54 protein-coding genes (1 of these 54 only partly in view) are annotated in these 56452 nt (G+C 56.3%); 24 read left to right on the forward strand and 30 right to left on the reverse strand.

The genetic code is table 11. The annotated features are described in order from the left end of the window. From ABWP81_RS02985 to purE, 4 genes are all read right to left on the reverse strand, one after another. A partial coding sequence (locus ABWP81_RS02985; protein ID WP_502905504.1) for an SGNH/GDSL hydrolase family protein occupies window positions 1-355 on the reverse strand: 355 nt, incomplete at its 3' end. Window positions 356-384: 29 nt separating this feature from the next. Then, entirely contained in the window at window positions 385-1431 is a 1047-nt protein-coding gene (locus ABWP81_RS02990; RefSeq protein WP_353139237.1) for an L-threonylcarbamoyladenylate synthase, read from the reverse strand. 31 nt (window positions 1432-1462) lie between these two features. Then, a complete protein-coding gene (locus ABWP81_RS02995) occupies window positions 1463-2689 on the reverse strand; it encodes a 5-(carboxyamino)imidazole ribonucleotide synthase (RefSeq protein ID WP_353139240.1) in 1227 nt (408 codons plus the stop codon). Beyond that, window positions 2686-3177 carry a 5-(carboxyamino)imidazole ribonucleotide mutase gene (gene purE / locus ABWP81_RS03000; protein WP_353139243.1) on the reverse strand — a complete coding sequence of 164 codons (492 nt, stop codon included), beginning with the start codon at window positions 3175-3177 and terminating at the stop codon, window positions 2686-2688. Before purE ends, ABWP81_RS02995 begins: the two co-directional genes overlap by 4 nt. A gap of 46 nt (window positions 3178-3223) precedes the next feature. Here purE and trxA point away from each other — a divergent pair, with 46 nt between their 5' ends. Next, on the forward strand, window positions 3224-4180 hold the full coding sequence (gene trxA, locus ABWP81_RS03005) for a thioredoxin (RefSeq protein ID WP_353139246.1): 957 nt from the start codon (window positions 3224-3226) through the stop codon (window positions 4178-4180). A 7-nt stretch (window positions 4181-4187) separates the two neighbouring features. Here the strand turns inward: trxA and ABWP81_RS03010 are convergent, their stop codons facing one another. From ABWP81_RS03010 to pyk, 3 genes are all read right to left on the reverse strand, one after another. Beyond that, entirely contained in the window at window positions 4188-5093 is a 906-nt protein-coding gene (locus ABWP81_RS03010; RefSeq protein ID WP_353133853.1) for a phosphoribosylaminoimidazolesuccinocarboxamide synthase, read from the reverse strand. Between the two features lie 3 nt (window positions 5094-5096). Further along, a complete protein-coding gene (gene fba / locus ABWP81_RS03015) occupies window positions 5097-6161 on the reverse strand; it encodes a class II fructose-bisphosphate aldolase (RefSeq protein ID WP_353139249.1) in 1065 nt (354 codons plus the stop codon). Between the two features lie 69 nt (window positions 6162-6230). Next, window positions 6231-7664, reverse strand: coding sequence for a pyruvate kinase (gene pyk, locus ABWP81_RS03020; RefSeq protein WP_353133847.1), 1434 nt, complete (start codon window positions 7662-7664; stop codon window positions 6231-6233). Between the two features lie 232 nt (window positions 7665-7896). Between pyk and ABWP81_RS03025 the strand changes: the two genes are divergently transcribed. Then, window positions 7897-8982 (forward strand): fatty acid desaturase, encoded by a 1086-nt coding sequence (locus ABWP81_RS03025; RefSeq protein ID WP_353139252.1) that lies wholly within the window; start codon window positions 7897-7899, stop codon window positions 8980-8982. 84 nt (window positions 8983-9066) lie between these two features. Next, window positions 9067-9438: a surface-adhesin E family protein gene (locus ABWP81_RS03030; protein WP_353139255.1), complete on the forward strand. Its 372-nt coding sequence runs from the start codon at window positions 9067-9069 to the stop codon at window positions 9436-9438. 11 nt (window positions 9439-9449) lie between these two features. Here the strand turns inward: ABWP81_RS03030 and ABWP81_RS03035 are convergent, their stop codons facing one another. Together ABWP81_RS03035 and ABWP81_RS03040 are read right to left on the reverse strand one after the other, a co-directional pair. Further along, window positions 9450-10643, reverse strand: a complete 1194-nt coding sequence (locus ABWP81_RS03035) for a phosphoglycerate kinase (RefSeq protein ID WP_353139258.1) — start codon at window positions 10641-10643, stop codon at window positions 9450-9452. 59 nt (window positions 10644-10702) lie between these two features. Continuing rightward, window positions 10703-11452, reverse strand: coding sequence for an SDR family oxidoreductase (locus ABWP81_RS03040; protein ID WP_353133835.1), 750 nt, complete (start codon window positions 11450-11452; stop codon window positions 10703-10705). 170 nt (window positions 11453-11622) lie between these two features. Between ABWP81_RS03040 and ABWP81_RS03045 the strand changes: the two genes are divergently transcribed. The 7 genes from ABWP81_RS03045 to ABWP81_RS03075 all read left to right on the forward strand — a co-directional run bounded on the left by ABWP81_RS03045 (window position 11623) and on the right by ABWP81_RS03075 (window position 18795). Then, window positions 11623-12783, forward strand: coding sequence for an ABC transporter substrate-binding protein (locus tag ABWP81_RS03045; protein ID WP_353139261.1), 1161 nt, complete (start codon window positions 11623-11625; stop codon window positions 12781-12783). A gap of 84 nt (window positions 12784-12867) precedes the next feature. Then, the gene (locus ABWP81_RS03050; RefSeq protein WP_353139264.1) at window positions 12868-13737 is read left to right on the forward strand and encodes a branched-chain amino acid ABC transporter permease; all 870 of its coding nucleotides are present in this window, start codon (window positions 12868-12870) and stop codon (window positions 13735-13737) included. A 2-nt stretch (window positions 13738-13739) separates the two neighbouring features. Continuing rightward, the gene (locus ABWP81_RS03055; protein WP_353133826.1) at window positions 13740-14816 is read left to right on the forward strand and encodes a branched-chain amino acid ABC transporter permease; all 1077 of its coding nucleotides are present in this window, start codon (window positions 13740-13742) and stop codon (window positions 14814-14816) included. Window positions 14817-14823: 7 nt separating this feature from the next. Next, complete coding sequence (locus tag ABWP81_RS03060) at window positions 14824-15609, forward strand: ABC transporter ATP-binding protein (RefSeq protein WP_353139267.1); 786 nt, start codon at window positions 14824-14826, stop codon at window positions 15607-15609. A 1-nt stretch (window position 15610) separates the two neighbouring features. Then, window positions 15611-16429, forward strand: coding sequence for an ABC transporter ATP-binding protein (locus ABWP81_RS03065; protein ID WP_353139368.1), 819 nt, complete (start codon window positions 15611-15613; stop codon window positions 16427-16429). Window positions 16430-16499: 70 nt separating this feature from the next. After that, window positions 16500-18377: an AMP-dependent synthetase/ligase gene (locus ABWP81_RS03070; RefSeq protein ID WP_353139270.1), complete on the forward strand. Its 1878-nt coding sequence runs from the start codon at window positions 16500-16502 to the stop codon at window positions 18375-18377. Window positions 18378-18411: 34 nt separating this feature from the next. Beyond that, window positions 18412-18795 carry a cupin domain-containing protein gene (locus ABWP81_RS03075; protein WP_353139273.1) on the forward strand — a complete coding sequence of 128 codons (384 nt, stop codon included), beginning with the start codon at window positions 18412-18414 and terminating at the stop codon, window positions 18793-18795. A gap of 19 nt (window positions 18796-18814) precedes the next feature. On the opposite strand, the gene ABWP81_RS03080 is transcribed toward ABWP81_RS03075, so the two are convergent. From ABWP81_RS03080 to def, 4 genes are read right to left on the reverse strand one after another with little or no spacing between them, the layout of a single operon-like run. Next, window positions 18815-19165: an AzlD domain-containing protein gene (locus ABWP81_RS03080; protein WP_353139276.1), complete on the reverse strand. Its 351-nt coding sequence runs from the start codon at window positions 19163-19165 to the stop codon at window positions 18815-18817. Then, window positions 19162-19893 (reverse strand): AzlC family ABC transporter permease, encoded by a 732-nt coding sequence (locus ABWP81_RS03085; RefSeq protein WP_353139279.1) that lies wholly within the window; start codon window positions 19891-19893, stop codon window positions 19162-19164. Before ABWP81_RS03085 ends, ABWP81_RS03080 begins: the two co-directional genes overlap by 4 nt. A gap of 16 nt (window positions 19894-19909) precedes the next feature. Then, window positions 19910-20905: a methionyl-tRNA formyltransferase gene (gene fmt / locus ABWP81_RS03090; protein WP_353139282.1), complete on the reverse strand. Its 996-nt coding sequence runs from the start codon at window positions 20903-20905 to the stop codon at window positions 19910-19912. Then, window positions 20906-21412 (reverse strand): peptide deformylase, encoded by a 507-nt coding sequence (def, locus tag ABWP81_RS03095; protein WP_353139285.1) that lies wholly within the window; start codon window positions 21410-21412, stop codon window positions 20906-20908. Between the two features lie 98 nt (window positions 21413-21510). On the opposite strand from def, the gene dprA reads away from it, so the two are divergent. Next, window positions 21511-22665: a DNA-processing protein DprA gene (gene dprA / locus ABWP81_RS03100; protein ID WP_353139288.1), complete on the forward strand. Its 1155-nt coding sequence runs from the start codon at window positions 21511-21513 to the stop codon at window positions 22663-22665. Window positions 22666-22726: 61 nt separating this feature from the next. Continuing rightward, complete coding sequence (locus ABWP81_RS03105; protein WP_353139371.1) at window positions 22727-23209, forward strand: Smg family protein; 483 nt, start codon at window positions 22727-22729, stop codon at window positions 23207-23209. A 22-nt stretch (window positions 23210-23231) separates the two neighbouring features. On the opposite strand, the gene ABWP81_RS03110 is transcribed toward ABWP81_RS03105, so the two are convergent. From ABWP81_RS03110 to mltA, 10 genes are all read right to left on the reverse strand, one after another. Further along, complete coding sequence (locus ABWP81_RS03110) at window positions 23232-24149, reverse strand: branched-chain amino acid ABC transporter permease (RefSeq protein ID WP_353133799.1); 918 nt, start codon at window positions 24147-24149, stop codon at window positions 23232-23234. Further along, the gene (locus tag ABWP81_RS03115) at window positions 24149-25036 is read right to left on the reverse strand and encodes a branched-chain amino acid ABC transporter permease (RefSeq protein WP_353139291.1); all 888 of its coding nucleotides are present in this window, start codon (window positions 25034-25036) and stop codon (window positions 24149-24151) included. The genes ABWP81_RS03110 and ABWP81_RS03115 overlap by 1 nt, the downstream gene beginning before the upstream one ends. Before the next feature lie 62 nt (window positions 25037-25098). Next, entirely contained in the window at window positions 25099-26328 is a 1230-nt protein-coding gene (locus tag ABWP81_RS03120) for an ABC transporter substrate-binding protein (RefSeq protein WP_353139294.1), read from the reverse strand. Between the two features lie 24 nt (window positions 26329-26352). After that, window positions 26353-27057 (reverse strand): ABC transporter ATP-binding protein, encoded by a 705-nt coding sequence (locus ABWP81_RS03125; RefSeq protein ID WP_353133790.1) that lies wholly within the window; start codon window positions 27055-27057, stop codon window positions 26353-26355. Then, window positions 27054-27818, reverse strand: coding sequence for an ABC transporter ATP-binding protein (locus ABWP81_RS03130; protein WP_353139297.1), 765 nt, complete (start codon window positions 27816-27818; stop codon window positions 27054-27056). Before ABWP81_RS03130 ends, ABWP81_RS03125 begins: the two co-directional genes overlap by 4 nt. Before the next feature lie 193 nt (window positions 27819-28011). After that, a complete protein-coding gene (secF, locus tag ABWP81_RS03135) occupies window positions 28012-28965 on the reverse strand; it encodes a protein translocase subunit SecF (protein ID WP_353139300.1) in 954 nt (317 codons plus the stop codon). A 12-nt stretch (window positions 28966-28977) separates the two neighbouring features. Then, window positions 28978-30831: a protein translocase subunit SecD gene (secD, locus tag ABWP81_RS03140; RefSeq protein WP_353133781.1), complete on the reverse strand. Its 1854-nt coding sequence runs from the start codon at window positions 30829-30831 to the stop codon at window positions 28978-28980. 15 nt (window positions 30832-30846) lie between these two features. Further along, window positions 30847-31176, reverse strand: coding sequence for a preprotein translocase subunit YajC (gene yajC / locus ABWP81_RS03145; protein WP_353133778.1), 330 nt, complete (start codon window positions 31174-31176; stop codon window positions 30847-30849). A gap of 87 nt (window positions 31177-31263) precedes the next feature. Then, on the reverse strand, window positions 31264-34833 hold the full coding sequence (locus tag ABWP81_RS03150; protein ID WP_353139303.1) for an indolepyruvate ferredoxin oxidoreductase family protein: 3570 nt from the start codon (window positions 34831-34833) through the stop codon (window positions 31264-31266). An 88-nt stretch (window positions 34834-34921) separates the two neighbouring features. Then, complete coding sequence (mltA, locus tag ABWP81_RS03155) at window positions 34922-36187, reverse strand: murein transglycosylase A (protein ID WP_353139306.1); 1266 nt, start codon at window positions 36185-36187, stop codon at window positions 34922-34924. Between mltA and ABWP81_RS03160 the strand changes: the two genes are divergently transcribed. Beyond that, entirely contained in the window at window positions 36120-36260 is a 141-nt protein-coding gene (locus ABWP81_RS03160; RefSeq protein ID WP_353139309.1) for a hypothetical protein, read from the forward strand. The two genes, mltA and ABWP81_RS03160, sit on opposite strands and share 68 nt — an antisense overlap. 1 nt (window position 36261) lies before the next feature. Here ABWP81_RS03160 and ABWP81_RS03165 read toward each other — a convergent pair whose 3' ends face one another. Genes ABWP81_RS03165 through ABWP81_RS03175 form a run of 3 tightly spaced genes read right to left on the reverse strand, consistent with a single transcriptional unit; the run spans window position 36262 to window position 42962 of the window. Next, window positions 36262-36897 carry a response regulator transcription factor gene (locus ABWP81_RS03165; protein ID WP_353139312.1) on the reverse strand — a complete coding sequence of 212 codons (636 nt, stop codon included), beginning with the start codon at window positions 36895-36897 and terminating at the stop codon, window positions 36262-36264. A 15-nt stretch (window positions 36898-36912) separates the two neighbouring features. Continuing rightward, entirely contained in the window at window positions 36913-38901 is a 1989-nt protein-coding gene (locus ABWP81_RS03170) for a two-component system sensor histidine kinase NtrB (protein ID WP_353139315.1), read from the reverse strand. After that, on the reverse strand, window positions 38901-42962 hold the full coding sequence (locus ABWP81_RS03175; RefSeq protein WP_353139318.1) for a YhdP family protein: 4062 nt from the start codon (window positions 42960-42962) through the stop codon (window positions 38901-38903). The genes ABWP81_RS03170 and ABWP81_RS03175 overlap by 1 nt, the downstream gene beginning before the upstream one ends. Between ABWP81_RS03175 and glnE the strand changes: the two genes are divergently transcribed. Then, window positions 42954-45695: a bifunctional [glutamate--ammonia ligase]-adenylyl-L-tyrosine phosphorylase/[glutamate--ammonia-ligase] adenylyltransferase gene (glnE, locus tag ABWP81_RS03180; protein WP_502905505.1), complete on the forward strand. Its 2742-nt coding sequence runs from the start codon at window positions 42954-42956 to the stop codon at window positions 45693-45695. The genes ABWP81_RS03175 and glnE overlap by 9 nt on opposite strands. On the opposite strand, the gene rfaE2 is transcribed toward glnE, so the two are convergent. Together rfaE2 and ABWP81_RS03190 are read right to left on the reverse strand one after the other, a co-directional pair. Beyond that, complete coding sequence (rfaE2, locus tag ABWP81_RS03185; protein ID WP_353139324.1) at window positions 45692-46195, reverse strand: D-glycero-beta-D-manno-heptose 1-phosphate adenylyltransferase; 504 nt, start codon at window positions 46193-46195, stop codon at window positions 45692-45694. The two genes, glnE and rfaE2, sit on opposite strands and share 4 nt — an antisense overlap. Window positions 46196-46231: 36 nt before the next feature. After that, window positions 46232-47209: a MerR family transcriptional regulator gene (locus ABWP81_RS03190; RefSeq protein WP_353139326.1), complete on the reverse strand. Its 978-nt coding sequence runs from the start codon at window positions 47207-47209 to the stop codon at window positions 46232-46234. A 102-nt stretch (window positions 47210-47311) separates the two neighbouring features. Between ABWP81_RS03190 and ABWP81_RS03195 the strand changes: the two genes are divergently transcribed. The 7 genes from ABWP81_RS03195 to ABWP81_RS03225 all read left to right on the forward strand — a co-directional run bounded on the left by ABWP81_RS03195 (window position 47312) and on the right by ABWP81_RS03225 (window position 53072). Beyond that, window positions 47312-47893 (forward strand): glutathione peroxidase, encoded by a 582-nt coding sequence (locus tag ABWP81_RS03195; protein WP_353139329.1) that lies wholly within the window; start codon window positions 47312-47314, stop codon window positions 47891-47893. After that, window positions 47890-49182 carry an NAD(P)/FAD-dependent oxidoreductase gene (locus ABWP81_RS03200; protein ID WP_353139332.1) on the forward strand — a complete coding sequence of 431 codons (1293 nt, stop codon included), beginning with the start codon at window positions 47890-47892 and terminating at the stop codon, window positions 49180-49182. The genes ABWP81_RS03195 and ABWP81_RS03200 overlap by 4 nt, the downstream gene beginning before the upstream one ends. 5 nt (window positions 49183-49187) lie before the next feature. Continuing rightward, window positions 49188-49943 carry a DUF1365 domain-containing protein gene (locus ABWP81_RS03205; protein ID WP_353139335.1) on the forward strand — a complete coding sequence of 252 codons (756 nt, stop codon included), beginning with the start codon at window positions 49188-49190 and terminating at the stop codon, window positions 49941-49943. Between the two features lie 15 nt (window positions 49944-49958). Then, entirely contained in the window at window positions 49959-51191 is a 1233-nt protein-coding gene (locus tag ABWP81_RS03210; protein ID WP_353139338.1) for a class I SAM-dependent methyltransferase, read from the forward strand. Further along, window positions 51188-51772 (forward strand): chalcone isomerase family protein, encoded by a 585-nt coding sequence (locus tag ABWP81_RS03215; protein WP_353135664.1) that lies wholly within the window; start codon window positions 51188-51190, stop codon window positions 51770-51772. The genes ABWP81_RS03210 and ABWP81_RS03215 overlap by 4 nt, the downstream gene beginning before the upstream one ends. Before the next feature lie 68 nt (window positions 51773-51840). After that, complete coding sequence (locus tag ABWP81_RS03220; RefSeq protein WP_353139341.1) at window positions 51841-52623, forward strand: SDR family NAD(P)-dependent oxidoreductase; 783 nt, start codon at window positions 51841-51843, stop codon at window positions 52621-52623. Continuing rightward, window positions 52623-53072, forward strand: coding sequence for a nuclear transport factor 2 family protein (locus tag ABWP81_RS03225; protein ID WP_353139344.1), 450 nt, complete (start codon window positions 52623-52625; stop codon window positions 53070-53072). The genes ABWP81_RS03220 and ABWP81_RS03225 overlap by 1 nt, the downstream gene beginning before the upstream one ends. 61 nt (window positions 53073-53133) lie before the next feature. Here the strand turns inward: ABWP81_RS03225 and ABWP81_RS03230 are convergent, their stop codons facing one another. Continuing rightward, entirely contained in the window at window positions 53134-53748 is a 615-nt protein-coding gene (locus ABWP81_RS03230; protein ID WP_353139347.1) for a glutathione S-transferase N-terminal domain-containing protein, read from the reverse strand. 83 nt (window positions 53749-53831) lie between these two features. Between ABWP81_RS03230 and purB the strand changes: the two genes are divergently transcribed. Together purB and ABWP81_RS03240 are read left to right on the forward strand one after the other, a co-directional pair. Further along, window positions 53832-55235: an adenylosuccinate lyase gene (gene purB, locus ABWP81_RS03235; protein ID WP_353139350.1), complete on the forward strand. Its 1404-nt coding sequence runs from the start codon at window positions 53832-53834 to the stop codon at window positions 55233-55235. 4 nt (window positions 55236-55239) lie between these two features. After that, window positions 55240-55800 carry a YaeQ family protein gene (locus ABWP81_RS03240; protein ID WP_353139353.1) on the forward strand — a complete coding sequence of 187 codons (561 nt, stop codon included), beginning with the start codon at window positions 55240-55242 and terminating at the stop codon, window positions 55798-55800. A 17-nt stretch (window positions 55801-55817) separates the two neighbouring features. Here the strand turns inward: ABWP81_RS03240 and ABWP81_RS03245 are convergent, their stop codons facing one another. Further along, complete coding sequence (locus tag ABWP81_RS03245) at window positions 55818-56225, reverse strand: DUF3717 domain-containing protein (RefSeq protein ID WP_353135646.1); 408 nt, start codon at window positions 56223-56225, stop codon at window positions 55818-55820. Between the two features lie 79 nt (window positions 56226-56304). On the opposite strand from ABWP81_RS03245, the gene ABWP81_RS03250 reads away from it, so the two are divergent. Next, window positions 56305-56452 carry the beginning of a phage holin family protein gene (locus ABWP81_RS03250; RefSeq protein WP_353135643.1) on the forward strand. The gene runs 212 nt beyond the window's last position, so only the first 148 of its 360 coding nucleotides appear in the window; the start codon lies at window positions 56305-56307; its stop codon lies beyond the right edge, outside the window.

Consider the following 56452-nt stretch of genomic DNA (forward strand, 5'->3'; position numbering starts at 1 on the left):
CTGCTTTGACATCAAACGTGCCCACAGTGATCACCACCAAGTCGCCCGAAGAAAAACCGCCATTCGCAGTCACAACACTATCTATTTGCGCGGCCAGGCCAGAGACCAAGGCGCCAGCACTGGCCTTACTAACGATATTGGACTGTCCAAAATAAGCCGCCACTTGTCCAACTACCGTGCGTGTAGTTGTCCCATCGTCAACAGTGGCCGCTGCATTGTTAAACCCATCCCCCAAACCAATTACTCGCGTTGGCTTGAACGGGTCCACCGTGCTGCTTGCACCGCAGGCTGAAAGCAAGCCCACAATGGCAATGCTGCACAGGGCTTTGAAGGTTCGGCTAAAAATTGGGTTCATCACAGGCTCTCTTTATGTACTGCGTTAGTTTAACTAGTTGGCGCGGCGGCCCGTGTCAAGCGGTCGCGAACACCATCCCATTCTGGGGTGAGGGGTGGGGCTTCAACCCAAATGTGTGCAACGCCTTGAGCGTCAAAGCTGCGCAATTGGGCAAAAAGTTGGTGGGCGCAGTCGTTGGCCGATGAGGGCATGGGCTGCACCTTAAACAGAGCGGCGTTAGTTGCAGGCAATTGAACAGTGCTGCGGGACCAGACGGCGACCATGCCAGCGGCAGTGCCCGCACCCGTCAATTCAGGGCTAGTTTTTGCACTTGCACTTGCATAGGCAAGGATGAACTTTTGCAGATCAGCGGCCGCCATCAACTGCAACCTGGCCGTGGGCGCATAGTGCGACGCCAACGAACCCGAAGTTCGCGGGGCCTCTGGATCGGGGGTGTTTGGCGCAATGACGGTCACACCGCACGCAATGCTGAGTTGCTGCGGCGTGATCACGCCCGGGCGCAACAACACAGGCGCAGCACGGGTGCAATCAACAATGGTGGACTCAATGCCCACATCGCAAGCACCTCCATCGAGGATGAGCAAGTCATCACCAAACTCGCCCGCCACATGCGCGGCCGTGGTAGGGCTGACGCGGCCAAACACATTGGCGCTCGGTGCAGCCACCCCCAACACGCCCAAGGCTTCGGCGCTGTGCAACACAGCTTGCGCTGTCGCGTGTGATGGACAACGCAAGCCCACCGAGTTTTGTCCACCCGCGGCCACGGCAGCCACCTCGGGTCGGCGCGGCAAGATGAGGGTCAAGGGGCCGGGCCAAAAAGCATCCATAAGTTTTTGCGCAAAGTCCGGCACGTGGCTGGCAAAGCGCTGCACGCCTTGCGCGCTGGCCACATGCACGATGAGCGGGTGGTTGGCGGGACGGCCTTTGGCTGCAAAGATTTTGGCCACTGCGGCATCGTTGCCCGCATCTGCGGCTAAGCCGTAGACCGTCTCGGTTGGCAAACCCAAGAGTTCACCGCGCCGCAAGGCTTGTGCAGCGGCGGTGATGGATGTCGAGAGTTGGCCGTCGAAAATCATTTGATGCAGAGCGAGCAAATAAATAGAGCCATCAAAACGGTGCAATTCCCAAAATGGCTGCCGCTTGCAATGCCACGTAACGCGCTGCCTCTGGCGTGGCAGCGGTGATGTTGAGGTGACCCATCTTTCGGCCCACACGCGCTTCGCGTTTGCCGTACAAATGCAGGTGCGTGCCAGGCAACGCCAGCACTTGGTGCCATGCGGGCTCAACTTGTAAAGTATTTGGCTTCAAAGAATTGGGTTCTGACCCCAGTTTGTCAAACCACAAGTCGCCCAGCAGGTTAAGCATGATGGTTGGGCTGTGCAAACGCGGCTGCGTCAACGGCAAATCGGCCATGGTGCGCACTTGCAATTCGAACTGCGACACATCGCAGGCGTCTTGGCTGTAGTGGCCGCTGTTGTGGGGGCGAGGCGCGATTTCGTTGACGACCAACGAGTGATCGGCCAACACAAAAAACTCCACGCACAGCACGCCAACATAGTTCAACTCTTGCGCCACGGCTTTGGCGGCGGTGATGGCTTGGTTCGCCAACGCGTCGGGCACATTGCCTGCAAATACTTCGGTCACGGCCAAGATGCCGTCGCGGTGCAGGTTGCGTTGCACAGGCAGGTTCACGGTTCCACCGTCGCGACCACGCGCCACGATGACTGAACATTCGCTGACCAAGGGCAACATTTTTTCCAACACGCAAGGCACGCCACCCAGCTTAGCCCAACCGGCGTTGAGCTCGTCGCGTGTGCCCACGCGCAATTGGCCTTTGCCGTCGTAGCCCATGCGGGAGGTTTTTAAAATTCCGGGCAGCAAGTTGTCAACTACGGCGGCGTTCGCCGTGCCCGCCAATAAGGCGGCGAGTTGCGCAGCCGTATCGATCACCACATAAGGCGCCACGGGCACGCCGCAGGCTACAAAGTGGGCTTTCTCACGGGCACGATCTTGCGCCACAGCCACGGCAGACGCGGCAGGAGACACGGGCAGTGTGGCGGCCAATTGCGCCAGCGCATCGGCAGGCACGTTTTCAAATTCGGTGGTGACGGCTTGGCACGCAGCTGCCAGTTGCTTCAAACCTGCGGCATCTAAGTAGTCGGTGTGGATGTGGTGGTGGCTCACCAAGCCTGCGGGGCTTTGCGCGTCAGGGTCGAGCACGGCGGTGTTGTAACCCATGCGCTGCGCGGTGTGAGCCCACATGCGGCCTAACTGGCCGCCGCCCAACACGCCCAAGGTCGAGCCGGGCAGCAAGGGTTTCAGGGTTTGGCTCATACCGGTGGCAGCGTCATGCTGCGCGCCACTTCGGTTTGCGCCACACGGAAGGCTTGCAGCTTCTCGGCCAAAGCCGCGTTGGTGGACGCCAGCAAGGCCACGGCAAACAAAGCGGCGTTGGCCGCGCCTGCATTGCCAATGGCAAAGGTGGCCACCGGAATGCCCTTAGGCATTTGCACAATGCTGTGCAATGAGTCCACGCCCTGCAAATGCTTGCTGGCCACGGGCACGCCCAGCACGGGCACGATGGTTTTGGCGGCTAGCATGCCGGGCAAGTGGGCTGCGCCACCCGCACCTGCGATGATGGCGCGCAGCCCACGCTCTTGCGCCGCTTCGGCGTAGGCAAACATGTCATCGGGCATGCGGTGGGCTGAAACCACGCGAGTTTCAAAAGAGACGCCAAATTCTTGGAGAATCTGGACTGCATGTTGCATGGTGTCCCAATCGGAATTGGAACCCATGACGACACCGACTTGGCACTGGGTCATGATGTGGCTGTGTGTGAGCAAAAACGAATTTTAAGACGGGACCCCCATGATTGATGTGACGATGGAAAATTTCGAGGCCGATGTGATTGCGGCCTCACAAACCACCCCTGTGCTGGTGGACTTCTGGGCCGACTGGTGCGCCCCCTGCAAATCGCTAGGCCCTGTGCTCGAAAAGTTGGAAACTGACTACGCAGGCCGCTTCAAGCTGGTCAAGGTTAATGCCGACACCGAGCAGCAGCTGGCCAGCGCGTTTGGCGTAAAGAGCCTGCCCACTTGCATCTTGCTGATGGGTGGCCGCCCTGTGGATGGGTTTATGGGCGCGTTGCCCGAAGGCAAAGTGCGCGAGTTTTTGGATAAGCATTTGCCATCCGACAACGAAATGGCCGCCCAAGCAGACGTCCAGGAAGCCGAACATTTGGCACAGGCCGGCGATCCACACGCCGCCATCGCCAAGCTGCAAGAGGCTTTGAGCCTCAACACATCTGACGACGAGACCCGTTACAACTTGGTCAAGCTGCTGATCTCGGTAGGCGAGCTAGAAGAAGCGCAGGCTGCCTTAGCGCCAAAGCTGAGCGAGATTCCGTTGCAACTGCGCTTTGATGCGCTGAATTACTGGCTGCAAGCCTTGATGTTTGTGGCCACCGACGAGCGTGCAGGCTGGAGCTTCGAGCAGTTCGATGCTGCCATCACCCAAAACAAACGCGACTTCGACACCCGCTTGGCGAAAGCTCGATTGCTGATTGCCGCCGAGTTGTTTGAGGCCGCGATGGACGAATTGCTGGAAATCATCATGCGCGACAAGGCGTGGAACAACGACGTGGCGCGCAAAACCTACGTGTCCATCTTGGAGCTGATGACGCCGCCCAAGCCCAAAACGGACGATGCCGCCTTCGGCAAATCCGCAGGCGGCATCGAGTTAACCGGCAAAGCTACGGTGCAAGCTGACCCCGTGCTGGAGATGATTTCTCGCTACCGCCGCAAGCTCAGCATGGCGCTGAATTGATCCGTTTTTAGTTCCGCAACCGGTCCCAAGCTTCTTGGTATTTGGAGGCGGTTTGGGCAATCACCGCTTGCGGCAAATGCGGTGCGGGGGGTGATTTGCTCCAAGGCTTGCCCTGTACCTGAGCTGTCTCCAGCCAGTCGCGCAAGAACTGTTTGTCGTAACTGGGCGGGTTCACACCCTCTTTGAAACTCTGAGCGTAGCTGTCGGCAGGCCAGTAGCGAGAGGAGTCGGGCGTCAGCACCTCGTCCATCAACACCAGGTCGTTGTTGGCATCGAGGCCAAACTCAAACTTGGTGTCGGCAATGATGATGCCTTTTGCTGCGGCCACGTCGCGCGCGGTTTCATACAAAGCGATGCTGATGGTTTTGATTTTCTCGGCCAAGCCGCCGCCAATCATCTCGACCATTTGTTCGTACGTGATGTTCTCGTCATGGTCGCCCACGGCCGCTTTGGCGGCTGGCGTGAAGATGGGCTCTGGCAGTTTGCTGGCGTTCTTCAAACCTTTGGGCAGCTTGACGCCACACACCGCTTGGTTGTCTTGGTATTCCTGCCAACCGCTGCCAGCCAAATAGCCACGCACCACCGCTTCCACGGGGATGGGCGTTAAGCGTTTGACCAACATCGAGCGGCCGGTGACTTGCGCCGCTTCGTCGGCACTCACCACGCTCTCAGGCGCTTCGCCGGTCAGGTGGTTGGGGCAAATGTGGCCGAGCTTGCCAAACCAAAACAAAGCCATTTGGGTAAGCAGTTCGCCCTTGCCCGGAATGGCTTCGCCCATGATGACGTCAAACGCGCTGATGCGGTCAGACGCCACCATCAAGATGCGGTCGTCGCCCACGGCGTAGTTGTCGCGCACTTTGCCGCGTGCGAGTAAGGGCAAGGAGGTGAGTGCAGAGGTGTGCAGAGCTGCCATGTATTACTTCACCAACTGAGCGAGTTCGCCCTTGGCGTACTTGGCCGCCACCACAGAGAGGCTGTCGCCCTTGACCTTGCCGCCTTGGCCTTCGCAACCGAATTCCAAATAGCGTTGCTTGCAGATGTTCATCGCAGCTTCGCGGGCCGGCTTGAGCCATTCGCGTGCGTCAAACTTGTCTGGGTTCTCGTGCAAAAACTTGCGCACCGCGCCGGTCATGGCCAAACGGATGTCGGTATCTATATTGATCTTACGCACGCCGTGCTTGATGGCTTCTTGAATTTCAGACACAGGCACGCCGTAGGTCTGTTTCATCTTGCCGCCGTACTGGTTGATCATGGCCAACAAGTCTTGCGGCACGCTGCTAGAGCCGTGCATGACCAAATGGGTGTTGGGGATGCGGGCGTGAATTTCTTTGACGCGGCTGATGGCCAAGATGTCGCCAGTGGGCTCGCGTGTAAATTTGTAGGCGCCGTGGCTGGTGCCGATGGCAATGGCCAAAGCGTCGAGCTGCGTGGCTTTCACAAACAGCGCGGCTTCTTCTGGGTCAGTCAACATTTGGCTGTGGTCAAGTTTGCCCACAGCGCCAATGCCGTCTTCTTCACCGGCTTCGCCTGTTTCCAAGTTGCCCAAGCAACCCAACTCGCCCTCTACCGACACGCCCACTTTGTGCGCCATGGCCACCACTTGTTGGGTGACTTGCATGTTGTATTCGAAGCTCGCCGGGGTTTTGCCGTCTTCTAGCAAAGAGCCGTCCATCATCACGGAGCCAAAGCCAAGGTCAATCGCGCCTTGGCAAATCTGGGGCGAGGTGGCATGGTCTTGGTGCATGACCAAGGGGATGTGGGGGTAGGCTTCGGTAGCTGCTTGGATCAAATGCTTGATGAACGACTCACCCGCGTATTTGCGTGCGCCAGCGCTGGCTTGCAAGATGACAGGCGCGCCCACAGCGTCAGCCGCCATCATCACGGCTTGCACTTGCTCCAAGTTGTTGACGTTGAAAGCTGGAATGCCGTAACCGTGCTCTGCAGCATGGTCCAGAAGTTCGCGCATCGATACGAGTGCCATGGGGGAATCCTCAAAAATTAAAAACTGATGTAACTGCTGCCAATTTTAAAGGCGGCAGTTCAAACCCCATCAACGGACTTCGCAAATACGCATCATGTTGGTGCCGCCCGGTGTGCCCATGGGGTCGCCGCAGGTGATGGCGTACACATCGCCCGTGTCCACAATGCCGCGCAATTTGAGGTGTGCTTCGGCTTGGGCCATTGCGGTCTCGCGGTCCGCGCTGGTGTCCATCAACAAAGCACGCACATTGCGGAACAAAGCCATGCGGCGCTGCGACGACACTTTGGTGGTCACTGCATAGATGGGAATATGAATGCGGTGACGGCTCATCCACAACACGGTGGAGCCAGACTCCGTCAACGCCACGATGGCCTTAGCCCCCAAATGATGCGCTGTGAACAACGCCCCCATGGCAATCGATTGGTCAATACGGGTGAAGGTTTGGCCTTTGAAATCGGCATCCAGTTCCACGTCCTCGGCAGCTTCGGCAGCCTCGCAGATCTTGGACATTTCTTCCACGGTTTCCAGCGGGTATTTGCCAGCGGCAGTCTCTGCGCTCAGCATGACGGCATCGGTGCCGTCTAGCACGGCGTTGGCCACATCACTCACCTCGGCGCGGGTGGGCACGGGGTTGGTGATCATGCTCTCCATCATTTGGGTGGCGGTGATCACCACCTTGTCGTGCTGTCGCGCGAGCTTAATCATGCGTTTTTGCAAGGCTGGCACAACGGCATTGCCCACCTCCACAGCCAAGTCGCCACGCGCCACCATGATGCCGTCGCTGGCGCGAAGAATTTCGTCCAGCAGCGGGATGGCTTCGGCGCGTTCAATCTTGGCAATCAATCCAGGCTTGTGGTTGTATGGCGCGCCCGCAACGTTAGCCAATTGGCGCGCCATTTCCATGTCTGTCGCATTTTTAGGAAAGCTCACGGCCAAATAGTCGGCTTGGAAGCTCATCGCCGTTTTGATGTCTTCCATGTCTTTGGCCGTCAACGCGGGCGCGGTCAAGCCGCCGCCTTGTTTGTTGATGCCTTTGTTGTTGGACAGTTCGCCGCCCACTTTGACGGTGGTGTGCACTTGTTCGCCGCGCACAGCTTCGACCTTCAACACAATCAAGCCGTCGTTGAGCAACAACAAGTCGCCAGGTTTCACATCGCGGGGCAGTTCTTTGTAGTCCAAACCCACGCCTTGCAGGTCGCCAGGTTCGGTGCGCGAGGCGTCCAGCACAAACTTGGTGCCGTTCTCCAGCATGACCTTGCCATCCACAAACTTGCCCACACGGATCTTGGGGCCTTGCAAGTCAGCCATGATGGCCACTTCTCGGCCTGCACGGGCTGCGGCTTCGCGCACGAGGTGGGCACGGTCAATGTGGTCTTGGGCTTTGCCGTGGCTGAAATTCAAGCGAACCACGTTGACACCCGCGCGAATCATGGCCTCAAGCAATGCAGGATCGCTGGAAGCTGGGCCTAAAGTAGCAACAATCTTGGTGGCGTGACGGGCCATATGCGGGACTCCAATGTGGTTTTTATTGAGTTCATTCTTGCATGCTTGCCGCCGGGGTCTGCGTCATGCTTGGTGCCTCAGGCTCTGTAAATGCCTTCTTTTGTCGTCTTTTTATCCCCAAAGCCTTTGCCGCTAAACGGGTAAACACCCGTTAGAGCCAGAACGGCGATAATTACGTCACTTTTGATACAAATCAGTGCGCTTCCAAAACGCTCACCTAAGATCGTCACTTATGACCACACATATTCAACCCATCCTTCCCAGCGAACCCTTGCCACACCGCAAAATCATGCGCGAGTGGCTGATTCCTTTGTCTGAGCGCACCACCGTGCTTGCCATCGTTTTGCTTGTTGCTGACTACGTGCTTTGGGCCGCTTTCATGGCTGGCACCGTGTACTTTGATGCATGGTGGGCAAAGCTCTTGAGCGGCTGCGCTGCAGGCTTTGTGATTGGCCGCTTGTTCATCATCGGCCACGACGCTTGCCACCAAAGCCTGACCCCGCACCGCAACCTCAACAAGTGGTTAGGCCGTATTGCCTTTTTGCCCTCGTTGACCGCCTACAGCCTGTGGGACATCGGCCACAACGTGGTGCACCACGGTTACACCAACCTCAAGAACTTCGACTTTGTGTGGGCCCCTTACACGCCTGAAGAGTTTGCTGCCTTGAGCAAATGGGAACAGCTCAAAGACCGCATTTATCGCAGCGGTTGGGCACCTGGCCTGTACTACATGATCGAAATTTGGTGGAACAAGATGGTGTTCCCTAACGAGAAGCACATGCCCACACGCCGCCCCATCTTCATAAAAGACTGCTTGCTCACCACCGCCTTTGCAGTGGTTTGGGTAGCTGCCATGGTGTGGGCTGCGATTGCTACTGACCAAACCATTGGCTACATTTTGTTGATGGGCTTTGCAGTGCCCTTCTTCTTCTGGGTGACCATGATTGGTTTTGTGGTTTACGTGCACCACACCCATGTGGACGTGTCTTGGCATGAAGAGCGCACGGGTTGGTCAAAGGCCTCACCTTTTGTGTCCACCACCGTGCACTTGACCTTCCCATTGAACATTGGCGCATTGATGCACCACATCATGGAACACACCGCGCACCACTTGGACATGAGCATTCCTCTGTACAAACTCAAGCAAGCGCAAAGCAAGCTAGAAGAGTTGCTGCCAGAACGCATCATCGTTCAGCCCTTCTCATGGAGCTGGTATGCGCAAACCGCTCGTGACTGCAAGCTGTATGACTTCAAGACCGACAGCTGGACCACCTATGACGGCACAGTTACCAGCCCACGCGCCATGAAAGCCGCTTAATCACCTGTTGATTTTTGCCAAGCCTTTCAAAGCCCCGCAAGTTCTGCTGAATTTGCGGGGCTTTTTCTTGTACGCTTCTTCCCCATGAAATTCATTGTTTTGTTTTTGCTGGCCCTTGCATCTACGACGTCACACGCCATGTGGGTGACCGTCACGCGCAACGAAGTGGCCACGGTTTATATCGACTCCAGCGCGATTGTGAAGATGGGCTACAACCGCCGCGTGTGGGTGGTGTACGACCTGACCAGCCCAGACAAAACGGGCCAGCAATCGGTCAAGTCTTACATTGACTACGACTGCACGGAAGGCAAATACAAAACCCTCAGCGCTAGCAGCCACCCTAACAAAATGGGCAATGGCCCGGCCATCAAAGCGCTGCCTGTGGCTGAAGGCTGGAAACCTTTGAGCCAAGACAGCATGAGCCGACAGTTGTTTGCTTTTGCTTGCGCTTGGTGAGTTTGGTTGGATTAACCCACAGCGCGCTTGGTCAAAATCTCAAACGCAGGCAGGGTCTTGCCTTCCAGCACTTCTAAGAAAGCGCCGCCACCCGTAGAGATGTAGCCCACTTGCTTTTCAATGCCGTACTTGGCAATGGCTGCCACGGTGTCGCCACCGCCGGAGATGCTGAAGGCGCTCGATTCGGCAATGGCGTGCGCGATGGTTTTGGTGCCGTTCTCAAAAGCGTCAAATTCAAACACACCCACGGGGCCGTTCCACACAATCGTGCCGGCCTTCATCAGCTGCGCGGCCAGCTTGGCGGCGGTTTCTGGACCGATGTCCAAAATCAGATCGTCATCGGCCACGTCGGTGGCTTTCTTGACGGTGGCCACCGCATCAGCGGCAAAGGTCTTGGCCGTCACCACGTCGGTGGGGATGGGCACTTCTGCGCCGCGGGCTTTCATGATGTCGATCACCGCTTTGGCTTCATTCACCAAGTCGCGCTCGGCCAAGCTTTTGCCAATGTTCAGGCCCGCGGCCAGCATGAAGGTGTTGGCAATGCCGCCGCCGACGATGAGCTGATCCACGTTGTTGGCCAATCTCTTGAGGACGGTCAGCTTGGTGGACACCTTGCTGCCCGCCACGATGGCGGCCAGTGGGCGTTTGGGGTTGGCCAAGGCCTTTGTGATCGCGTCAATCTCTGCTGCCAGTAAGGGGCCGGCACAGGCCACGGGCGCGTATTGCGCGATGCCGTAGGTGGTGCCTTCGGCACGATGCGAGGTGCCAAAGGCGTCGTGCACAAAGATGTCGCACAACGCACCCAGCTTGCGGGCCAATTCGGGGGCGTTCTTTTTCTCGCCCACGTTGACACGGCAGTTTTCTAGCAACACCACTTGTCCTGGCGCAACGGCGACGCCGTCCACCCAGTTGGACACCAGCGGTACATCGCAGCCCAACAACTCACCCAAGCGCTTGGCCACGGGCGCCAAAGAATCGGCCGGCTTGAACGCGCCTTCTGTAGGGCGGCCCAAGTGTGACGTGACCATCACAGCCGCGCCGGCCTTGAGCGCCATTTCAATGGCGGGCACAGAGGAGCGCACGCGGGTGTCTTCGGTGATGTTGCCCGCGTCGTCTTGCGGTACGTTGAGGTCTGCTCGGATGAACACACGTTTGCCTTTGGCGGAGCCGTTGGCACACAAATCAGAGAAGCGAATGACGTTCATAGTTGTAAGCAGTAAAAGTAATAACTGCCGTCATTCTAAAAGTCTGAGCTTGCGCGAAATTAGCCACGCCCCACAAACGGCATTTTGGTCGCCATCACCGTCATGAACAACACATTCGCCGACAGCGGCAAACGCGCCATGGCCATAAAGCTATCGACCACGCCTTGCATGTCCATGCGCGCCTCGGGCTTCACGCTACCGTCGGCCTGCAAAGCACCAGCGGCGAACTTGTCGGTCATGTCGCTGGCCACGTTGCCAATGTCAATCTGGCCCACCGCAATGTCAAACGCGCGGCCATCGAGCGAGGCCGCTTTGGTCATGCCGGTGATGGCGTGCTTGGTGGCCGTGTAGGCAATCGAACCAGGGCGCGGTGCGTGCGCCGAAATCGAGCCGTTGTTGATGATTCGCCCGCCCTGTGGGCTTTGCGCTTTCATCAACTTGAACGCGTGTGAGAGGCAATAAAACGCACCGTTGAAATTGACATCCACCGAGCGACGCCAATCTTCGCCCGTTAAATCGCCGGGCATGGTGGCGGGCAAAAAGATGCCCGCGTTGTTGAACAACAAATCCAAGCGGCCGTAGTTCACGCGCACCTGCTCAAACAACTTAGCCACATCGCCCTCGTTGCTCACATCGCAGGGCACAGCCAGCGCATTGCTCGCATGCGCGCCCGCTGCTTGCACCGTGGCCTGCAGTGCATCCGCACGACGCCCCACCAACACCACCGTCCAACCTTCGGCCAACAAAGCCAACGCGCATGCCTTGCCAATGCCAGAACTGGCGCCTGTGACGATTGCTACTTTGCTCATGGCTGTGTTCCTTTGAAAAATACGATTGTCAACGAGCCAACCTCTGGCGTTTCTTTACCAGTCAGCTAGGTGTAAGTCCTAGTCCAATTTTTGTTTTTGTCTAAACGCTTATACATATAGTTCACTGCTAGGAGAGATGATTCTCCGCCTAACACTTTAAGGATGCCAAGATGCGAATTAAAAACGGGGTAATAGTTACAGCTGTTTCGATTTTGTTAGTAGGAGCGAGTCTTTCCGCTCATGCCCAAAGTCAAGGAGTCAGTTCCAACGAGATCCTGATTGGAAGCATTCAAGATTTGTCAGGCCCACTGGCCGGCTTTAGCAAAATGGCCGCGGCTGGCATGCAAATGCGGGCAGACGAAATCAATGCCAAGGGCGGCATCAATGGCCGCAAACTAAAACTGATCGTTGAAGACTCTGCTTACAACCCAACCAAAGCTGTTCAAGTTGCTCAAAAGCTAATCAACCAAGACAAGGTTTTTGTGGTCGCAGGCTCAATTGGTACGGTAGTCAACAACGCGGCCATGCCTGTGCAATTTGAGAAAAACGTCATGAACTTTGCGCCACTTACGGCCGCGCGTGACATGTTCGAGCCTGTTAACAAATTGAAATTCGCAATTCTGGATGACTACTACGGCTCAATGAAAGAGCATGCGCCAGTTCTCTTCAAGAAAGTCAACGCCAAAAAAGCCTGCATCTTGCACCAAGACGATGAGTTTGGTTTAGAAGTTGCTCGCGGTGTGACAGATGGACTGAAATCTATCAATATCCCAATCAGTGAGACAACGACCTACAAGCGGGGTGCCACTGATTTTTCTTCACAAATCGTGAAGTTAAAAGCCGCCAACTGCGACTTCGTCGGCATGGGCACCCTCATTCGCGAAACGCCGGGTGCAATTGGAGAGGCGCGTAAAACTGGCTTTAACCCAACCTTCATGGGCTCGATCGGCGCCTACACAGAGCTAGTCCCAATGCTGGGCAAAGAAGCGGTGAACGGTTTTTATGCGGTCAATTCAGCAACCATTCCTTATCCAGACTCAACCAATGAGAACGTCCGCGCATGGGCTTCGAGCTACAAAGTCAAATACGGCTCAGACCCCCAACTGTTCTCACTTTATGGCTACTGGATCATCGAGTTGCTGAGCCGAGGCATGGACAAAGCTGGCGCTAATTTAACCACTGAAAGTTTGGTTAAAGCCCTGGAAACCATGGGCCCACAAGGCAATAACTTGGGCGTGCCTACAGTCCAATTCACAGACAAGAACCATCTCGGCTCTAGTTATTCTGCAATCTCACAAATTCAGAATGGCCGTTGGATTGAAGTGAAGTGAAGTAATTTTTAACGATCTAGGTAGGCCAGGGCCTTGACTTGAGGCTCCTGGCTGGAGCTGGTTTTATCTTTATGAATGCGCGCCATGTTGCAACTGATTTTTGGTGGCATTTCTCAAGGCTGTATTTATGGGCTCATCGCCCTAGGCTTTGTGCTAATTTATAAAGCGACCGAAACCATTAGCTTTGCCCAAGGTGAGCTCATGATGGTAGGCGCGTTTGGCGCGTTGCTTTTGACACAGTTTTTTGGATTTCCTTATGGCTTTGCGGTTCTGGCCGCTGTTGCAGCACTTGCTTTAATTGGCTTGTTGCTTGAGCGCATGGTCATCCGCCCCGTTTTAGGTCAAACGTCTTTAGCAATTGTGTTGATCACGATCGGGCTTGGCTATGTTGCTAGGGGTCTGATTGCCATGGTGCCCGACATCGGCACTGAGACACACACACTCCAAGTCCCGTATGCGGGCAAAGTACTGGATGTGGCAGGGGCCGTCATTTCGTATGACCACTTAATGGTCATTGGCTCCACGCTTGTCGTGAGCTTAGTTTTGTATGTGATGTTTCGCTTCAGTAAAGTTGGCATCGCCATGAGAGCCACATCTCAAAATCAGCTGGCAGCTCACTACATGGGCATACCTGTGAAGCGAATCAACGGACTGGTCTGGAGCATGGCGGCAGGGCTTGCCTGCCTTGCCGGCATTTTATTAGCCCCCATCACATTCATCCACGTCAACATGGGCTTTATCGGCCTCAAAGCTTTGCCTGCAGCCGTGGTGGGTGGATTTACAAGCTTGCCTGGTGCGATTTTGGGCGGGATCATCATTGGCTTGGTAGAAGCTTTTTCTGGCTTTTATCTACCCGAAGGCTTTAAGGAAGTCTCTGCTTACGTTGTGATGCTTTTGGTTTTGCTTCTGTACCCAGAAGGACTGCTGGGTGAACGAACCCGCAAGAAAGTCTAAGCATGAGATTTATTTTTAAAATAAGTTATGCGCAAGACATCAATATCGTCAAGCACAAGGGCCAAGCTTTTTGGTACTCCCTTTTGCTGTTGGTCTTGGCCTTATGCCCACTCGTCGTGAGCGAGTTTTGGATGGCGCAAGTCAACATCATCCTGATTTATTCACTGGTGGGTTTCGGCACCATGGTCCTTCTGGGCTACACAGGACAACTGTCATTTGGGCACGCCGCATTCTTTGGACTCGGCGCATTTGTGCAAGCCTATTTCACAAATTTAGGGTGGCCATTTTTCGCCGCCTTGGCCGTGTCTATTTTTATCAATGTTGCACTTGGCGCCTTGATCGCACTTCCCGCACTGAGAGTAAAGGGGATTTTTTTAGGTGTTGCCACATTGGCGCTTGGTCTCATTGTTGAGGAAGTGTTCGTCAAGTGGGTGTCATTTACAAATGGCACATCAGGTCTGGCCGTTAAATCTGCACAAATTTTTGGAGTAGCTTTCAATACACAAATTTCTTTTTTCTATCTCGTCTTGGGCATTGTGGTGGTTGCAACCTTGTTGACCATTAATCTATTGCGAAGTTCAACTGGGCGCGCATTCATTGCCATTCGCGACTCCGAAATATCTGCACAAAGCATGGGCATTCATGTGGGGCGCTACAAGATCATCGCCTTCATGATCTCCGCAGGATTTACGGGTGTGGGTGGCGCCATGTACGCGCATTACCTCAGATTCATTTCACCTGAGAACTTCAACCTTTTCTTATCGCTAGATTTTGTGCTGATGGTCATCATTGGTGGCCTAGCAAGTATTCATGGCATTTTCTTTGGTGCCATCTTCATCATCATGATGCCGCCTCTGATTGCCAACCTTAAGGACTTGTTACCCGTATTTATGGCGAATACGGCGGGGTTACAAAATGTCATTTACGGCGTCATTCTGATTTGTTTTGTTTTGTTTGAGCCTATGGGTTTGTATGGCCGCTGGGTCAAGGTTCGAACTTATTTTCAGGTGTTTCCTTTTTATCGAGATGGCATGTTTAAGCGACAAAAGTCATTTCAAAAATCTGACCGCCTGAAGTGAGCCACCTATGTCGCAAACATTATTGAAAGTTCAAAATGTTACGCGCCGCTTTGGCGGCTTGGTTGCTGTGGACAACGTGAGCTTTGATGTCATGCAGGGTGAGGTGCTAACAATCATTGGGCCTAATGGCGCTGGCAAATCGACGTTGTTTAATGTGATCAGTCGGATTTATCCGCAAAGCACAGGCCAATTGTTTTTTGAGAGCGTGGATCTAGGAGATACGCCACCGCACAAAATTGCAAACCTTGGCATCGCGCGTACTTTTCAAAATATCGAGCTCTTTGAACATGCAACTGTTTTGCAAAATTTACTGATTGGTCACCACCGACTGAATCGCACAGGCTTATGGAGCAATCTTTTATTTCTCAACTCCACTCGCCAAGAAGAGCACGCGTCCCGCCTGCGAATCGAAAAGGTCATTGACTTTCTAGGCTTACAAAAATACAGAGACAGCTTTGTATCTGGCCTGCCATACGGCATCCGAAAAGTAGTCGAATTGGGGCGTGCCCTCAGCATGGATCCCAAATTGCTTTTACTTGACGAGCCATCTTCTGGTTTGAATCCTGAAGAAACTGAAGAGATGGCTTTTTGGATCAAGGACCTGGTGAATGATTTAGGCATCACGGTGTTGATGGTCGAACACGACATGTCTTTGGTCTCGCGCGTGTCCAGTCGCGTGGTTGCCATGAATCAAGGACAAGTCATCGCAATTGGGACATCGGCGCAGGTTCAGAGCCATCCTGAAGTGATCAAGGCCTACATTGGTGCAGAAGACGAGGGTGCAAATGACTGATATGCCAACCTCCATGCCGGAGACATCGGCATCGACTGCCGAAAACACAAGTTCAGCACTTCTTCGACTCACCAATATTGAAAGCGCATACGGCCCCGTCAAAGCCATTCGCGGGGTAAGCCTTGAAGTAAAGAAGGGTCAAATCGTCACGCTTCTAGGCTCCAACGGTGCGGGCAAAACGACCCTGCTAAAAACTATCTCAGGCATTATGGATCCCGTCAGAGGCACGGTTGAATTTGCCAACCAAGACATCACGGGCTTAGAAGCTTCAGACCTCGTCAAGAAGGGCCTCAGCCATGTACCCGAGGGACGAGAGGTTTTTCCCATGCTCACGGTCTATGAAAACCTCATGATGGGCGCGTACACCCGCAATGACCGCGATGCGATTGCCCGTGATTTAGAGCAGTCTTATCGGTACTTCCCCATTCTCAAAGAGCGAGAAACCCAAGTCGCTGGCTTGCTGTCGGGCGGACAGCAACAAATGCTGGCTATCGCGAGAGCCTTATTAGCAGATCCACAAATGATTTTGATGGACGAACCCAGTCTGGGTTTAAGTCCTAAATTAACCAAAGAAATTTTCCAGATTATTCGAATGATCAACCGAGACAGTGGACGGTCCATTCTCTTGGTTGAACAAAACGCGCGCATAGCACTGCAAACAGCTGACTTCGGTTACATCATGGAAAACGGACGCATCGTCATGCAAGACTCATGCGAACGTTTGATGCAAAAAGATGACATCCAGGAGTTTTACCTAGGCATGAAACAAGAGGGTGTTCGGGCTGAACGCCGGTGGAAAAAGAAAAAAACTTGGCGCTAGTTGGCCTCGCTGACTCCTACTCACTTGATGAACCAGTTCATGACGACTTATCTAAAACGGGAGATCTCTGATGCGTTACCTTTGGCAAATTGAAGCTGAATTTGCTCGCGCAGAGAAAAATGCTGCTGCGCCTTTGGCGGGCGACACAGTTCAGGCCTTGTTTTGGAATGCAGTCGCGTTACGAAAAAATGATATTTGGTTACGTCAAAAAGAGCTGGGCATTTGGCGCGCCTGGACTTGGCACGAAACCGGAGAGATTGTCAAAGAAATAGCCATGGGCTTGCACGTGCTAGGCATGCGGGCTCAAGATCGAGTTTCAATTTTGTCTAACACTCGGGCTGAGTGGGTATGGGCAGATTTTGCGATTCTTAGTCTAGGGGGTGCGTCGGCGGGTATTTATCCAACGGATGCCGTGTCACAGGTGCAATACATTCTGAGCGATAGCCAAAGTCGGTTTTTATTTGTGGAAGACGAAGAACAACTTGATAAGGTGCTCGAGGTCCTGCCAGACCTGCCCAACCTAAGCAAAATCATTGTCCTAGATGACAAGGGTCTGCGCCATTTTGAGCACCCACAAGTTCTGTCACTCAAGGCGCTGCGCCACCTTGGTGCTACGGCTTTGGCGGGCAACCCTTTTGGTCTTGACGCACTCAAAAACGCCTCATCGCCTGAGCACTTGGCAATACTGGTCTATACATCTGGCACCACCGGTAAACCCAAAGGTGCCATGCACCATCATTCAGGCTTGGTCTATGCAATTCGTGGTCACGCACAAATCATTGCGCAAACACCGCAAGATGAACGCATGTGCTTTTTACCGCTCTGTCATATCGCCGAGCGGGTGGGTGGTGCGTTCGTGTGCATGTACACGGGTACAAAAATTAATTTTGTTGAAAACCCTGAAACTGTTCCTGAAAATATTCGAGAAATTTCACCCACCATCATTCTTGCCGTTCCACGCGTGTGGGAAAAGTTTCAGTCCGGCGTTTATTTGTCTCTCAAAGAGTCGACAAGATTTGAACAGGCCCTCTTCCATTGGGCCATTGACCTTGGGAGCAAAATTGCAGACCAGTTCTTAGCCGGGCAGTCCATTGATCTCCACCAACGTCTGGCATATCGCTTAGCGCATTGGTTAGTTTTGGCGAATGTTCGAAAATCACTTGGCATTGACCAAGCGCGGTTTTTGTTAAGTGGTGCAGCGCCTATCTCGCCGAAAATTTTGCGATGGTTTTTTGCGTTAGGCGTGCCCATGTTCGAGATTTGGGGCATGACCGAAACATGCGGTGGCTCATCTGCGAATAACCTTGGTTTCATCAAGCTGGGCTCGATTGGCGTCCCAGCCCCGCACAACGAAATGAAGCTGGATTCTGAAACGGGTGAAATTCTCATCAAAGGTCAAAATATTTTCTCTGGCTATCTCAACTTGCCAGATAAAACCAAAGAGATGTTCGACGCAGAAGGCTGGATGCACACAGGCGATGTGGGAACAGTGGATGCAAACGGTTTCTTTGCCATCACGGATCGCATGAAAGACATCATCATCACGGCTGGCGGAAAAAACATCACGCCCAGCGAACTTGAAAACGAGTTGAAGGCCTCGCCCTACATCACGGATGCCGTCATTGTGGGTGACCGGTTGCCCTATCTCACGGCCATCATCATGGTCGACCATGACAACGTCGAACAATATGCCCAGTCGCACGACATTGGTTTCACCAACTACGAAAGCCTGACCCAAGCGCAAGAGATCACGAAACTCATTCAATTGGAAGTCGATCAGGTGAATCAAAAATTTGCGCGCGTTGAGCAAATCAAAAAGTTTTTTTTGCTCAGTAAGAAACTAAGTCCAGAGGACGAAGAGGTCACCCCGACAATGAAGCTCAAGCGAAAGCTTGTGATCGATAAATACGCAGACTTGATACAAAAAATGTATGCTGAACGTGCATGAAGCGTAATCTGTGGCTCTTGTTACAGTCTTGTACATGAGCACATTCAACAAAGTCATCCTCTTCACCGACACCGACGGCTTCGCACGTTTCCGCGAGGAAACGATCGAACTCTCCGAAGGCAAACCGCAAGCTCGTTTGTCACCACTCATGGCCAGTGGCGGCATGCAGCTGCGCCGCAGCCCTGTGGGGTTTCGCAGCGACTTTCATTGCACCGACAACCCGCAGTGGTTGTTTGTGTTGGAAGGTCAGATGGAAATCTTTTTGCAAGACGGCACGTCTCGCGTCTTTGGCCCGGGCGAGCATTTTTACTCGGCCGATGTGTTGCCCGCAGGCGCCACGTTTAACGCCCAAGTGCACGGCCACTGGAGCCGCCAAGTGGGGCCTGCCGAGCTAGTGACCTTGTTTGTGCGCGGTTAAACCACGCGGAGCGCGTGCCTTACCAGCCCAGCGCCAAGTGCAAGGGTAAATACACGCCCATGCCCAACACGATGGTCAGCAGCACATCGTGCTTGAAGAAGTACACCGCCACCCCCACCGCTGCTGCATAGATGCGGGCGTCTTGCCAAGTGGCAATCAGCTCGCCTTGGCTCATCATAATTTCAGGCACGACCACGGCTGACAAAGCGGCGATGGGCGCGTATTGCAAACCGCGTTGCGCCCAGTGGGGCAAGTGCCACTCGCTGTTGCTGAGGAAGAAAAAGCTGCGCGTGACCGCTGTGATGACGGCCAAGCCCACAATGACCCAGAGGGTCCAAGCATCGGTCACGTTCAAGTCGGTGCTGTTCATGCAGCCCTCTCTTTCAAGGCCTTGAGTTGCTCCACCATCAAGCACGCGAACACCGCCATGAGGATGGCCACCACGATGTTGAGCCTCAAAGGCAAGTCATAAGCCAGCACCGCCACCATGCCCGCGACGATGGCCGATAACACGCGCAAGCGCGAGCTGGCCAACGAGCACTGAATGCCCAGCAAACACAAAATGCCCGCAAAGCCCAAGCCCCACGAGGTAGGTATGGCGTTGGCCAAAGCAATGCCCAACAAGCTGCACGACATCCAGCTGCCCCAATTGGCAAAACTCAAACCAGCCAAATAGGCTTCTTGCGTGAGTCGGTTTTCTTTGGTGTCGGCAGGATGTGCAAAGCGGCGGGTAAACAACACATACACAGGATCCGTGATGAAGTAGCCCGCCGCAATGCGCGGCAACCGAGGCAGGTGCATGAGGTAGCCGCGCATGTGCAGGCTAAACACCACAAAGCGTAAGTTGACACAAAAGCCCGCGGCCAGCACCACCCAAGCGGGCGCACCCGCCACGATGAGCGGCGTTGCCGCCAACTGCGAGCTACCGGCATACACCAGCAGCGTCATGAAGACCGACTCAAACACGCTCATGCCCGACTTGACCAAGGCCACGCCCGTCATCAGCGCCCACGCAATTTGCCCAAAGGCTTGAGGTGCGAGGTCTCGCGCCCCGAGATTGAACTCAGGGTGTTGGTAGAGCTTGCGTTGCCAAAACATGCGTCAGTTTTTCAGTTTATTTTTGAGCGCTGTGCGGCTCAAAACACTGGCCAGCTGTGAGCGAAAAGCCGCGCAAAAAATCTGCTGCGCTCAGGCGCTTGCCCCCTGCGCGTTGCAGCTCGGTCAGGCACAACACACCTTGCCCGCAGGCCACGCGCACGCCGTGTTCATCGGCGCTGATCACTGTGCCGGCTGCTTTGTTGTGTGCGGTTTTTTCTGCCGTGGCACGCCACAGTTTGATGACGTCAGCGCCCATTTTCGCCGAGGCAGCGGGGAATGGGTTGAACGCACGCACACGTCGGCCAATCGCGTCAGCGGGCTGTCGCCAATCCACCGCGGCTTCGGCTTTTTCAATTTTGTGGGCGTAAGTAATACCGGACTCAGGTTGTTTGACGGGATGCAATTTGCCCGTCTGTGCATCAGCCAAAGCACGCACCACCAAGACGCCACCCATGTCGGCCAAGCGGTCGTGCAGGCTGGCGGTGGTGTCGTCTGCGGCAATGTCCAGCACGTCGGTCAGCAGCATGTCACCGGTGTCGAGACCCGCGTCCATTTGCATGATGACCACACCCGTTTGCGCATCCCCCGCCTCGATGGCGCGGTGAATGGGTGCAGCGCCCCGCCAGCGTGGCAGCAGCGAAGCATGAATATTCAAGCAGCCCAAGCGCGGCGCGTCCAGCGCCCACTGCGGCAAGATGAGGCCGTAGGCCGCCACCACCATCACATCGGCCTGATGTTTCGAAATAGCCTCAGCAATGGCGGCTTGTGCAACCGCTGCGTCGTCTGGGTATTTGCCGTCAAGACGAAGACTCAACGGCTGAGCCACGGAGATGTTGTGTTGCATAGCCAATTGCTTGACGGCCGAGGCTTGCAGCTTCATGCCGCGACCCGCGGGTCGGTCCGGCTGGGTCAGCACCAAAGGCACGGTGTGACCTGCCGCCAAAATTTGAGCCAAGGCCTCGGCCGCAAATTCTGGCGTGCCCGCAAAGATGACGCGAAGCGGTTGACTCATTTATTCATCGTCGCGCAAGGCTTTGAGCAATTTGGTTTTGATGCGGGTGCGCTTCAAAGGCGAGAGGTATTCCACAAACACCTTGCCTAGCAGGTGGTCCATCTCGTGTTGGATGCACACGGCCAACAAGCCTTCGGCCTCTAGGGTGCATTCTTTGCCATGCTCATCCAGCGCTTTGACCTTGACGTGTGTCGCACGTTCAACGCCATCGTAAATACCGGGCACCGACAAACAGCCTTCTTCGCCTTTGACGCGCGCATCGCCCATCCAAATGATTTCTGGGTTAACAAGCACGGTTGGCTCGTTACGCTTTTCTGAGGTGTCCATCACCACCAAGCGCTCATGCACGTCCACTTGCGTGGCAGCTAGGCCGATGCCATTGGCGTCGTACATGGTTTCCAGCATGTCGGCGATCAGGGCCTTGATGCGCGCGTCAATCTCTTTGACGGGCTTGGCGACGGTGTTGAGTTTGGGATCGGGGAATCGAAGGATGTCTAACTTGGGCATAACAATATTGTCCCCGCTTTTGAAGTTTTCTATCTTTGGTCGCGCCTATTTCCGACACCTGTTCTGACAATAGATTTCACATTCCACTGGAGAGGCACATGGACAAAAACGAATTACGCGCTTGGTTGCGGCTGAGCTTGACCAACGGCGTGGGCAACGACGCAGCGCGCAGGCTGCTGGCCTGCTTTGGCAGCCCGCAAGCGGTGTTTGAACAAACCGAAGCCGCACTGCGCCAGGTGGCCACGCCTGAACAAGCGCAAGCCCTGCTGAATGTGCCCAACGAGCTGGCTGTGCATTGCATACGCACCCACCAGTGGCTGATGCACCAACCCGACACACACAGCCATGCCCTTTGGACATTGGGCGACCCTCACTACCCGCCCGAACTGCTGCAGCTGACCGACCCGCCACTGATGATTTATGTGGCCGGGCAAACGACGCGCACGCTGGGCAACGCGGTGGCCATCGTCGGCAGCCGCAACCCCACCCCGCAGGGTGCACAAACGGCCGAGCAGTTTGGTGAAGCGCTTTGCTCATCCGGCTTGTGCGTGGTGTCAGGCCTGGCGCTGGGTGTGGACGGTGCGGCGCACAAGGGGGCGTTACGGGGCGGCGCCAACGCAACGGCCAACCGTCTGCATTGGCATACCGTAGCCGTGGTGGGCACAGGGCTAGACCGCGTGTACCCGCGTCAGCACCAAACACTGGCGGGCCAAATCGCGTTGCACGGGTTGCTGATCAGCGAATACCACTTGGGCACGGCACCCCTGGCGCATCACTTCCCCAAACGCAACCGCATCATCGCGGCTTTGGGCCTGGGCACCTTGGTGGTGGAAGCCGCCTTGAAGTCAGGCTCGCTCATCACCGCCAAGATGGCGCTAGATTTAAACCACGAGGTGCTGGCCATTCCGGGCTCTATCCACGCCACGCAATCGCACGGCTGCCATGCGCTGATCCGTCAAGGGGCCAAGCTGGTAGAGAACGCCCAAGACGTATTGGAAGAGCTGCAACTTGCGCCGCAACAACAAGTCAATTTGTTTGCCGATGCGCTAGAGGGTGATGAAGATGCGGGGTCGCCCAGCGATGAACACCCCCTGCTCACCCACATGGGCTTTGCCCCTGTCAGCTTGGACGCACTGCAAGCCCGATGTGGCCTTGACACCGCAACGCTGCAAGCACAGTTGCTCTCGCTTGAGCTAGACGGGGCCTTGGGGCGTTTGCCTGGCGGTTTGTTTCAGCGTTTGGCGGTGGCGTGATTAAGGGACAACACCCATATTTGTGACAAATTGCGACACAAAAAACATGTATATTGAACCCATGTTTGAAGTGCTCGTGTTCGTTTATGAAAACTATTGGCGAGGCGATGCGTGTCCTGAGCTTGGGCAGCTAGGCCGCAAACTCAGCGCTGCTGGTTTTGAATTAGAAGACATCCAACAAGCTTTGTCCTGGCTGGACGAGCTGAATTTGGCGTCTCACAAAACAGAGCTGATCGACATCAGCCAAGCCAAGCGCGAGCAGCACACCGAGTCAGCCCAAAGCATGCGCGTGTATTCGGTGGCCGAGCAAGACCACTTGGGTAGTGCTTGCTTGGGCTTCATCAACTTCCTTGCTTCTGCCGATGTGCTGTCGCCCCACATGCGCGAAATCGTAATGGACCGCGCCATGGCCATCCCCGGCAACCCGATTCATTTAGACGACCTAAAAATCATCGTCCTCATGGTGTACTGGAGCATTGGCCTAGAGCCGGACGCCTTGATTTTGGATGAGTTGTGCGACGACGCAGACCGCGTCGCGCACTGAACGCCTTGTAGTAAAGCGAAGCTTAGTCTTTGCCGCCCAAACGGTGCTCAATTTCCCCCACGATCCCGCGGCGAAACACCAACACACAGACCACAAACGTGCAGCCCATGATGATGGTGACCCACGAGCCCAAGCTGGCCAAGTAATTTTGCATCGCAATGATGACAGCAGCACCGACCGCTGGGCCAATCAAAGTGCCCATGCCGCCTAGCAGGGTCATCAACACCACTTCGCCTGACATTTGCCAGCCCACATCGGTGAGTGTGGCCAAACCAAACGCAATAGCTTTGGTGGCACCCGCCAAACCAGCGAGCGTGGCTGACAGCACAAACGCCAGCAGTTTGTAGTGGTCCACGTTGTAGCCCAAGGACAAAGCGCGTTGCTCGTTCTCACGAATAGATTTCAACACTTGACCAAACGGCGAATGCACCACGCGATAAATCAAGGCAAAAGCCCCCACAAAGATGGCCAGCACCAAGTAATACATGGTGGTGTCGTTGCTCATGTCGAACAAGCCAAACAGCTTGCCACGTGGGATGCTTTGAATGCCGTCTTCTGCATAGGTGAACGGTGACTGCACGCAGATGAAATAAATCATTTGCGCCAAAGCCAAGGTGACCATCGCAAAGTAAATACCTTGTCGACGCACCGCCAACCAGCCCGTGAACAAGCCAATGCAGGCGGCAGACAAGGTGCCCGCCAACACCGCCAACTCAGGCGTCAAGCCCCACACCTTGGCGGCATGGCCCGACACATAAGCAGCAAAGCCAAAAAACATGGCGTGGCCAAACGACAGCAAGCCTGTAAAGCCAATCAACAAATTAAAGGCGCAGGCAAACAAAGCAAAGCAAAGCACCTTCATCAAAAACATGGGGTAGCCCACAAAGGGCGCTACCAAGAGGGCGAGCAACAGCGCGCCGTAAATCAAACGTTTGCCCATCACTTCTCCCGCCCGAACAAGCCTGCTGGCCGGATCAACAACACAATCGCCATGATGATAAACACCACCGTGGACGACACTTCTGCAAAAAACACTTTGGCCAAGCCTTCAATCAGGCCCAAAGCCAAACCGGTGACGATCGAGCCCAAGATAGAGCCCATGCCGCCAATCACCACTACTGCAAACACCACGATGATGATGTTGGAGCCCATGAGTGGGCTCACTTGATAAATGGGTGCAGCCATGACGCCGGCCAAGCCCGCCAAACCCACGCCAAATGCGTAGGTGAGCGTGACCATCAAAGGCACGTTGATGCCAAAGGCTTTCACCATATTGGGGTTTTCAGTGCCCGCGCGCAGATAAGCGCCGAGCTTGGTTTTCTCTATCACAAACCACGTGAAGAAGCACAACACAATGGACACCACAATGACCCACACGCGGTACTTAGGCAGCATCATGAAGCCCAAGTCAAACACACCACGGAACAATTGCGGCAGCTCATAGGGCAAGCCGGATGAGCCATAAAACTCGCGGAAGATGCCTTCCAAAATCAGCGCCAAACCAAAGGTGAGCAACAGGCCATACAAGTGGTCGAGTTGCTGCAACCAGCGCAACATGGTTTTCTCAATCAGCACGCCAATCAAAGCCACGCCGATGGGGGCAATGACCAAAGCCATCCAGTAATTAATGCCTGCATAGTTCAGCAGCATCCAAGCAAAGAAAGCGCCCACCATGTAGAGGGCGCCATGTGCAAAGTTGACGATGTTGAGCATGCCAAAAATCACGGCCAGCCCCAGCGACAAGATGGCATAAAAAGACCCGTTCACCAAGCCGAGCATGAGTTGCCCCATCAAGGCTTGTATCGGCACGCCAAAAATTTCAGTCATACAGTTCGATGCAATATGACGGGCCGCACCATGCGGCCCGTCGGTTCAGTCAATGACGCGGCTTACTTCTTCAAAGCAGCGCAACGGCTAAGGGCCAGCGACTGGAAGGCATCGTCGCCCTTGATGGTGCCCTTCAAGTTGTAGTAGTCCCAAGCACCTTTGGATTCAGCAGGCGACTTAACTTGGAACAAATACATGTCGTGCACCATGCGGCCATCAGGACGCAGCTTGCCGTTCTTGGCAAACATGTCGTTGATGGGGGTGTCTTGCATCTTTTTCATCACAGCGGCTGTGTCGTCCGTACCCGCAGCTTGTACAGCCTTCAGGTAATGCATGGTGGATGAGTACACGGAGGCGTGGTTAGAGTTTGGCTTTTTCTTCATCTCAGCCTCGTACTTTTGAGACCAAGCGCGTGTCTCGGGGTTCAAGTCCCAATACCAGCCTTCGGTCAAGTACAAGCCTTGTGCCGTGTTCAAACCAATCGCGTGCACATCGGTAATCAACATCAACAAAGCGGCCAAGCTTTGCTTTTTGGTCAAACCAAATTCAGCGGCTGCCTTGATGCTGTTCACCGTGTCGCCACCGGCGTTGGCCAGGCCCACCACTTTGGCACCCGAGCTTTGAGCTTGCAACAAGAAGGACGAGAAGTCACCGGTCGACAGAGGGTGGCGCACAGCGCCACGCACCGTGCCGCCTGAGGCCTTCACCACTTCGCTGGTGTCTTTTTCGAGCGAGTGACCGAAGGCGTAATCAGCCGTCAAGAAGTACCAGCTGTCGCCGCCGTCTTTCACAATGGCTTTGCCCACCACGTTGCTCAGGGCAATGGTGTCCATCAAGTAATGAATGCCTGTGCCAGGAGCGCAGTCTTCGTTCGTCATACGAGCCGAGGCCGCGCCAGTGACGATGGTGATTTTGTTTTTCTCTTTGCCCAAAGCTTGCACAGCTAGGGCCACAGAGGAGTTCAAGTTTTCCACGGTCATGTCCACGCCGTCGCGGTCAAACCATTGTTGGGTGACGTTCTTGGCAACGTCGGGCTTGTTTTGGTGATCGGCGTTGACCACTTCAATTGGCTTGCCAAACATCTTGCCGCCAAAGTCTTTTACCGCCATCTTGGCGGCGGCCACAGCACCCGGGCCACCGTAGTCGGCATACAAGCCGGACATGTCGGTCAACACACCAATCTTCACGGTATCGCCAGACAGTTTGCCCTGGGCCATGGCGCCGGTGGATACACCTGCCAAAAAGACGGCCGTCGCGGCTGCGATGGCTGAGGTCACGAAAGTACGCTTCATAGTTTGCTCCAGTTGAAAAAGGGCTTAAACGCCCAGATACTCGTTCAGCATTTGTGCTTTGTTATCGAGCTCATTCTTGTGAACCGTGGCCACGATCTGACCATGCTCCATCACGTAGTGCCGATCCGCCAAGGGCGCTGCGAATCGGAAGTTTTGTTCGACCAAAATAATGGTCAGGCCCTTGGCCTTCAGCTGACGAATCACGCGGCCCAGTGTTTGCACAATCACGGGCGCCAAGCCTTCGGTGATCTCATCCAACAGCAAAATGCGTGCGCCTGTGCGCAAGATGCGCGCCATCGCCAACATCTGTTGCTCCCCGCCCGACAAGCGCGTGCCTTGGCTGTTGCGACGCTCTTTGAGGTTGGGGAACATCTCGTAAATCTCTTCCACCGACATGCCGCCCGGCCCCACCTTGGGGGGCAGCATGAGGTTTTCTTCGCAACTCAGCGTGGAAAAAATACCGCGCTCTTCTGGGCAATAGCCCAAGCCCAAGCGCGCAATTTGGTTGGTTTGCATACCGATGGTCTCGATGCCATCAATCTGCACCGAACCCGTGCGACGCCCCGTCAACCCCAAGATGGATTTGATGGTGGTCGAGCGGCCTGCGCCGTTTCGGCCTAGCAAGGTGACCAACTCGCCCTCGTGAATTTCAAAATTCACGCCATGCAGAATGTGCGACTCACCGTACCAAGAGTCAAGATTGGCAACCTTCAAGAGGGGCGTGCTCATGCGGCCTCCTCGGTGGTGCCCACGTAGGCCTCAAGCACGAGCGGGTCTTTGGACACTTGGGCGTAAGGACCTTCAGCCAACACAGAGCCCCGCGCCAGCACCGTGATGGTGTCGGACAAATCGGACACCACGTTCATGTTGTGCTCCACCATCAGCACCGTGCGGTTGGCTGAGACTTTGCGAATCAAGTCCACCACACGGCCCACGTCTTCATGACCCATGCCCTGGGTGGGCTCGTCCAAAAGCATCAGTTCGGGGTCCAACGCCAAAGTGGTGGCAATCTCAAGCGCACGCTTTCGACCATAAGGCAGCTCAACGGTTTGTGTTTGTGCAAAGCCGCCCAAGTCCACTTGCTCAAGCAAGTGCATGGCCTGCTCGTTCAGGCTGCTCAGGCTGTTCTCAGATTTCCAAAAGTGAAAGCTTGTTCCAAGCTTGCGTTGCAAGCCGATGCGCACGTTTTCCAACACGCTCAAGTGCGGAAAAACCGCCGAGATTTGAAACGAACGCACCATGCCCATGCGCGCCACCTCGGCGGCTTTGAGTGCGGTGATATCTTGGCCGTTGTAAAAAATCTGACCCGAGCTCACCGGTAAAAACTTGGTGAGCAAATTGAACACGGTGGTTTTTCCAGCACCGTTGGGGCCAATCAAAGCATGGATGGAGCCGCGTTTAACTTGCAAGTTCACGCCATCAACGGCAATGAAGCCTTTGAATTCGCGCGTCAGCTGCTTGGTTTCTAAGATGAAGTCGTTGCGTGTCAAACCTGTAGCCTTCGATGAGAGTTCGTCTGTCTAGGACGCGCATGCTAAGCATCGATCGGCTTTGGCGCAAAGGGGTAAACCCGTTTTGTAGTCACCTGCAGGACAAATCAAGCACCACCTTCGACAAACGCTGTCACGCAGACGTAAAAAAGCCGGTTCGCAAACCGGCTTTTTCCTTGTGAAACGTGGGGCCTTAAACCACCGCGCCTGAGTTTTCGTCATCTGGATCACCCGCCACCTTGGTGGTGTGTTTGATCAAGTCTTCACGGCGAATACCCAACCACATCGCAATGGCCGCCGCCACGAACACGGATGAGTAAATGCCAAACAAAATACCGATGGTCAGCGCCAGCGCAAAGTAGTGCAGCGTGGCACCACCAAACAGCAACATGGACAACACCATCAGCTGCGTGCAACCGTGTGTGATGATGGTGCGACTGATGGTGGAGGTAATAGCGTTGTCGATGATTTCCACCGTGTCCATCTTGCGGTAGCGACGAAAGTTTTCACGGATTCGGTCAAAGATCACCACCGATTCGTTGACTGAATAGCCCAACACTGCGAGCACTGCGGCCAACACAGGCAGCGAGAACTCCCACTGAAAATAGGCGAAGAAGCCCAAGATGATGATCACATCATGCAAGTTAGCAACGATGGCGGCCACGGCAAACTTCCACTCGAAGCGCATGGCCAGATAAATCATGATGCCGATGACCACAAAGGCCAGGGCCTTGAGCCCGTCCACCGCCAATTCGTCGCCCACTTGCGGGCCCACAAACTCGGTGCGGCGCAGTTGCACATTGGCGTCCGTCGTCTTAAGTGCGGTCAGCACTTGTTCGCTTTGCTGCGCTGAGCTTTGACCTTTGACCGCTGGCATACGAATCATCACATCGCGGGCTGTGCCAAAGTTTTGCACTTGCACATCGGTGAAGCCCAGCTTGGCGATTTGGTCGCGCACGGCATTGAGGTCGGCGGGTTGGCTGTAGCTGACCTCCATCAGCGTGCCACCCGTGAACTCGACCGACAGGTGCAACCCACGGCTAAACAAGAAGAACACCGCGGCCAAAAACGTGATGAACGAAATGGCGTTAAACGCCACCGCGTTCTTCATGAACGGGATGTCTTTACGGATCTTAAAAAATTCCACGTTGTATTCCTTTTAAGCGCGCCAAACAGTGCCAATGGACACGCTTTGTAATTTCTTTTGGCGGCCATACCAAACGTTGACCAAGCCACGGGAGAAGAACACCGCAGAGAACATGCTGGTCAAAATACCCAGGCAGTGCACCACGGCAAAGCCGCGCACCGGGCCGGAGCCAAAGGCCAACAAGGCCAAGCCCGCAATCAGGGTGGTGACGTTGGAGTCGAGGATGGTGGCCCAAGCGCGGTCATAGCCCGCGTGAATGGCAGACTGAGCGGATGCGCCGTTGCGCAACTCTTCGCGCACGCGTTCGTTGATCAGCACGTTGGCGTCAATCGCCATACCCAACACCAAGGCCATCGCAGCCATGCCAGGCAAGGTAAGCGTGGCTTGCAACATGGAGAGCACAGCCACCAAGAGCAACAAGTTCACGGCCAAGGCCACGCTAGAGAACACGCCAAACAGCATGTAATAAATGCACATGAAACCCGTCACCGCCACAAAGCCCCAAGTGACCGAGTCAAAACCTTTGGCAATGTTTTCAGCGCCGAGGCTAGGGCCAATGGTGCGTTCTTCAATAATTTCCATCGGCGCAGCGAGCGAGCCCGCGCGCAACAACAACGCAGTGTCGTTGGCTTCCACGGTGCTCATGCGGCCGGAAATTTGCACGCGGCCACCGCCGATTTCGCTACGAATCACAGGCGCAGTCACCACTTCGCCCTTGCCTTTTTCAAACAGCAAGATGGCCATACGCTTGCCCACGCTTTCACGCGTGACGTCTTTGAAAATGCGAGCGCCTTTGGCGTCGAGGGTCAGGTGAACGGCTGCTTCTTGGTTTTGGGTGTCAAAGCCAGGCTGCGCGTCGGTCAGGTTTTCGCCGGTCAAGATAACTTGCTTTTTCACAATCACCGCTTGGCCGCTACGCTCCAAAAAGCGCTCTGTGCCAAAGGGCACAGGACCGTTGCCAAACTCTGCAGCGCGTGCTTCGGCGCTGTCGTCCACCATGCGGATTTCCAAGGTGGCTGTGCGGCCCAGAATGTCTTTGGCCTTGGCGGTGTCTTGCACGCCAGGCAGTTGCACCACGATGCGGTCGGTGCCTTGCTGCTGAATCACGGGCTCGGCCACGCCCAACTCGTTAATACGGTTGTGCAAGGTGGTGATGTTTTGCTTAATGGCTTGCTCTTGCACGCGCTTGGCCGCCACGGGGTTGATGACCGCGGTGAGCTTGAAGTCGGCGCCATCCGGAGCACTGGTGGTTTGCAGATCTGCAAACTGGTCTTGAATCAAGCGTTGCGCGGCCTCCAACGTGGCCATGTCGCGGAAACGAATTTCGATGGTTTGGTTGTTGCGGCTGATGCCGCTATGGCGCACGTTCTTTTCGCGCAAACCCGTGCGAATGTCACCGGCCAAAGACTCGGCCTTTTTAGTCAGCGCCGCAGGCATGTCGACTTGCAACATAAAGTGCACGCCCCCACGCAAGTCCAAACCCAAATACATGGGCGATGCGCCCAAGCTAGTCAGCCACGCGGGTGAGCGGGCCAACAAATTGAGCGCCACAACATACGAGGCGTCGTTGGCATCGGGCACCAAGGCTTGCTGGATGGCGTCCTTGGCTTTGATCTGTTTGTCGGTGCTGTCAAAACGCACCTTGAGCGAGCCGTTGTCCAAGGTCACCACATCGGGCACAAGGTTGGCAGCGGCCAAAGCAGCCTGCACACGGTCTTGCACCGCCAAATCAACCTTGACGGAGGGCTTGGCTGCTGACACTTGCACCGCAGGCGCTTCACCAAAAAAATTAGGCAGAGTGTAGAGACTGCCGACCAACAAAGCGATCACGATGATCGCGTACTTCCAAATGGGGTAACGGTTCATGATCGCTTCGTCGTCTTAGATAGAGCCCTTGGGCAGCACTTGCACCACGGCTTGGCGTTGCAGTTGCACTTCCACGCCCGCAGAGATTTCGATGGTCACAGTGGCGTCGGCCAAAGCAGTCACCTTGCCGAGCAAGCCGCCCGACGTGGCGATTTCGTCGCCTTTGGCGATGGCTTCGATCATGGCTTTGTGTTCTTTTTGACGTTTCATTTGTGGGCGAATCATCACGAAATACAACACCACGAACATCAACACCAAAGGCAACATGCCTTGCAAAGAAGACATCAGGTCATTGCCTGCAGCAGCGGCAGGAGCGGTTTGGGCAAAAGCAGAAGAAATCAACACGGTCAGACTCCAAATTAAGGGACTGCTGCCGGGGTACAAAACGCCCCAACAGGCCAACCGCGGATTGTATGCGGCTGTTTTGTCACCTTAATGCTGGGTGGCCCACTGCACTTTTAAGGCTTCCCACTTCTCACGCGCAGCCGCCAAGTGGCGGGCTTTGACGTGGCCAAAGCCTTTGATTTGCTCAGGTATTCGCGCCATCTCCACCGCCAAGGCATGGTTGCTGGTGCTGAGCTCGGCCAGCACCATCTCCACGCTGTCCAGGTATTGCCCAATGAGCTCGCGCTCGGTACGGCGCTCGTCGGTGTAGCCAAACACATCTAGGGCAGAGCCTCTGAGCACCTTGAAGTGCTTCAGCAACTTGAACCCCGTCAACATGAAAGGTCCAAACTTTTGCTTTTGCAACTCGCCCTTGGCGTTGGTCTTGGCAATGAGCGGCGGGGCCAAGTGATAGTTAAGCGTGAAGTCGCCTTCAAACATGCCCTCGATTTTTTGTAAAAAAGCGGTATCGGTGTGCAAGCGCGCCACCTCGTACTCATCTTTGTAGGCCATGAGTTTGAACAGGTTGCGAGCCACGGCTTCGGTCAGTGTGGTTTTGTGCAACGCACCATCTTTGAGGCGCACACGCTCTACTAGCTTGAAATAGGTGTCGGCATAAGCACTGTTTTGGTAGGCCACCAAAAACTCGCGGCGCTTCTCGATCAAAGCGTCTACGCCCTTGGGCTTGTGAAACTCCACCACGTGCGAAGGTGCAAGCAAAACCTGCACCTCGTCCCAATGCGCGGCGCAATGGCGACCCCATTCAAACGCGGCTTTGTTTTGCGCCACCGCCATGTTGTTGAGTTCGATAGCACGCATCAAAGCTTCGCGGCCCAAAGGCACCCAGCCTTTTTGCCAGGCAAATCCCAAAATCATGGGATTCACAAAAATGCTGTCGCCCAGCACTTGGGTGGCCACGCGGTCGGCGTCAAAGGTGCCCACGCCCTCTGCGCCCACGGCCTGCACGATGGCGGCCACGCATTCTTCACCCGGGTTTTGCCAATTGGCGTTGCGTACAAACGCTGCCGTGGGAGCGCTGTGCGCATTGAGCGCCACATGGGTGCGGCCTGCGCGCATGCGCTGCAAAGTCTCTTTACCCGCCACCACGATGGGGTCGCAGCCAATGACCAAGTCGGCCGCTGCCACGCCCACACGGGTGGTGCGAATGTCGTCTTGGTGATTGGCGATGAGTACATGGCTCCATGTGCTGCCGCCTTTTTGCGCGAGGCCCGCCGCGTCTTGCGTGACGATGCCTTTGCCTTCGATGTGCGCGGCCATGCCCAGCAACTGGCCGATCGTGATCACGCCCGTCCCGCCCACACCCGCTACCACCATGCCCCACGCTTGGGTGGTGTCGGGCAATGTGGGCTCAGGCAATTCAAGCGCGGGCAATTCAATGCGTGACACGCCCTTGGCTTTCTTCTTCAAGCTGCCGCCTTCCACGGTCACAAAGCTGGGGCAAAAGCCTTTGACGCAGCTGATGTCTTTGTTGCACGTGCTTTGGTTGATGGTGCGCTTGCGGCCAAACTCGGTCTCGAGTGGCTCTACGCTCATGCAGTTGCTTTGCACGCCGCAATCGCCGCAGCCTTCGCACACCAGCTCGTTGATCAGCACGCGTGTGGCGGGGTCAGCAAGGGTGCCGCGCTTGCGACGGCGGCGTTTTTCGGTGGCACAGGTCTGGTCGTAAATGATGACGGTGCAGCCTTTGATCTCGCGCATTTCTCGCTGGATTCGGTCTAGCTCATCGCGGTGGAACACGGCCACGCCTTCCACCAAACCTACACCTTCATATTTCTCGGGCTCATCCGTCACCACGGTGATGCGTTGTGCGCCTTCGGCTTTCATGCTTTGCGCGATTTGAAGCACCGAATGTCCTTCTGCCCGCTCGCCCACAGGCTGACCGCCCGTCATCGCCACCGCATCGTTGTAAAGCACCTTGTAGGTGATGTTCACGCCTGCTGCAATGCTTTGGCGAATCGCCAAAATGCCGCTGTGAAAATACGTGCCATCGCCCAAGTTGGCAAAAATGTGTGTGTCGTTCACAAACGGTTGTTGGCCCACCCACGGCACGCCTTCGCCGCCCATTTGCGTGAAGCCGTGCGTATCGCGGTCCATCCACAACACCATGAAGTGGCAGCCTATACCCGCCATCGCACGCGAGCCTTCGGGCACTTGGGTGGAAGTGTTGTGCGGGCAACCCGAGCAAAACCAAGGCATGCGGTCGGCCTTGAGCGTGACGGTTTGCATCTGCGTTTCTTTGGCGCTGATGATGGCCAGCTGCGCTTGGATGCGAGCGGTGGTGTCGGCATCTACGCCAAGCTTGAGCACGCGCTGTGCAATAGCCTTGGCAATGAGAGCGGGGTTGAGGTCGGCATTGGCTCGCAACAAAGTGTTGGCACTTGGGTTGGGCATAGACCACTCGCCACCACCGCCACCGAAGGGGCCTTGCCCGCCCAAGCCGTCCACACTCTCGATTTCATTGAACTTGCCCAGCACATTGGGCCGCACATCGGCGCGCCAGTTGTAAAGCTCTTCTTTGAGTTGGTACTCAATGACTTGACGCTTTTCTTCGATCACCAAAATTTCTTGCAAACCCTTGGCAAACTCGCGCGTCAGCTGCGCATCCAGCGGCCACACCACCGCCACCTTGTGCAAGCGGATGCCAAGACGGCGGCAGGTCGCATCGTCCAGCCCCAAATCGAGCAGCGCTTGGCGCGTGTCGTTGAACGCCTTGCCACTGGCAATCAAACCCAGCCGATCGTTCGGGCCCTCAATCACGTTGTAGTTCAAGCGGTTGGCACGCACGTAGGCGAGGGCGGCGTACCACTTGTAGTCAAACAAACGGGCTTCTTGTTCGAGTGCAGTGTCGGGCCAGCGAATGTGCAGACCGCCCACAGGCATTTCGAATTCGGGAATGACGATGTTCACCCGGTGCGGGTCGATCACGGCGGTGGCGCTGGATTCCACAATTTCTTGGATCGTCTTCATGCCCGACCACACGCCGCTGAAGCGGCTCATGGCAATGGCATGCAGACCCAAATCCAAAATTTCTTGCACGCTACTTGGAAAGAACACCGGCGTGCCGCACGCTTTAAAAATGTGGTCGCTTTGGTGAACTGCTGTTGAGCTTTTGGCCACATGGTCGTCACCCGCCACTGCCAGCACGCCGCCCCAAGGGGTAGTGCCCGCCATGTTGGCGTGTTTGAACACATCCGAGCAACGGTCTACGCCGGGTCCTTTGCCGTACCAAATGCCAAACACACCGTCAAACTTGTTGCTGCCTGCGGGCGCAAAGCCGAGTTGCTGCGTGCCCCACAGTGCGGTGGCGGCCAGCTCTTCGTTGACACCCGGCTGAAACACAATGTTTTGCGCTTCAAGGTAAGGCTTGGCTTTCCAAAGGGATTGGTCGTAGGAGCCCAGCGGTGAGCCGCGATAGCCACTGATAAAACCCGCCGTGTTCTTGCCTTGCAGCGCATCGCGTTGGCGCTGCAACATAGGCAGCTTGACCAGCGCTTGCACGCCACTCATGAAGGCGCGGCCTTGGTCGAGGCTGTATTTGTCGTCCAGCGTCACGGTGTCGAGTGCGCGGCGAATGTGCTCGGGCAGGGGGGCGTTCATGGGGACTCCTAAATCAGCGGCGGTGCACTATGAGTTTAGGACGCAAACTCAGGTCTTGCAGGAACTTGAGGGACATAAAAACCCTTGATCACTTAGGCCACAACACCCACAAACGCAAGCCCTGCTTCATGCGGCCTGCAAAGTCACCCGCCTCTAGGCCTGTGCCTGCAAAGTAATCGGCCCGCACTGCCCCAACGATGGCGCTGCCGGTGTCTTGCGCAAACACCAAGCGTTGCAAATTGCCATTGGGCCCTGTGCTGGTCAGCCACACCGGCGTGCCATAGGGGATGGAGTCTTTGTCCACCGCGATCGATCGGCCTGCCGTAAGCGGCACCCCTTGCGCGCCTCGGGGCCCAAGATCAGCGTCGGCGGCGCTTCGCACCTCTTCGCGAAAAAACACATAGCGCGGGTTGCTCCACAACATCTCTTGCACTAAGCGCGGGTTGCTTTGTTGGGTGCTGACGATCCACGCTTTGATGCCTGGCCACGAGGCGTCGCGAATGAGGCCACGGTCTAGCAACCAACGCCCTACGCTTTGGTAAGGCTGCTCGTTCGATCCCGCAAAGGCCAAGCGCACCACACGCATGCTGCCATCGGGGTTGGCCATGCGCACACGGCCCGAGCCTTGGATGTGCAGCACCAAAGCATCAATGGGGTCAGCCAGCCAGGCCACTTCTCGGCCACGCAGAGCTTCAAGCGCTGGTGGATGGTTGTCGATCTCTTGGCGACTGAACCACGGGCGGCCCGTGCGGCGGGCCTCAGTCAAGCCCTCGGGCGGCGCATACAAAGGCACTTCAAAGCCAGGGCGCATCTGCGCTGAAGCATCAAACAAGGGCTCGTAATAACTGGTGAGCAAACCCTCCACCGCGCCGTCGAGTGTCTCGACGCGGTAGGGCTGCAAGCGGCTCATCATCCAGAGGCGGCGGTCAGCGTCGCTGCCCAGCATGAGCTGGCGCACGTCTTGGCACAGCGGCGCAAATAAAGGGCCGGGACGCACGCAGTTTTGCAACCACGCGTTCCATGCGTCTTGCAGCGGGTCGTTTTGCCAACCGGGCACATCGCTCCATGAGACCGCGACCCAGCGGCTGCGGTAGCTTTGCTGAGGGCTGGGCGTGCCCGGTGTGCCAGCCAAGCTGCCCGTGGTACGGGGCAAATCCGCAGGCGTTTTTGGCGCAGGCAAGGATGGGGGGCGGCCATAGTCGCTCACGGGCGCTTGCCGCGATGTGCCGCACGCCACCAAGCTTCCTACAATCAGGACACCTGTCAAACGCCAAAGGATGTGTCTCATGTTGTTAATTTTGCTAGAAGCGCTGGGCGCTGGTTGCATCCTGGTGTTGATCGTGTGGTGGACCATGTTTTCAGGCCGCGCAGAGACTGAAGCTGAACACGAAGCGGCGCAAAAAGAGGCGGCCAAAGAAGACAAGTAGCTCACTCGCCGCGTAACAAGTTGGCCAGCTCCACAGCCGACTTCACATTCATCTTGTCAAACACGCGCGCGCGGTGCACTTCCACCGTCCTCACGCTGATGTCGAGCTGATCTGCAATCAGTTTGTTGGGCAACCCTTCGACCACCAAATGCATCACGTCGCGCTCACGCTCGGTGAGATCGGACAAGTGGTGTTGCATGCTTTGTTTGCTGCGCAGCACTTGAAGGGTTTGGGCAGAGCGGGCCAAGGCTTGCTCGACGCGGTCGACCAGCGCGTTGTCGGAGAACGGTTTTTCACAAAAATCAAATGCCCCCCGCTTGACCGAGTCCACGGCCGTCGGCACGTCGGCGTGACCCGTCAGAAAGATCACGGGCAGGACATCTAGCAACTTGCGCTCGATGAGTTGCTCAAACAAAGCCAGTCCGCTCATGCCAGGCATGCGTACGTCAAGCAGCAAACAACCAGGCTGGCTGGGCTGCCAAGCCAAACGGATGGGGCTCAAAAACTCAGCAAACGCATCGGCGCTCTCAAACGATTGGCTGGGCAAGCGACGTGAGCGCAGCAGCCACGCCAAGGCTTCGCGCACGCCAGCGTCGTCATCAACAATAAATACCAAAGCGTCTTCTGAGGGTTGCATGTGTGGGGCCTGAATTCAAGATTGTGGCAGGGTAAAACTGAACACAGTGCCGCAAGGAAGATTCGGCTGAAAGCGCAAGAGCCCACCATGCTGCTCCACCACGGTGCGGCACAAGCTCAAACCCAAGCCCATGCCTTCTTGCTTGGTGGTGAAAAACGGCGTGAAGAGTTTTTCGACCACGCCCTCTGGAATGCCATGACCCAAATCGGCCACCGAAAACTCCAACCACCGGCTGCTGGCCTGGGCGGTTGCGAGGCGCACCGCCAAGGTCAACACTTTATGCGGCGTGTCATCGGCCATGGCTTGCATGCCGTTGCGCGTGAGGTTCAACAACACCTGCTCCACCATGGTGCGATCGCACAAGACGGCTGGCAAATCCGACGGACAGTTCACCACCACGCGCACACCGAGTTTGCGGGCTTGCAAAATCACCAGGGGCATCACGTCATCCAGCAACGCGCGGGGGCTGACGGCCTCGCGCGCTTGGTCTCGACGGCGCACAAAATCGTGCACGCTTTTTATCACTTTACCTGCTCGCTCGGCCTGTTGACCAATGCGTTGAATGGCGCTGCTCAAGGTCTCCGCCAGTTGCGGGTCTTTGAGTGCCGCGTCTTTCAGCAAGTTCATGCTACCGGTGGCGTAACTAGAAATAGCGGCCAAGGGTTGATTCAGCTCATGGCTCAAGAGCGAGGCCATTTCGCCCACGGTAGTTAAACGCGCCGTGGCTTGCAAACGCTCTTGGCTGGCACGCGACATCTCTTCAACGCGGCGTTGCTCGCTCACATCCAAAACAGCCCCCATCCAGCCCGTTTGTTCGCCCATGGCGTTGATGAGGGGAGCTTCAAAAATCATCACTGGAAAAAGCTCGCCGCTCTTGCGCATGAACACCGATTCAGCGCCCTCGCGCGGCGGCGCATTGCCCGCCAAACGCAGGGCTTGGCGTTGCCCGTATTCGTCCACCATCTCAGGCGGCCAATAGGGTGCAGGAATGCTTTGGCCAATTAACTCTTTGGCCTCAAACCCCACCATTTCGCAAAACGCGGGGTTGACATAGGTGATGCGCCCCTCGCTGTCACGCGCACGCAGGCCTGTAACAAGGGAGTCCTCCATTGCTTTGCGAAACGCCAAGGCATCGGCCAAGTCCAGCTCTACGCGTTGGCGACGGCGCATGTCTCGCGCCAGCATCACCAGCACGGTGACCAGCGCCATGGCCATGGCTGTGACCAAGGCGGTCAGCACATTGGGGAACAGATCGGGCGCACCGCGCCAACTGTCCATTCGCAGCACCATGGTGTGGCCGGGCAAATCCAACAACTGCTTGGCAATGAAAACCCGCGTGCCACGGCTCGCCGTGCCGTGCATGGCCAAGCGCGTGCCATCTGATTCGGTGAACGACACCTCTTGGCTGCGGGTGAGTTGCGGACCCACCATGTTGACCAAGATTTCGCCCAAGGCGTAAGAGGCGACGGTGTAGCCGGTCAACACGCCATCGGTGAACACCGGCAAGCACAAATCCATGATTTCCAAGCCCAAGCCATCGGCTTGCGGCACATAGGCGCTGGCACCATACCCAGGGCCGCTTTGGCGGCGGGCCACGTTGCAGGCTTGCACCACTTCGGGCTGCATCACTGCACGTCCAAAACGATTGAAGGGGGGTGCACGAAAGGGGGTGTCCACGCTGCTGAGCACACGCAAATCGGTATCGCGCAACTCCAAACGCAACCATTCACGGCGTTCACGCAGCATGGTGGTGGCCTCTTGCGTCCATGGCACGGTGGCATTTTCGGCATATTGCAAGGCCTGCAAGCTTTGCACATTGCGGGTCAGGGCCGTGCGAATGTCACCCACCGCATCTGCGGCATCGCGCTCAATTTGGCTTTGTACTTGCGTCACTTCATAACGGCCCGCCAACCACACCAAGGTGCTGAACATCGACAGCACCAGAATGACCAGAGCCGCCCACAAAACACGGCGGCGTGTGCGAGGCACAAGGGGGAAAAGCATCAGTCGACCTTGGTCACCCGTGGGTTGGTCCAAGTGCCATCTACCAAAAACTCATTGGTACCTGCTCGCACCAAGGGTTTGCTCAAAATCATTTGTGCCAAGTAAGTGGTCAAACCAATCAAAGGGTTGATGGTGGCCACATACAGCGAGGCGGTACCCGCATTGATTTCAGGCACCACCACCACTTTGAGTTTTTGGGTTTCACGCACCAAGTCGGCGCTGCCCTCAATCAAAGCGCCCGCCACCACGCCCTTCATTTGCAGGTTGTTGGTGGATGCCACGCCTTGGTCAATGCCAATATCGCCACGCACAAAATCAAAGGCAAAGCCGTCGCTGAACAGGTCGCTGAAATCCAAGGTCAAACGCCGCGGCAAGGCTTGCAAATTGAGCACCCCCAGCAAGCGAGCAGCGCCTGGTTCGGTCTTTAAGAACTGCCCTTTTTCTATCGCCAAATGCATCTTGCCGTTCATGCTGGCGTAGTCCAAGGTGATGGGCGAGCCCTGCCAAGACACTTGGCCTTCTAAACGTCCTTCGCCACGACGAATTGCGCCGGGCGTGCCTAAGCGCGCAAGCAAGTCGCCGCTGTCACGGATGTTCATCACAAAGTTAAATTGAGTTCGGCGCAACACGGGGCCCTCGGTCGCCCAGTTGCCGGAGGCAGTCAAGCTGGCCTCGGGTAATGTGACATTGAATTTATTCAAACGCCATTCACGCACGGCGTTGGCACCCACACGGTTGACGGCTTCAATCTCAAACCGACCTAGTTTTTTGCCGCGCAAGGTCAAATCATTCACCACGATGTCAAGGCCGGGAATGCTGCTGGGCTGCTCGGTCAACAAGCGTTCGACATCGGCCACCAAACTCGGAGGAATATTCAGATAAGCCAAGCGTGCATAAAGCTGCCCAGGCACGCTGCCGCTGGAGGGTCGCACTTCGGCAGAGCCATTGAGCTCATCGGCGCTGATGTTCAAGCGCCACGTGTCTCCCAGACGCGTGCCGCCTACCACCACTTTGTTGATCAGGCGGTCTGTCGCTTTGATTTGATCGGCTTGCAAGGTAATCATGGTGGGCATGTAGTCTTGCGCCTCGTCACTGCTGGCCTCGCTGCCCACCATCACTTTAGAGGTCGACTTGCGCGCCATAGGCGACGTGCCCGTCAGTTGCGTGAGTGCGAGCTGCCAAGCATCCACATCCAGCGCTGGCAGCTGCAGGCTCAGGCTCACCGCGTTGTCGCGCAAGGGCGCCACGTTCGTCACCGATTGGCCCAATGCAATGCCGCCGCGCAAAACCCGCGTGCGTGGCCCGCTTAGATCGCGCACATACATGACCGACGCGACACTGTCTAAGGTCACGCTGATTTGGTCTTGCATCACGCGCGCCTTGGGCTGCAAAGATTCACGCGTGAGCTGCGACTCGATGCGCAGGGGCATCTTTGCAGCCGCGGGCTTGGTCAAAGGGGCGGGCAAATTCAAGGCCATGCCTTTGAGGTCGCTGGTAATCAGCAGCTCAGGCTGGCCGCGGCGCAGGCCCAAGCTTGCGTTGTAACTGGAGGTACCCGTGGCGCGCTGCGCAAGGCGCGAGACAAGGCCAAGCTCACGCGCCTGTCGCAGGCCCTCGGCTGTCAAATTGCCGCGGATTTTGAGTTGCAAGGGCGATTGGCCGTCTTTCACGGCAATCGACAAACCGCCCTCCAACACCGCATCGCCGCCCAATAACTGGGCTTGAAGTGATTTGAGTTGAAAGCCTTGCTCGCTGAACTGCAAGGTGCCTCGCATGCGATTGAGCACCGGCGTCCCAGGCATCACTTGCAAGCCGTTGTCGGCAAACACCACGCTACCTTGCACCTTCGACTTGGTCAATTGATCAATCGGCAAGGTCAAGGCCAATTTGTAATTCGCATCACCCGTGGCTTGGCTTTTACTTAACACCGCGCCCGTTAAATCGTTGAGGGTCGACTTGGCAATCACCTCTAACATTTGCGTCATGGGCCCTTGCGCTTCACCCGTCACGCTGACCACGGGCGCGTCCAATTTTGGAATCGTTGCCACCACTTTCTGCCATGTCAGTTGAGGAGCGCCAGCCAACTGCGTGTTGCCTTTGAACTGCAAAGTGCCGCGGTCAAACACCAACTCACCGTTCAATTCGGTCAGCGCAGGCCAGGCTGGCGCAGGCGCTGTTTTGGCTTTAGAAGGCTCGGGAGCAGGCACGTAGGCGTATTTAACGTGCGTCACCGGCGCGACGATGCGGAACTCGCCCAAGGCTGGGTTATCAAATGGCATGTCGTGCAAGTCACCCCTCAGACGCATCGTCACACGACTGGCATCTCCCGCTTGCACCGCATCTCGCACGTAGGCGCGCACATCGGCTGGCAAGGTGTTGGGCAAGTAACGATGCACTTGCGCCACTTTGACGCGGCTCAGCGTGGCGGTTAAATCCAACACACCTGGCAAGCGTGATTGGGCTTCGCCTGTTTTCCAATTGCCGCTGAATTGGCCCGCCAAGTCCGCATTTGCCAAGCGGCCTTGGGTGAACTGCACCGCCAACGCATCACCTGTGTTTTGCCAAACCATGTGAGCCGACGCTTCTTCTAAGGCAATGCGAGGCTCGTCCAACCCCACGGGCAAGGTCACGCTGCCGTTAAGAATGTTCACGCTTGCTTTGCCGCCTTTGTGCGTCAGGTCAAATTCAAGCTGCGTGCCCTGCAGGCCCGGCATGTGAGCCAAGGGACTGTCGGGCAAGGGGTCGCGCCGCATCTCTAACTGTCGCACTTCACCTTTGGCACTGAAGTTCAACAAGGCGTCTTGGGTGTGTTGCCATGTGGCAATGAGCTGCTCGACTTGGCCTTGCGGTTGCACGCGCGACAGCAGCGCACGCCACGCTTCTGGCAAAGGCAAACGTTGGCTGACTTGTGCAAGAGCCTCCAAGTCCAAGCGGTCGGCATTCAGGGTGCCTGATTCAAACGTATCGCCGCGCCAGCTTAAGCGCATCACACCCCCCGGCCAGTGCTCGCCCTCTTGGGTGTCAAACATCAAGTTTTGACTGCTGACTTCGACCTCACCGTTTTGCCACTGCGCCGCGATTCGGCCTTGCACACGACGCAAAGACAATGGCAATAAATCGGCCCCCAAACGGGCGTCCACCGCGTCCAACGCCACGTCCGCCGACACGCCCACAGGGGCGCCTTTTTTGACATCGGTTCGAACGTGTAACGCCCCGCGGCCCTCTTGCAAAGACAAGCCCCTGTCCATCGACACCCATTGACGCAAAGTGGCGAGATTGACATAGGGCAAATCAGCAATCACCTCGCCCGACCACTGCGTGGTGTCGCCTGCGCGCTGCCAAGGGACCTGATGAAACTTTCCACGCACAGAAAACCGTTGACCCAACGCCTCGGGCGGTGTGAGGTCGGCACGCATCTCGTGTTGCAACCACTGATTCTTGAATGTCAGGTCAACGCCTTGCAGCGTCAACACGGGTGCGCTGGCTTGCGCAGCCGAGGGGCGGCTCTCGTCACGCCAGTGAATCAAGCCACCACGCACCACCAGTTTGGGCTGCGAAAAAAACCAGTCAGCACCCTGGCCATCACCCGCTACGCCCGTGTCTATGCCCGACACCCACACATGGCCGGTGGCATCGCGGCGAATTTCCAACTCGGGTTGTTCAATCTCGAGCTGCTCTAGCTGGCCCAACAACACGGAGCGCGGCGACACCGCCGCCAGCACACGGGGCAAACTCAAAGCCTCTCGACCTTCACGGTCGAACAATTGAATGCGGTTGAGTTCAAAGCTTGGCATCCACCAGCCGCCTTGGACGCTGATGCTGCCGATTTCTACGCGCAACCCCAAAGCGCGAGTGGCTTGATGCTGCAGGGCTTCTCGGTAGTCACCAATTCGGGGCACAATGAAAATATGCAAAGCGCTCCAAGCTAGCCATACCGCCACCCCAGCAAACGCCAGCAAACCCAAAGCCCAGTGAAGCGCACGTCGCCAAGCTGACTTGGTTTTCAAATCAGCAGCGAGGTTTTCAGGGGTGGGATTTACAGGGTCTGACAAATGTTTCATGGTGCTAGCAACGTGACCGGAATTATCCCCTCCTCTGTGCCCAATCTGAGTACTTATTCGCGCCTCGTCCAGCGCCTGCGGCGTCGCTATGCGAATGAATTGCATTTGCTGCCCGAAGGTGCGCCCGTATTGGACACGATGCAGACCTGTTTTAAAGCGCTACGCAAAACCTACCACTGCGCTGATGCCCTACGCATGCTACGCCAGCTGGTCATGGAGCGCTTGGTGGTGATGGACTGCGAGCAAGGCGCCAGCCTCGAAGTGGTCACCCGCGCTGTGACCAAGCTGGGTGAGTTCACCCTTGACATTGCCTTTCAAGAAGCCCAAACCCAACTGGACGCCAACCACGGCATACCCATCGCGCCCAGCGGCGAGCGAGCAGTGCTGTGGATTGTTGGCATGGGCAAATTTGGCGCACGCGAACTGAATGTGTCTAGCGACATCGACCTGATCTATGTGTACGACGAAGACGGCGAAACCACGGGTCAGGCCGACGGACGTGGGCGCATCAGCAACCACGACTACTTTGCCAAAGCCGTCAAACTCATTTACGCCTTGATCGGCGATAACACTGACCACGGCTTTGTTTTTCGCATGGACTTGGCGCTACGCCCCAACGGCAACTCTGGCCCCAGCGTGGTGTCGCGCCAAGCCTTGGAAGAATATTTCTTGGTACAGGGACGCGAATGGGAACGCTTTGCATGGCTCAAGAGCCGCGTGGTTGCGCCTTTCAGTGCCAAAGCCAATGCTTTTGAGTTGCGCGACACCGTGCTGCCTTTTGTATTTCGGCGTTATTTGGACTACCGCGTGTTTGAGTCGCTGCGCAGCTTGCATCAGCAAATTCGCAAACACGCGATCACGCAAAGCGCGGGACGGCCAGAGCGGGCCAATGATGTGAAGCTGTCACGCGGCGGCATTCGTGAAATTGAGTTCACGGTTCAGCTGCTGCAAGTGGTGCGCGGCGGGCAGTTTCCCGAGCTGCGCACGAGACCCACGTTGCAAGCATTGCAACGCCTGAGCCAAGCCAACCTCATGCCCGCGGCCACTGCAGAAGCCATGGCCAAGGCCTATGTGTTTTTGCGCCAGGTCGAGCACCGCATTCAGTACTTGGACGACCAACAAACCCATGCACTCCCCACCCACGACCAAGACCTGAACTGGCTGGCGCTGACCCTGGGCTTTGGCGACAGCTGCGATTTCTTAAGCCAGCTTGATGCGCACCGTGAACTGGTGGCCCACGAGTTTGACCGCTTGCTGGGCTTGGGCGATAAGGCCGAGCACAGCGGCAACGGCGACTGCAACAGCTGCACACCCAAGCAAGACTATGTGGACTTAACTTCCTTGCTGCCCGACTTAAATGCACGCCTGCGAGAGCGCGTGATGCACTGGTGTGAACAGCCCCTCATCCGCGCCCTACGCGATGACAGCGTGCAGCGCTTGTTGAAGCTTTTGCAGCGTACCAATGCGTGGATCGAAGACGGCCGCATCACTGAAGAAGCGGCCGTGCGTTGGAGCGATTGGATGGAGCCTCTGCTGCGGCGAGAAAGCTATTTGGCTTTGTTGATCGAGCGCCCGCGTGTGCATGAGCAACTCATGCGTTTGCTCGGCTTAGCGCGTTGGCCCGCCAAGTATTTGCAGCAACACCCCGGCGTGATTGATGAGCTGGCAGGCGAGGCCTTATTGGCCGAACGCTTTGTGCCAGCCGAGTTTGAAGAAGAGCTAGAGCGGCGCTTGGCCTCGTTGCAATCCACCGGCCAAGCAGACGAAGAAACCTTGCTCAACCTGTTGCGCCGCGCCCACCACGCCGAGGTGTTTCGCACCCTGGCGCGTGACGTGGAAGGCCGCATCACAGTGGAACAAGTGGCTGACGATTTAAGCGCCTTGGCCGACAGCCTGCTTAAGATCACCAGCCGTTGGGTGTGGCAACACTTCAAACAACGCCATCGCGACGAGCCGCAATTTGCCATCCTCGCCTATGGCAAGTTGGGCGGCAAAGAGCTGGGCTACGGCAGCGATCTGGACATTGTGTTTGTGTATGAAGACGCACACGAACGTGCGGGCGAAATTTACGCAGCCTATGTGCGCAAGCTCATCAACTGGCTAACCGTGAAAACGGGCGACGGCGATTTGTACGAGATTGACACCGCGCTTCGCCCCAACGGCAGCTCGGGTTTGCTGGTGTCCACTTTTGACGCCTATGCCGACTACCAAGGCCAGCGCGGCGACAACACAGCCTGGACATGGGAACACCAAGCTATGACGCGGGCGCGTTTTTGCCTCGGTGCGGCCGACCTCAAAATACGCTTTGACAGCGTGCGTGCCAGTGTCATCAATGCCAAGCGCGACGTGGCGGCCTTGCGCCAAGAAATTGTGGCCATGCGCGACAAGATGCGCAGCGCCCATCCCGTGAAACCCAATTTGTTTGACGTCAAGCACAGCGCTGGCGGCATGGTGGATGTGGAGTTTGCTGTGCAGTTCTTGGTCCTGGCCCATGCGCATCAACAACCTACGCTGTTGGCCAACGTGGGCAACATTGCTTTGTTATTGAACGCTGAACAATCGGGCTTGTTGCCCGTGGGTGTGGGCGAAGCAGCAGGCAGCGCTTACCGTGAATTACGCCGTGTGCAACACCGCGCGCGCTTGGACGAGCAGCCAACGCAAGTGCCATGCACCGAGCTAGACAAAGAATGTGCCGCCATTCAGTCGCTTTGGCTCGCCGTGTTCGGCCACTAACCTTGACGAATTTTTTTGACCAGCGCTGTGGTGGAGTAACCGTCGACAAACGGAATCGCTTGGGCGCGGCCACCGTAGGCCAGCACCACTTGCGTCTCGGCGAGTTGGCTCATGTCGTAGTCGCCACCTTTGACCAACACATCCGGGCGTAACTCAGAGATGAGCTCAAGGGGGGTGTCTTCGTCAAACCACGTCACCAAGCTCACGGACTCTAAAGCGGCCATCAAGGCGGCACGGTCTAGCTCGTTGTTGAGGGGGCGGTCTGGCCCTTTGCCCAAACGGCGTGCAGAGGCATCGCTGTTGAGTGCCACCACCAAACTACCGCCCACGCTGCGGGCTTGCGCCAAATACGAGGCGTGCCCACGGTGCAACACATCAAACACGCCATTGGTAAACACCACGGGGCCCAGTGCACGCAAAGCCGCCACGCGTTGCACCGCATCTTGGCGTGAGCTTAGTTTTAAAAGAAATGCAGGAGGCAGCAAAGAGGCATCGTTCATGGTGCGGCAATTCTAAGTTGCGCACTGCCTAAAGCCTCAGGCCGCCAGGACTAGCGCTGCCTTGTTTGCATCTGACTTGGGGGTTCGGCGGTGTTGGTCAACAGCCTCTGAAATGGAAGCCAGATCGGACAACACCAACACGCGCTCGATTTGCCGTCGACGCAACGCAGACGCGCTGCCACCAGCCCACACGGCAACATCGTTTGGCAGAAGCGCGTTCAACTCGGCCAAGCCGTCGACCACATGGTTTGGTTTCATGCTTGCGCTAAAGCTCAAGGCCACCACATCAACCTGGTGAGCCAGTGCCGCTTGTGCAATGTCGCGCACCGGTGTTTGGGTGCCTAACGAAACGCAGCGGCAGCCCTGCAAGGCCAACAAACTTTCGACCATCAACAAGCCCAAGCCATGCACCTCTTGCGGAAAAGTGGTCAGCAACACTTTGGGCGCTGTAGTTTGCGCAGCGCTGGGAATGGCGGCGATGGCTTGGCGCATCAAGGTACTGATGCACTCGGTATACAGATGCTCTTGATGCACAGCCAAGTCACCCTGGGCCCAAGTCTCCCCAACCAAGTAGGTAAGAGGCGCCACCACGTCCGTGATAAAACCTTGCAAGCCCATGGTGGACAAGGCTTGGTGCAAAGCCAAACGAATCCCCTCGGCGTCTTGTGATTGAAGCAAGGTCAGATACGCCTGCAACTCGGCGTGCTCCTGCGTTACTTGTGCTTCCGACCCAGCCTGCACGCTGGCCTCGGCTCGGCTTAATTGCTGCAACACGGCCATGGGCTGCGCCACAACGCGGCCTGGGCGGTGACCTTGATCCATCAACCGTTTGATGACGCGCAGCTGCTGCACTTGCGCCATGGGGTAGGAGCGCTCGTCGTTGGCATCACGGCCGGGCATTGGAAAACCATAGCGACGCTCCCACACGCGCAAGGTATCTTTGCCAATGCCAGTGTCGCGTTCGACGGCAGCAATAGACAGAGTTATGTGGAGAGGGTCTTCAGGTATGGTCATTGTTAGAAATCCCTATCGCTAATCGTGGAGAATGGCTCCGTCCAAGACAAACAATTCGTAGTAGGCCATGATGGACCTGGATTAAAAAGGGGTTTTCCCGTGATGCATCGTATTTTATTCGCTTTAGTTGGCTTATTTTTGGGGGTTAGCCCTGTTCACAGCGCGCCTGAAGGCAAGTCCACTTCTGCCAGTTGCCCGCGTGTTTTGCAACACACCTTGGCTCGTCTGCAAGATGAAAAGCCACAAGCACTTTGTCAATACGCTGGCCAAGTCGTCGTCGTGGTGAACACCGCCAGTTTTTGTGGCTTCACTCCGCAGTACAAAGGCCTGGAAGCCTTGCACGCCAAATACAAAGACCGCGGCTTGGTGGTGCTGGGCTTTCCTAGCAACGACTTCTCCCAAGAGCCGGACAGCAACGCCAAGATCGCCGACTTTTGCGACAACACCTTTGGCGTGAAGTTTCCTATGTTTGTAAAAACCACCGTGCGCGGTGCTGACGCATCACCCTTGTTCAAGCAACTGGCGGAGCAAACAGGCACCTCGCCCAAGTGGAATTTTTATAAATACGTCATCAGCCGAGACGGCAAAGACGTCAAGAGTTTCAGCAGCATGACGGGCCCACAAGACAAGAATTTTGTGCAAGAGATTGAAAAGCAATTGGCCTTCAAGAGTGCTGCGCGATGAAACCACGCATCGCCATCGTGGGCTCGGGTATTTCGGGCCTGTCTGCAGCGCACCATTTGCAGCACAAAGCCAACATTACCTTGTTTGAAGCTGGTGATTATTTCGGTGGCCACACCCACACGGTAGACGTGACCTTGCCCACCGCCTCCGGCATGCAAACGCACGGGGTGGACACTGGCTTTTTGGTCTACAACGAACGCACCTACCCTGGGCTCATTGCGTTGTTTGAAGAACTGCAAGTGACCACCGTCAAGTCAGACATGTCGTTTTCGGTGCAAGTGCCACACAAAAACGGCAAAGGTGCTTTGGAGTGGAACGGTGCCAACCTCAACACCGTGTTTGCCCAGCGCAGCAATTTATTCAAGCCCAGCTTCTTGCTGATGCTGCGTGATGTGGTGCGCTTCAACGCGCTGGCTACCCAGCTGGCCGAGCGCAACCAAGACGATGAGTTGGCTCAGCCCTTGAGCGGTTTTTTGATCTCGCACAAATTTAGCGACGTATTTCGCGACTGGTATTTGCTGCCCATGTTGGGCTGCATTTGGAGCTGCCCCACCGACCAAATGCTGAAGTTTCCTGTGGCCACCATGATTCGGTTTTGCCACAACCACGGCCTGATTCAAGTCAACAACCGTCCGCAATGGCACACCGTGGCAGGCGGCGCACGCCACTATGTTGAGAAGATTTTGGCGGGCATTCCAGACCAACGGCTGAGCACACCGGTGCTGCACATTGATCGCGACGCACACAGCGTGACGCTGCAAACGCATGCAGGCTCTGAACGGTTTGACCAAGTTATTTTGGCCACCCATGCCGATCAATCTCTGGCCATGTTGGCCGAACCTTCGCCTCAAGAGCGGGCCACACTCAGCGCCATTCGCTACCACCCCAACCGAGCCGTGCTGCACACCGACACCTCGGTGATGCCTCAAAAAAAACTCGCCTGGGCTGCGTGGAATTACGAGCGCGCCGCGCACAGCAACACCGAGTCGGCCCGTGTGTGTCTGCACTATTGGCTCAACCTGTTGCAACCGCTGCCGTTCACGCAAGACGTGATCGTCTCGCTCAACCCTGTTCAAGAGATTGACCCCGCGCACATCCTTGGCGAATACGACTATGCCCACCCCGTGTTTGACCTGCCCGCCATTCAGGCGCAAACCCAAATGCCACAACTGCAAGGCCTGCAACACACATGGTTTGCCGGTGCGTGGATGGGCTATGGCTTTCATGAAGACGGCTTCAAGGCTGGGCGTGATGTCGCGCGCTGCCTGCTCGCCCGCTTGACCCAATGAACGCCATGACACAAGCCATGATTGGTTTTGGACAAGTTCGCCACACGCGACTACGCCCCACGCCACACGCATTCAACTACAGCACCTTCTTTTTGATGCTGCCCATGCGCACGTTGCAATCCTCGGGCCATGCGACGCTGCCCATCAACCGTGCAGGCGCCATCAGCTTTCATGATGTCGACCACGGTGATGGCCGCAATGCAACAGAAGGCGGCGCGCTCGCTTGGCTAGACGATGTGCTGTTGCGCGAAGGCATCACTGACGCCACGGGCGAGGTGTGGCTGCACTGTTACCCGCGCGTGCTGGGCTACACCTTTAAGCCCGTGAGCTTTTGGTATTGCCACGGCGCAGACAACACGTTGCGTGCCGTCGTGGTGGAAGTGAACAACACTTTTGGTGAGCGTCACTGCTATTTGCTAGACCGCCCGCAGTTCGGCGTGGAGCAACGCGCCAACAAAGTGTTTCATGTGTCGCCGTTTTGCGCGGTGCAGGGCGACTACCGTTTTCGCTTCATGCGCTCGGTGGATCACACCCTCGCCCGCGTGGACCACGACGATGCAGATGGCCCTTTGATAGAAACCAGTGTGAGCGGTCAACTCAAACCCATCACGCCAGCCGAGTTGCGTCACGCTTTGTTGGGCTACCCACTGATGACGCTGATGGTGATGGCCCGCATCCATTGGCAAGCCTTGAAGCTGTGGCTCAAGCGCGTGCCGTTTTTTTCCAAGCCCACACCTCCGCAAGATTTTGTGACCCGCTGATATTGATACACGCCCATGAATAGCTCGACCTCCACCAACCGCACCTCCCAGTCAGAAGCCATGCCCGCTGCAGCACGCCGCGTGCTGAGCTTGCTGCAACGTTTGCAACACGGCACATTGCATGTGCAGTGGCCAGATGGCCGGGTGGAGCAGTTTGGCTCAGCGCCCGCTTCAGGCAAAGCACTCAACGCCACCTTGCATTTGTACAGCTGGGCACCGCTCACGCAAGCGCTGAAGTCGGGTGACATTGGTTTTGCAGAAAGCTACATCGCCGGCGAATGGAGCACCAACAACTTGTCGGAGTTGCTTCAACTGTTGCTGGCCAACCGCCGCGACATGGACGCTTTGATTTTTGGCAACTGGCTGGGCCGCTTGTATTACCGCGTTCGACACTTGCTGCATCGCAACACGCGCAGCAACAGCAAGAAAAACATCCACGCACATTACGACTTGGGCAACGCGTTTTACGAGCTGTGGCTAGACCCCACCATGAACTACTCGTCCGCGTGGTTTGACAACGACCGGTCCAAGCCCATGGCCGAAGCCCAAACCGCCAAAGTGCGCCGCGCCCTGCGCATGGTGGACGCCAAGACGGGTGACCGCATTCTTGAAATCGGCTGCGGTTGGGGTGCCTTGGCCGAACTAGGTGGCACAGAGTTTGGCGCACACATGAGCGGTGTGACCCTGAGCCACGAACAGTTGGCGTTTGCCCACCAGCGTATGCAACGGTTGGGTTTAGAAGGCACCAGCAACTTGCGTTTGCAAGACTACCGTGACATTGACGATGGGCCCTATGACGCCATTTGTTCCATCGAAATGCTGGAAGCCGTGGGCCAAGAATATTGGGCCACTTATTTTGAAAGCGTAGCGCGCTTGCTTAAATCAGGCGGCAAAGCGTGCATTCAAACCATCGTCATCGACGACGCGCTGTTTGACCGCTACGTGAAGAGCACCGATTTCATTCAGCAATACATCTTTCCCGGCGGCTGCTTGCCTTGCCCGCGTGAGTTTCGCGCACATGCCGAACGCGCGGGCCTCAAAGTGGTGGACGAGTTGGCCTTCGGCTTGGACTACGCCGAAACACTGCGCCGCTGGCGTCACCAATTCATGGCCGACAAAACACAAGTGCTGCAACTGGGCTTTGACGAACGCTTCATGCGCATTTGGGAGTTCTACTTGGCATACTGCGAAGCCGCGTTTGAGCAGCACAGCACAGACGTTGTTCAGTTCACTTTGCTCAAACCATGACCACGCGCCGCGCTGCTTTGACGCTAGTTTTACGCACGGCTTTGGCCGGTGTGGGCGTTGGGCAGTTTGGCGCTGTGCAGGCCGAAGTCAGCCGTGAAGCCTTGCAGCCCAGGCCTGCGTTGCAAGCCGTGTTACGCACACCGCGCTTGTTGGGCCAACACCGCCTCACCTACTGGGGCTTTGAGGTTTACGACGCCCGCCTGTGGGCCAGTGCCCCATTTGCTGCGCAGGATTGGGCCAAGCAAATGCTGGTGATTGATCTGCGCTACTTGCGCGACTTCAAAGGCGCTGACCTTGCGCAACGGTCTATCGACGAAATGCAAGGTCAACGCCCTCTGAGCGCCGCCCAACTGCAAAGCTGGTCGGCCACGCTGCAAGCCCTGATGCCCAATGTGCGCGCAGGTGAACACATCACGGGTATTTACAGCCCGGACAAAGGCATGCAACTGTTGCACCAAGACCGCCTGCTTGGCGAGTTGCGCGACGCCGAATTTGCGCAACGCTTTTTGGGCATTTGGTTGGCCGCTGAATCCTCACAACGCCAGCTCCGCCAAAACCTTTTGGCAGGTGCTCAGCCATGAGGCGTCTTTGCATGCGGCGTGGCGGATGTTATGGTGTCGCTCAGTAATGTTTGCACGGGGTTATTGATATGCATTTTTTAAAACCATTCAACCCGCCTATCGCCGATTGGCAAGGCCGCAGCGTTTGGCTGATTGGCGCCTCCAGCGGCATTGGCTTGGCCACGGCCAAAGCGCTGCACGCTGCTGGCGCAAAAGTAGTGGTGTCGGCACGCAAGGCCGAATTGCTGCAACAGTTTGTAGACACGCATCCCGGCGCACAAGCAGTGGTGATGGACGTGAGCGACACGGCCGCCATTGCTGAAGCAGCCAAGTACGTGCAAACGCATCAGGGCTTGGATGTGGTGATGTACTGCGCGGGCTACTACCAAGCCATGCGCGCCTCCGACTATTCGCTGATCGAAATGCAGCGTCACCTTGATGTCAACTACACCGGTGCGTTGCGTGTGCTGGAAGCGGTCTTGCCCACCCTAATTGCCAATGGCGCGGGCCACCTCAGCTTTATTTCCAGCGTGGCTGGCTTTCGTGGTTTGCCACAAAGCTTGGCATACGGCCCGACCAAAGCCGCCCTCATCAACTTGGCCGAGGCTTTGTATTACGACCTTTCGCAACGCGGCGTTGGTGTGAGCTTGATCAACCCCGGCTTTGTGGAAACACCCTTGGTGGCAGGCAATGACTTTCCAATGCCAGCGCTTATCTCGCCCGAAAGGGCGGCAACGGAAATTCTCAAAGGTTGGCGCAAAGGAGAATTTCACATTCATTTTCCTAAGCGCTTCACGCGCGTGCTGCTATTGCTGCGCTTGCTGCCTTACCGCTGGTACTTTGCCTTGGTGCGTGGTGGGACGGGCATGTGATGACTGACTCACCAGAAGCGGCCATGCACCGTGTGGTGCATTTCTTTGAACACCTGCAGCCAGCGGATGTATCGCGCATGGCCGAGATCTACACCGCCGACGCGCAATTCAAAGATCCATTCAACCAAGTGCAGGGCCTGCCTGCGATAGCACACGTTTTTGCCCACATGTTTGAAGCGCTTCAAGCGCCACGCTTTGTGATCACTACCCAAGTAGTACAAGGTGAGCAGTGCTTTGTGACTTGGGATTTTTTGTTTGCCATGCCGCGCATGGACGGCGGTCAAACGCAAACCATTCGCGGGGCCACGCACTTTGTGCTGCGCGAAGAAGCGGGCGTTTGGCGCGTGGCCGTGCACCGCGATTATTGGGATGCGGCGGAAGAGTTGTACGAAAAGCTGCCCGTCGTCGGCGCCTTGATGCGCTGGCTAAAAAAACGCGCTAACAGTTAAGCAAACCGCGCCCATAAAAAAGCCCTTCAGCGAAGGGCTTTTTGCTTTTGAAAAGCTAGTCTTATTCAGGCAGCGTGTCTTTGAAACTTGGGCGCTGAGACAAGCGCTCATACAAACCGCCCAGATTGGGGTGCTTGCCACGCCAATCGATAGCGTGGAAGCGGAAGTCCAAATAGCTCACCGCTACGCCAACCGCAATGTCAGCCAAGCTGACTTGAATGCCCACGCAGTGGCTACGCTCGGCCAACGCGCGGCCCAAGGCATTCAGGCTGTCGTCGATTTTTTTCATCTGACGGTCGATCCATGCTTGGCTACGTTCGCCTTCTTTGCGACCCGCCCATGAGGCTTCGAGTCGCGCCAGAATGGCGGCATCCAACAGGCCATCGGCCAAGGCCTCCCAAGTTTTTACTTCGGCGCGTTCGCGACCACGGTCTGGAATAAGCTTGCCCACAGGCGAGAGCGTGTCGACGTATTCAACGATGACGCGTGAATCAAACAGCGCTTCGCCGCCCTCCATGATGAGGCACGGCACTTTGCCCAACGGGTTGGAGGCTGCGATGCTGGTGTCTGCTGCCCACACGTCTTCGGCTACAAACTGGTAGTCCAGTTTTTTCTCGGCCATCACGACGCGTACTTTGCGCACATAGGGGCTGGTAATTGAACCAATCAGTTTCATAAGTTCTTCACAGTTTTGTTATATCAGTATTTTATCTGGCTTGCGTCGTTTTAGCATTTGGGCCCAGCACCTAAAATTGGGGAATGAGCAATACCACCCCAACTTCGCAAAACATCTCTCAAATCATGGCTTTGTCGCCACTCGATGGCCGCTACGCCGGCAAAGTCTCGCATCTGCGCCCCTTGATGAGCGAGCAGGGCTATATGCACCGCCGCGTGCAAGTGGAGATTGCGTGGTTCATCGCCTTGAGCGACGCAGGTTTTGCCGAATTCAAACCTTTGAGCGCTGCTTCGCGCGCTTATTTGATCCGCTTGGTAACAAACTTCAGCACCGAAGACGCGCTGGCCATCAAGGACGAAGAGAAGGTCACCAACCACGATGTGAAAGCCGTGGAGTACTGGATTAAGAAGCAATTCAAAGGCCACGCCGAGCTGGAAGCCGCTTCTGAATTTGTTCACTTTGCCTGCACCAGCGAAGACATCAATAACACCAGCCACGCGCTACAGCTACAAGCGGGCCGTGATGAAGTGATCTTGCCTGGCCTCGACGGCCTGATTGCCAAACTGCGAGACATGGCCCACACCTACGCCGATGTGCCCATGCTCAGCCGCACCCACGGCCAAACCGCTAGCCCCACCACGGTGGGCAAAGAAGTGGCCAACGTGGTGGTGCGCTTGAAACAAGTACGCGAGCGCATTGCGGGTGTGCACATCATGGCCAAAATGAACGGTGCGGTCGGCAACTACAACGCCCACCTCAGCGCTTGGCCCGACTTCGATTGGGAAGCCTTCAGCCGCCAAGTGGTGGAAACACCTGCGCCTTTGGGCCTCGGTCTGACCTTCCAGCCCTACAGCATTCAAATCGAACACCACGACTATATGGCTGAGTTGTTTGATGCCATGGCACGTGCCAACACCATTCTGATTGACTGGTCACGCGATGTATGGGGCTATGTGTCTTTGGGCTACTTCAAGCAACGTCTGAAAGCTGGCGAAATTGGCTCGTCCACCATGCCGCACAAAGTCAACCCGATTGACTTTGAAAATGCCGAAGGTAATTTGGGATTGGCCAACGCCGTGCTGAAACACATGAGCGAAAAGCTGCCCATCAGCCGCTGGCAGCGTGACCTGACTGACTCCACTGTGTTGCGCAACATGGGTGTGGCCTTGGGCTACACCGCCTTGGCTTATCAGTCAATGCTGGTAGGTTTAAACAAGCTCGAACTCAATGAAGAAGCTTTGGCGGCCGACCTCGATGCCGCTTGGGAAGTGTTGGCCGAGCCCATTCAAACCGTCATGCGCCGCTATGGTGTGCAAGGCGCTTACGAGCAGCTGAAAGAAGTCACGCGAGGCAAAACCGTCACCGCCGAAGCGTTGCATGGTTTGATTGCCTCGCTGCAAATTCCGCAGGCCGATATTGACCGCTTACTGGCCATGACGCCGGGTAGCTACGTGGGCAAAGCCGCCGAACTGGCGCGTCGCGTTTAAAACAATGGCGATCAAATCCACCATCTTCAAAGCGAACGTACAAATCGCTGACATTGATCACAGCTACTACGCCGACCACGCGCTGACCCTCGCGCGCCACCCCAGCGAGACGGACGAACGCATGATGGTGCGCTTGGTCGCGCTGTCTTTGCAAGCGCATTTGCTGCAAGACGTGTGCAATGGCGACGGCGTGCTGGCTTTTGGTGCGGGGCTGTCTAACCCCGACGAGCCCGATGTCATGCTGACAGATTTCACCGGCCGCAAACGCCTATGGATTGAAGTGGGTCAACCCGAAGAAAAGCCCTTGCTCAAAGCGTGCAGCAAGGCCGACCAAGTGATGCTGTATGTGTTCTCTAGTTCCGGCGATGTCTGGTGGAAGAACATGCAAAACAAACTCATCAAGCCCACGTCTTTGCAGGTGTGGCGTATCCCCACCAGCGCGTCGCAAGACTTGGCCAAACTGGCCGAGCGCAGCATGCAGCTGCAAGCCACCGTTCAAGAAGGTGTGGTGATGATGAGCAACGGCAAAACGACGGTTGACATTGAGTGCGAGCGCTGGAAATAGCGCGCAAGAAATAAAGCTTAGCCGCCTCGCGCCCGCTCGGCGTATTTGTTGAAGCGCCAAGACGTGCCAATCATGGTGATGCGACGCCACGTGCTGCGCTTCTCGCCTGGACTCATCTCTGGCCAGTACTGCACTTCTTCAAAAGTGCGACCGCAGCCCTTGCACTCTTCGTCACCTTGGCTGGTCGAGCAAATGGCAATGCACGGCGCATCGGCGGTGGTGCGGTACCAGCCTAGCCATGCATCGTAGGCCTTGGGTGGGAACCCTTTTTCTGCCGCTTCGTCATGGTGGTAATAAATCATCAGCGCATACACCTCGGCCAAGGCGCGAATTTCTGGCGCGAGTGTGACGCCATCGGGTGAGGGCTTTTGTTCGCGCCAATAGTTGATGGCCGCCTCGATATCTGTGATGTGAATGCCAGCCATCGCGTTAGAGTTTGTTACCTAGAAAGCAGGGTAGAAGTTGGGCTGTGGATGATAGCGGCAATGCTATGCTGACCAAGACATGAAACTACTTTTAACTTGGTTACTCCACGCCACCGCCTTGATGGCTTTGGCGCATCTCTACAGCGGCGTTGAAGTCACCAACTTTGGCGTTGCCTTGACCGCCGCCCTGGTCATCGGTGTTTTTAATCTGATTGTTCGACCCGCTT

The sequence above is a fragment of the Limnohabitans sp. genome (assembly GCF_040401135.1).
Taxonomy (GTDB): Bacteria; Pseudomonadota; Gammaproteobacteria; order Burkholderiales; family Burkholderiaceae_C; genus Limnohabitans.

Excerpts from the sequence above, each read along its gene's own strand:
- ABWP81_RS03070 (WP_353139270.1), top strand. The coding sequence starts at position 16,500 with ATGCGTTACCTTTGGCAAATTGAAGCTGAATTTGCTCGCGCAGAGAAA.
- ABWP81_RS03010 (WP_353133853.1), bottom strand. The coding sequence starts at position 5,093 with ATGGCAGCTCTGCACACCTCTGCACTCACCTCCTTGCCCTTACTCGCA.
- ABWP81_RS03200 (WP_353139332.1), top strand. The coding sequence starts at position 47,890 with ATGAAACCACGCATCGCCATCGTGGGCTCGGGTATTTCGGGCCTGTCT.
- purB (WP_353139350.1), top strand. The coding sequence starts at position 53,832 with ATGAGCAATACCACCCCAACTTCGCAAAACATCTCTCAAATCATGGCT.
- ABWP81_RS03075 (WP_353139273.1), top strand. The coding sequence starts at position 18,412 with ATGAGCACATTCAACAAAGTCATCCTCTTCACCGACACCGACGGCTTC.
- ABWP81_RS03080 (WP_353139276.1), bottom strand. The coding sequence starts at position 19,165 with ATGAACAGCACCGACTTGAACGTGACCGATGCTTGGACCCTCTGGGTC.
- ABWP81_RS03240 (WP_353139353.1), top strand. The coding sequence starts at position 55,240 with ATGGCGATCAAATCCACCATCTTCAAAGCGAACGTACAAATCGCTGAC.
- ABWP81_RS03045 (WP_353139261.1), top strand. The coding sequence starts at position 11,623 with ATGCGAATTAAAAACGGGGTAATAGTTACAGCTGTTTCGATTTTGTTA.
- fmt (WP_353139282.1), bottom strand. The coding sequence starts at position 20,905 with ATGAGTCAACCGCTTCGCGTCATCTTTGCGGGCACGCCAGAATTTGCG.
- ABWP81_RS03085 (WP_353139279.1), bottom strand. The coding sequence starts at position 19,893 with ATGTTTTGGCAACGCAAGCTCTACCAACACCCTGAGTTCAATCTCGGG.
- ABWP81_RS03190 (WP_353139326.1), bottom strand. The coding sequence starts at position 47,209 with ATGACCATACCTGAAGACCCTCTCCACATAACTCTGTCTATTGCTGCC.
- ABWP81_RS03055 (WP_353133826.1), top strand. The coding sequence starts at position 13,740 with ATGAGATTTATTTTTAAAATAAGTTATGCGCAAGACATCAATATCGTC.
- ABWP81_RS03050 (WP_353139264.1), top strand. The coding sequence starts at position 12,868 with ATGTTGCAACTGATTTTTGGTGGCATTTCTCAAGGCTGTATTTATGGG.
- dprA (WP_353139288.1), top strand. The coding sequence starts at position 21,511 with ATGGACAAAAACGAATTACGCGCTTGGTTGCGGCTGAGCTTGACCAAC.
- ABWP81_RS03125 (WP_353133790.1), bottom strand. The coding sequence starts at position 27,057 with ATGAGCACGCCCCTCTTGAAGGTTGCCAATCTTGACTCTTGGTACGGT.
- ABWP81_RS02990 (WP_353139237.1), bottom strand. The coding sequence starts at position 1,431 with ATGATTTTCGACGGCCAACTCTCGACATCCATCACCGCCGCTGCACAA.
- ABWP81_RS03030 (WP_353139255.1), top strand. The coding sequence starts at position 9,067 with ATGAAATTCATTGTTTTGTTTTTGCTGGCCCTTGCATCTACGACGTCA.
- ABWP81_RS03120 (WP_353139294.1), bottom strand. The coding sequence starts at position 26,328 with ATGAAGCGTACTTTCGTGACCTCAGCCATCGCAGCCGCGACGGCCGTC.
- ABWP81_RS03115 (WP_353139291.1), bottom strand. The coding sequence starts at position 25,036 with ATGACTGAAATTTTTGGCGTGCCGATACAAGCCTTGATGGGGCAACTC.
- rfaE2 (WP_353139324.1), bottom strand. The coding sequence starts at position 46,195 with ATGAACGATGCCTCTTTGCTGCCTCCTGCATTTCTTTTAAAACTAAGC.
- ABWP81_RS03025 (WP_353139252.1), top strand. The coding sequence starts at position 7,897 with ATGACCACACATATTCAACCCATCCTTCCCAGCGAACCCTTGCCACAC.
- ABWP81_RS03060 (WP_353139267.1), top strand. The coding sequence starts at position 14,824 with ATGTCGCAAACATTATTGAAAGTTCAAAATGTTACGCGCCGCTTTGGC.
- def (WP_353139285.1), bottom strand. The coding sequence starts at position 21,412 with ATGCCCAAGTTAGACATCCTTCGATTCCCCGATCCCAAACTCAACACC.
- ABWP81_RS03215 (WP_353135664.1), top strand. The coding sequence starts at position 51,188 with ATGACCACGCGCCGCGCTGCTTTGACGCTAGTTTTACGCACGGCTTTG.
- ABWP81_RS03175 (WP_353139318.1), bottom strand. The coding sequence starts at position 42,962 with ATGAAACATTTGTCAGACCCTGTAAATCCCACCCCTGAAAACCTCGCT.
- ABWP81_RS03220 (WP_353139341.1), top strand. The coding sequence starts at position 51,841 with ATGCATTTTTTAAAACCATTCAACCCGCCTATCGCCGATTGGCAAGGC.
- purE (WP_353139243.1), bottom strand. The coding sequence starts at position 3,177 with ATGACCCAGTGCCAAGTCGGTGTCGTCATGGGTTCCAATTCCGATTGG.
- pyk (WP_353133847.1), bottom strand. The coding sequence starts at position 7,664 with ATGGCCCGTCACGCCACCAAGATTGTTGCTACTTTAGGCCCAGCTTCC.
- ABWP81_RS03105 (WP_353139371.1), top strand. The coding sequence starts at position 22,727 with ATGTTTGAAGTGCTCGTGTTCGTTTATGAAAACTATTGGCGAGGCGAT.
- ABWP81_RS03230 (WP_353139347.1), bottom strand. The coding sequence starts at position 53,748 with ATGAAACTGATTGGTTCAATTACCAGCCCCTATGTGCGCAAAGTACGC.
- ABWP81_RS03040 (WP_353133835.1), bottom strand. The coding sequence starts at position 11,452 with ATGAGCAAAGTAGCAATCGTCACAGGCGCCAGTTCTGGCATTGGCAAG.
- ABWP81_RS03225 (WP_353139344.1), top strand. The coding sequence starts at position 52,623 with ATGACTGACTCACCAGAAGCGGCCATGCACCGTGTGGTGCATTTCTTT.
- ABWP81_RS03065 (WP_353139368.1), top strand. The coding sequence starts at position 15,611 with ATGCCAACCTCCATGCCGGAGACATCGGCATCGACTGCCGAAAACACA.
- secD (WP_353133781.1), bottom strand. The coding sequence starts at position 30,831 with ATGAACCGTTACCCCATTTGGAAGTACGCGATCATCGTGATCGCTTTG.
- glnE (WP_502905505.1), top strand. The coding sequence starts at position 42,954 with ATGTTTCATGGTGCTAGCAACGTGACCGGAATTATCCCCTCCTCTGTG.
- mltA (WP_353139306.1), bottom strand. The coding sequence starts at position 36,187 with ATGGTCCACCACACGATCAACACCAGGATGCAACCAGCGCCCAGCGCT.
- ABWP81_RS03110 (WP_353133799.1), bottom strand. The coding sequence starts at position 24,149 with ATGGGCAAACGTTTGATTTACGGCGCGCTGTTGCTCGCCCTCTTGGTA.
- ABWP81_RS03170 (WP_353139315.1), bottom strand. The coding sequence starts at position 38,901 with ATGCTTTTCCCCCTTGTGCCTCGCACACGCCGCCGTGTTTTGTGGGCG.
- ABWP81_RS03245 (WP_353135646.1), bottom strand. The coding sequence starts at position 56,225 with ATGGCTGGCATTCACATCACAGATATCGAGGCGGCCATCAACTATTGG.
- ABWP81_RS02995 (WP_353139240.1), bottom strand. The coding sequence starts at position 2,689 with ATGAGCCAAACCCTGAAACCCTTGCTGCCCGGCTCGACCTTGGGCGTG.
- trxA (WP_353139246.1), top strand. The coding sequence starts at position 3,224 with ATGATTGATGTGACGATGGAAAATTTCGAGGCCGATGTGATTGCGGCC.
- ABWP81_RS03195 (WP_353139329.1), top strand. The coding sequence starts at position 47,312 with ATGCATCGTATTTTATTCGCTTTAGTTGGCTTATTTTTGGGGGTTAGC.
- ABWP81_RS03150 (WP_353139303.1), bottom strand. The coding sequence starts at position 34,833 with ATGAACGCCCCCCTGCCCGAGCACATTCGCCGCGCACTCGACACCGTG.
- ABWP81_RS03205 (WP_353139335.1), top strand. The coding sequence starts at position 49,188 with ATGACACAAGCCATGATTGGTTTTGGACAAGTTCGCCACACGCGACTA.
- ABWP81_RS03160 (WP_353139309.1), top strand. The coding sequence starts at position 36,120 with ATGTTGTTAATTTTGCTAGAAGCGCTGGGCGCTGGTTGCATCCTGGTG.
- ABWP81_RS03165 (WP_353139312.1), bottom strand. The coding sequence starts at position 36,897 with ATGCAACCCTCAGAAGACGCTTTGGTATTTATTGTTGATGACGACGCT.
- ABWP81_RS03210 (WP_353139338.1), top strand. The coding sequence starts at position 49,959 with ATGAATAGCTCGACCTCCACCAACCGCACCTCCCAGTCAGAAGCCATG.
- fba (WP_353139249.1), bottom strand. The coding sequence starts at position 6,161 with ATGGCACTCGTATCGATGCGCGAACTTCTGGACCATGCTGCAGAGCAC.
- ABWP81_RS03035 (WP_353139258.1), bottom strand. The coding sequence starts at position 10,643 with ATGAACGTCATTCGCTTCTCTGATTTGTGTGCCAACGGCTCCGCCAAA.